The organism is Ruegeria sp. YKSD163 (assembly GCF_059612905.1).
This window is the reverse complement of record NZ_JBXWRM010000012.1, coordinates 1-54,052: the sequence shown is the minus strand read 5'-3', so window position 1 is coordinate 54,052 and position 54,052 is coordinate 1. Positions and strand designations below refer to the sequence as shown.

General features: G+C 64.5%; 58 protein-coding genes and 1 other RNA gene (1 of these 59 cut by a window edge). 32 read left to right on the top strand and 27 right to left on the bottom strand.

Annotated features, from left to right (window positions below; all coding sequences use genetic code 11):
- The 7 genes from AC2FNA_RS16060 to AC2FNA_RS16030 form a co-directional block, all read right to left on the bottom strand.
- Positions 1-594, bottom strand: partial view of an ABC transporter permease gene (locus AC2FNA_RS16060; protein WP_496828206.1) — the 5' portion only. Its footprint begins 222 nt before the window's first position; the window shows 594 of its 816 coding nt (coding positions 1-594); it begins with the start codon at positions 592-594; its stop codon lies beyond the left edge, outside the window.
- Positions 591-1,547 (bottom strand): ABC transporter permease, encoded by a 957-nt coding sequence (locus AC2FNA_RS16055; RefSeq protein ID WP_164128392.1) that lies wholly within the window; start codon positions 1,545-1,547, stop codon positions 591-593. The genes AC2FNA_RS16060 and AC2FNA_RS16055 overlap by 4 nt, the downstream gene beginning before the upstream one ends.
- A gap of 15 nt (positions 1,548-1,562) precedes the next feature.
- On the bottom strand, positions 1,563-3,146 hold the full coding sequence (locus tag AC2FNA_RS16050) for an ABC transporter substrate-binding protein (RefSeq protein ID WP_496828204.1): 1,584 nt from the start codon (positions 3,144-3,146) through the stop codon (positions 1,563-1,565).
- A 125-nt stretch (positions 3,147-3,271) separates the two neighbouring features.
- Entirely contained in the window at positions 3,272-5,266 is a 1,995-nt protein-coding gene (locus AC2FNA_RS16045) for a CocE/NonD family hydrolase (protein WP_496828202.1), read from the bottom strand.
- A 50-nt stretch (positions 5,267-5,316) separates the two neighbouring features.
- Positions 5,317-6,423 carry a DUF4147 domain-containing protein gene (locus tag AC2FNA_RS16040; protein WP_496828200.1) on the bottom strand — a complete coding sequence of 369 codons (1,107 nt, stop codon included), beginning with the start codon at positions 6,421-6,423 and terminating at the stop codon, positions 5,317-5,319.
- On the bottom strand, positions 6,420-6,857 hold the full coding sequence (gene dtd / locus AC2FNA_RS16035) for a D-aminoacyl-tRNA deacylase (RefSeq protein WP_496828199.1): 438 nt from the start codon (positions 6,855-6,857) through the stop codon (positions 6,420-6,422). The genes AC2FNA_RS16040 and dtd overlap by 4 nt, the downstream gene beginning before the upstream one ends.
- A gap of 9 nt (positions 6,858-6,866) precedes the next feature.
- On the bottom strand, positions 6,867-7,535 hold the full coding sequence (locus tag AC2FNA_RS16030) for a nitroreductase (RefSeq protein ID WP_496828197.1): 669 nt from the start codon (positions 7,533-7,535) through the stop codon (positions 6,867-6,869).
- 140 nt (positions 7,536-7,675) lie between these two features.
- Between AC2FNA_RS16030 and AC2FNA_RS16025 the strand changes: the two genes are divergently transcribed.
- Positions 7,676-8,095: an Hsp20/alpha crystallin family protein gene (locus AC2FNA_RS16025; protein WP_234139694.1), complete on the top strand. Its 420-nt coding sequence runs from the start codon at positions 7,676-7,678 to the stop codon at positions 8,093-8,095.
- A gap of 117 nt (positions 8,096-8,212) precedes the next feature.
- On the opposite strand, the gene AC2FNA_RS16020 is transcribed toward AC2FNA_RS16025, so the two are convergent.
- The 7 genes from AC2FNA_RS16020 to AC2FNA_RS15990 all read right to left on the bottom strand — a co-directional run bounded on the left by AC2FNA_RS16020 (position 8,213) and on the right by AC2FNA_RS15990 (position 15,305).
- On the bottom strand, positions 8,213-9,340 hold the full coding sequence (locus AC2FNA_RS16020; RefSeq protein ID WP_496828195.1) for a TFIIB-type zinc finger domain-containing protein: 1,128 nt from the start codon (positions 9,338-9,340) through the stop codon (positions 8,213-8,215).
- 3 nt (positions 9,341-9,343) lie between these two features.
- Positions 9,344-9,832 carry a cytochrome b gene (locus tag AC2FNA_RS16015; protein WP_496828193.1) on the bottom strand — a complete coding sequence of 163 codons (489 nt, stop codon included), beginning with the start codon at positions 9,830-9,832 and terminating at the stop codon, positions 9,344-9,346.
- Between the two features lie 63 nt (positions 9,833-9,895).
- Positions 9,896-11,014 carry an SPFH domain-containing protein gene (locus tag AC2FNA_RS16010; protein ID WP_496828191.1) on the bottom strand — a complete coding sequence of 373 codons (1,119 nt, stop codon included), beginning with the start codon at positions 11,012-11,014 and terminating at the stop codon, positions 9,896-9,898.
- Positions 11,015-11,041: 27 nt separating this feature from the next.
- Positions 11,042-12,034, bottom strand: coding sequence for a DUF2927 domain-containing protein (locus AC2FNA_RS16005; protein ID WP_496828382.1), 993 nt, complete (start codon positions 12,032-12,034; stop codon positions 11,042-11,044).
- Positions 12,009-13,199, bottom strand: a complete 1,191-nt coding sequence (locus tag AC2FNA_RS16000; protein ID WP_496828189.1) for a toxic anion resistance protein — start codon at positions 13,197-13,199, stop codon at positions 12,009-12,011. The genes AC2FNA_RS16005 and AC2FNA_RS16000 overlap by 26 nt, the downstream gene beginning before the upstream one ends.
- 25 nt (positions 13,200-13,224) lie before the next feature.
- A complete protein-coding gene (locus AC2FNA_RS15995; protein ID WP_496828187.1) occupies positions 13,225-14,124 on the bottom strand; it encodes a 5-bromo-4-chloroindolyl phosphate hydrolysis family protein in 900 nt (299 codons plus the stop codon).
- A gap of 176 nt (positions 14,125-14,300) precedes the next feature.
- Positions 14,301-15,305 carry a pseudouridine synthase gene (locus AC2FNA_RS15990; RefSeq protein ID WP_496828381.1) on the bottom strand — a complete coding sequence of 335 codons (1,005 nt, stop codon included), beginning with the start codon at positions 15,303-15,305 and terminating at the stop codon, positions 14,301-14,303.
- Positions 15,306-15,366: 61 nt separating this feature from the next.
- Between AC2FNA_RS15990 and AC2FNA_RS15985 the strand changes: the two genes are divergently transcribed.
- The 4 genes from AC2FNA_RS15985 (at position 15,367) to AC2FNA_RS15970 (ending at position 17,918) form a co-directional block, all read left to right on the top strand.
- On the top strand, positions 15,367-15,831 hold the full coding sequence (locus tag AC2FNA_RS15985; RefSeq protein WP_496828186.1) for a nucleoside deaminase: 465 nt from the start codon (positions 15,367-15,369) through the stop codon (positions 15,829-15,831).
- A 1-nt stretch (position 15,832) separates the two neighbouring features.
- On the top strand, positions 15,833-16,312 hold the full coding sequence (gene tsaA, locus AC2FNA_RS15980) for a tRNA (N6-threonylcarbamoyladenosine(37)-N6)-methyltransferase TrmO (RefSeq protein ID WP_496828185.1): 480 nt from the start codon (positions 15,833-15,835) through the stop codon (positions 16,310-16,312).
- 92 nt (positions 16,313-16,404) lie between these two features.
- Positions 16,405-17,472 (top strand): agmatine deiminase family protein, encoded by a 1,068-nt coding sequence (locus AC2FNA_RS15975; RefSeq protein ID WP_496828183.1) that lies wholly within the window; start codon positions 16,405-16,407, stop codon positions 17,470-17,472.
- On the top strand, positions 17,469-17,918 hold the full coding sequence (locus AC2FNA_RS15970) for a hypothetical protein (RefSeq protein ID WP_496828181.1): 450 nt from the start codon (positions 17,469-17,471) through the stop codon (positions 17,916-17,918). The genes AC2FNA_RS15975 and AC2FNA_RS15970 overlap by 4 nt, the downstream gene beginning before the upstream one ends.
- 6 nt (positions 17,919-17,924) lie before the next feature.
- On the opposite strand, the gene AC2FNA_RS15965 is transcribed toward AC2FNA_RS15970, so the two are convergent.
- From AC2FNA_RS15965 to AC2FNA_RS15940, 6 genes are read right to left on the bottom strand one after another with little or no spacing between them, the layout of a single operon-like run.
- Positions 17,925-19,097, bottom strand: coding sequence for a M24 family metallopeptidase (locus AC2FNA_RS15965; RefSeq protein ID WP_496828179.1), 1,173 nt, complete (start codon positions 19,095-19,097; stop codon positions 17,925-17,927).
- A gap of 14 nt (positions 19,098-19,111) precedes the next feature.
- Complete coding sequence (locus AC2FNA_RS15960) at positions 19,112-20,074, bottom strand: nuclear transport factor 2 family protein (RefSeq protein ID WP_496828177.1); 963 nt, start codon at positions 20,072-20,074, stop codon at positions 19,112-19,114.
- Positions 20,071-21,045 carry an adenylate/guanylate cyclase domain-containing protein gene (locus AC2FNA_RS15955; RefSeq protein ID WP_496828175.1) on the bottom strand — a complete coding sequence of 325 codons (975 nt, stop codon included), beginning with the start codon at positions 21,043-21,045 and terminating at the stop codon, positions 20,071-20,073. The genes AC2FNA_RS15960 and AC2FNA_RS15955 overlap by 4 nt, the downstream gene beginning before the upstream one ends.
- Positions 21,042-22,013, bottom strand: coding sequence for an adenylate/guanylate cyclase domain-containing protein (locus tag AC2FNA_RS15950; protein WP_496828173.1), 972 nt, complete (start codon positions 22,011-22,013; stop codon positions 21,042-21,044). Before AC2FNA_RS15950 ends, AC2FNA_RS15955 begins: the two co-directional genes overlap by 4 nt.
- Positions 22,010-22,981, bottom strand: a complete 972-nt coding sequence (locus AC2FNA_RS15945) for a nuclear transport factor 2 family protein (RefSeq protein WP_496828171.1) — start codon at positions 22,979-22,981, stop codon at positions 22,010-22,012. The genes AC2FNA_RS15950 and AC2FNA_RS15945 overlap by 4 nt, the downstream gene beginning before the upstream one ends.
- 4 nt (positions 22,982-22,985) lie before the next feature.
- Positions 22,986-23,678, bottom strand: coding sequence for a metal-dependent hydrolase (locus AC2FNA_RS15940; RefSeq protein WP_496828169.1), 693 nt, complete (start codon positions 23,676-23,678; stop codon positions 22,986-22,988).
- A gap of 57 nt (positions 23,679-23,735) precedes the next feature.
- Between AC2FNA_RS15940 and AC2FNA_RS15935 the strand changes: the two genes are divergently transcribed.
- The 11 genes from AC2FNA_RS15935 (at position 23,736) to AC2FNA_RS15885 (ending at position 32,482) form a co-directional block, all read left to right on the top strand.
- Complete coding sequence (locus AC2FNA_RS15935) at positions 23,736-24,383, top strand: ceramidase domain-containing protein (RefSeq protein WP_496828167.1); 648 nt, start codon at positions 23,736-23,738, stop codon at positions 24,381-24,383.
- Between the two features lie 73 nt (positions 24,384-24,456).
- Positions 24,457-25,743 carry an FAD-dependent oxidoreductase gene (locus tag AC2FNA_RS15930; protein ID WP_496828165.1) on the top strand — a complete coding sequence of 429 codons (1,287 nt, stop codon included), beginning with the start codon at positions 24,457-24,459 and terminating at the stop codon, positions 25,741-25,743.
- A 214-nt stretch (positions 25,744-25,957) separates the two neighbouring features.
- Positions 25,958-26,440, top strand: a complete 483-nt coding sequence (locus AC2FNA_RS15925) for a YHS domain-containing (seleno)protein (protein ID WP_496828163.1) — start codon at positions 25,958-25,960, stop codon at positions 26,438-26,440.
- A 114-nt stretch (positions 26,441-26,554) separates the two neighbouring features.
- Positions 26,555-27,709: an MFS transporter gene (locus AC2FNA_RS15920; protein WP_496828161.1), complete on the top strand. Its 1,155-nt coding sequence runs from the start codon at positions 26,555-26,557 to the stop codon at positions 27,707-27,709.
- 76 nt (positions 27,710-27,785) lie between these two features.
- Positions 27,786-28,073 (top strand): Asp-tRNA(Asn)/Glu-tRNA(Gln) amidotransferase subunit GatC, encoded by a 288-nt coding sequence (gene gatC, locus AC2FNA_RS15915; protein WP_164128792.1) that lies wholly within the window; start codon positions 27,786-27,788, stop codon positions 28,071-28,073.
- 3 nt (positions 28,074-28,076) lie between these two features.
- Complete coding sequence (gene gatA / locus AC2FNA_RS15910) at positions 28,077-29,564, top strand: Asp-tRNA(Asn)/Glu-tRNA(Gln) amidotransferase subunit GatA (RefSeq protein ID WP_496828159.1); 1,488 nt, start codon at positions 28,077-28,079, stop codon at positions 29,562-29,564.
- A gap of 35 nt (positions 29,565-29,599) precedes the next feature.
- Entirely contained in the window at positions 29,600-30,391 is a 792-nt protein-coding gene (locus tag AC2FNA_RS15905) for a hypothetical protein (RefSeq protein WP_496828157.1), read from the top strand.
- Positions 30,392-30,396: 5 nt separating this feature from the next.
- Entirely contained in the window at positions 30,397-31,071 is a 675-nt protein-coding gene (locus AC2FNA_RS15900) for an N-acetylmuramoyl-L-alanine amidase (RefSeq protein ID WP_496828155.1), read from the top strand.
- An 84-nt stretch (positions 31,072-31,155) separates the two neighbouring features.
- Positions 31,156-31,550: RNase P RNA component class A (rnpB, locus tag AC2FNA_RS15895), an RNA gene on the top strand.
- Between the two features lie 109 nt (positions 31,551-31,659).
- Positions 31,660-31,827, top strand: a complete 168-nt coding sequence (rpmG, locus tag AC2FNA_RS15890; protein ID WP_007799108.1) for a 50S ribosomal protein L33 — start codon at positions 31,660-31,662, stop codon at positions 31,825-31,827.
- A gap of 145 nt (positions 31,828-31,972) precedes the next feature.
- Positions 31,973-32,482 carry a hypothetical protein gene (locus tag AC2FNA_RS15885; RefSeq protein WP_496828153.1) on the top strand — a complete coding sequence of 170 codons (510 nt, stop codon included), beginning with the start codon at positions 31,973-31,975 and terminating at the stop codon, positions 32,480-32,482.
- 71 nt (positions 32,483-32,553) lie between these two features.
- Here the strand turns inward: AC2FNA_RS15885 and AC2FNA_RS15880 are convergent, their stop codons facing one another.
- Together AC2FNA_RS15880 and AC2FNA_RS15875 are read right to left on the bottom strand one after the other, a co-directional pair.
- The gene (locus tag AC2FNA_RS15880) at positions 32,554-33,330 is read right to left on the bottom strand and encodes a Bax inhibitor-1/YccA family protein (RefSeq protein ID WP_496828151.1); all 777 of its coding nucleotides are present in this window, start codon (positions 33,328-33,330) and stop codon (positions 32,554-32,556) included.
- A gap of 182 nt (positions 33,331-33,512) precedes the next feature.
- On the bottom strand, positions 33,513-33,722 hold the full coding sequence (locus tag AC2FNA_RS15875; RefSeq protein ID WP_234139723.1) for a DUF1127 domain-containing protein: 210 nt from the start codon (positions 33,720-33,722) through the stop codon (positions 33,513-33,515).
- Between the two features lie 121 nt (positions 33,723-33,843).
- Here AC2FNA_RS15875 and AC2FNA_RS15870 point away from each other — a divergent pair, with 121 nt between their 5' ends.
- Positions 33,844-34,722, top strand: coding sequence for a LysR family transcriptional regulator (locus AC2FNA_RS15870; protein WP_496828149.1), 879 nt, complete (start codon positions 33,844-33,846; stop codon positions 34,720-34,722).
- A 162-nt stretch (positions 34,723-34,884) separates the two neighbouring features.
- On the opposite strand, the gene AC2FNA_RS15865 is transcribed toward AC2FNA_RS15870, so the two are convergent.
- Positions 34,885-35,841 carry an NADPH:quinone oxidoreductase family protein gene (locus tag AC2FNA_RS15865; protein WP_496828147.1) on the bottom strand — a complete coding sequence of 319 codons (957 nt, stop codon included), beginning with the start codon at positions 35,839-35,841 and terminating at the stop codon, positions 34,885-34,887.
- 349 nt (positions 35,842-36,190) lie between these two features.
- On the opposite strand from AC2FNA_RS15865, the gene AC2FNA_RS15860 reads away from it, so the two are divergent.
- From AC2FNA_RS15860 to AC2FNA_RS15850, 3 genes are all read left to right on the top strand, one after another.
- Positions 36,191-36,562, top strand: a complete 372-nt coding sequence (locus AC2FNA_RS15860; RefSeq protein ID WP_234171405.1) for a helix-turn-helix domain-containing protein — start codon at positions 36,191-36,193, stop codon at positions 36,560-36,562.
- A gap of 49 nt (positions 36,563-36,611) precedes the next feature.
- Complete coding sequence (gene hisN, locus AC2FNA_RS15855; RefSeq protein ID WP_496828145.1) at positions 36,612-37,403, top strand: histidinol-phosphatase; 792 nt, start codon at positions 36,612-36,614, stop codon at positions 37,401-37,403.
- Between the two features lie 116 nt (positions 37,404-37,519).
- The gene (locus AC2FNA_RS15850) at positions 37,520-38,854 is read left to right on the top strand and encodes an 8-oxoguanine deaminase (RefSeq protein ID WP_496828143.1); all 1,335 of its coding nucleotides are present in this window, start codon (positions 37,520-37,522) and stop codon (positions 38,852-38,854) included.
- 81 nt (positions 38,855-38,935) lie between these two features.
- On the opposite strand, the gene guaD is transcribed toward AC2FNA_RS15850, so the two are convergent.
- The gene (guaD, locus tag AC2FNA_RS15845; protein WP_496828141.1) at positions 38,936-40,219 is read right to left on the bottom strand and encodes a guanine deaminase; all 1,284 of its coding nucleotides are present in this window, start codon (positions 40,217-40,219) and stop codon (positions 38,936-38,938) included.
- A gap of 137 nt (positions 40,220-40,356) precedes the next feature.
- On the opposite strand from guaD, the gene mgtE reads away from it, so the two are divergent.
- The 7 genes from mgtE to AC2FNA_RS15810 all read left to right on the top strand — a co-directional run bounded on the left by mgtE (position 40,357) and on the right by AC2FNA_RS15810 (position 47,695).
- Positions 40,357-41,748 carry a magnesium transporter gene (gene mgtE, locus AC2FNA_RS15840; protein ID WP_496828139.1) on the top strand — a complete coding sequence of 464 codons (1,392 nt, stop codon included), beginning with the start codon at positions 40,357-40,359 and terminating at the stop codon, positions 41,746-41,748.
- An 8-nt stretch (positions 41,749-41,756) separates the two neighbouring features.
- The gene (locus AC2FNA_RS15835) at positions 41,757-42,314 is read left to right on the top strand and encodes a 5-formyltetrahydrofolate cyclo-ligase (RefSeq protein ID WP_496828137.1); all 558 of its coding nucleotides are present in this window, start codon (positions 41,757-41,759) and stop codon (positions 42,312-42,314) included.
- Positions 42,315-42,489: 175 nt separating this feature from the next.
- Complete coding sequence (locus AC2FNA_RS15830) at positions 42,490-43,302, top strand: TIGR00282 family metallophosphoesterase (RefSeq protein WP_496828135.1); 813 nt, start codon at positions 42,490-42,492, stop codon at positions 43,300-43,302.
- Positions 43,303-43,409: 107 nt separating this feature from the next.
- Complete coding sequence (locus AC2FNA_RS15825) at positions 43,410-45,188, top strand: SLC13 family permease (RefSeq protein ID WP_496828133.1); 1,779 nt, start codon at positions 43,410-43,412, stop codon at positions 45,186-45,188.
- Positions 45,189-45,325: 137 nt separating this feature from the next.
- A complete protein-coding gene (locus AC2FNA_RS15820; RefSeq protein WP_496828131.1) occupies positions 45,326-46,045 on the top strand; it encodes a YbaY family lipoprotein in 720 nt (239 codons plus the stop codon).
- Positions 46,046-46,099: 54 nt separating this feature from the next.
- On the top strand, positions 46,100-47,281 hold the full coding sequence (locus AC2FNA_RS15815) for a TPM domain-containing protein (RefSeq protein WP_496828129.1): 1,182 nt from the start codon (positions 46,100-46,102) through the stop codon (positions 47,279-47,281).
- A gap of 69 nt (positions 47,282-47,350) precedes the next feature.
- Positions 47,351-47,695: a RidA family protein gene (locus tag AC2FNA_RS15810; protein WP_496828127.1), complete on the top strand. Its 345-nt coding sequence runs from the start codon at positions 47,351-47,353 to the stop codon at positions 47,693-47,695.
- A gap of 5 nt (positions 47,696-47,700) precedes the next feature.
- Here AC2FNA_RS15810 and AC2FNA_RS15805 read toward each other — a convergent pair whose 3' ends face one another.
- Entirely contained in the window at positions 47,701-48,699 is a 999-nt protein-coding gene (locus AC2FNA_RS15805) for an AraC-like ligand-binding domain-containing protein (RefSeq protein ID WP_496828125.1), read from the bottom strand.
- Positions 48,700-48,847: 148 nt separating this feature from the next.
- Between AC2FNA_RS15805 and AC2FNA_RS15800 the strand changes: the two genes are divergently transcribed.
- The 4 genes from AC2FNA_RS15800 (at position 48,848) to AC2FNA_RS15785 (ending at position 51,562) form a co-directional block, all read left to right on the top strand.
- The gene (locus tag AC2FNA_RS15800; protein ID WP_496828123.1) at positions 48,848-49,309 is read left to right on the top strand and encodes a cupin domain-containing protein; all 462 of its coding nucleotides are present in this window, start codon (positions 48,848-48,850) and stop codon (positions 49,307-49,309) included.
- Positions 49,310-49,324: 15 nt separating this feature from the next.
- Positions 49,325-50,812, top strand: a complete 1,488-nt coding sequence (locus tag AC2FNA_RS15795; RefSeq protein ID WP_496828121.1) for a flavin-containing monooxygenase — start codon at positions 49,325-49,327, stop codon at positions 50,810-50,812.
- Between the two features lie 102 nt (positions 50,813-50,914).
- Entirely contained in the window at positions 50,915-51,298 is a 384-nt protein-coding gene (locus AC2FNA_RS15790) for a rhodanese-like domain-containing protein (protein ID WP_234139740.1), read from the top strand.
- A gap of 75 nt (positions 51,299-51,373) precedes the next feature.
- Positions 51,374-51,562, top strand: coding sequence for a hypothetical protein (locus tag AC2FNA_RS15785; RefSeq protein WP_496828119.1), 189 nt, complete (start codon positions 51,374-51,376; stop codon positions 51,560-51,562).
- 140 nt (positions 51,563-51,702) lie between these two features.
- Here AC2FNA_RS15785 and AC2FNA_RS15780 read toward each other — a convergent pair whose 3' ends face one another.
- Entirely contained in the window at positions 51,703-52,461 is a 759-nt protein-coding gene (locus AC2FNA_RS15780; RefSeq protein WP_496828117.1) for an alpha/beta fold hydrolase, read from the bottom strand.
- 92 nt (positions 52,462-52,553) lie between these two features.
- Between AC2FNA_RS15780 and AC2FNA_RS15775 the strand changes: the two genes are divergently transcribed.
- A complete protein-coding gene (locus tag AC2FNA_RS15775) occupies positions 52,554-52,928 on the top strand; it encodes a hypothetical protein (RefSeq protein ID WP_496828115.1) in 375 nt (124 codons plus the stop codon).
- Between the two features lie 68 nt (positions 52,929-52,996).
- On the opposite strand, the gene AC2FNA_RS15770 is transcribed toward AC2FNA_RS15775, so the two are convergent.
- On the bottom strand, positions 52,997-53,806 hold the full coding sequence (locus AC2FNA_RS15770) for a DUF817 domain-containing protein (protein ID WP_496828380.1): 810 nt from the start codon (positions 53,804-53,806) through the stop codon (positions 52,997-52,999).
- Between the last annotated feature and the right edge of the window lie 246 nt (positions 53,807-54,052).

Genomic DNA, 54,052 nt, shown 5'->3' with positions numbered 1-54,052 from the left:
GAAGATGAAGCGCAGGCCAAGCTCGGCCACCAGTGGTGACAGGGCATTGGGCAGGATCTCGCGAAAGATGACCCAGACGCGGCCCTCGCCGCGCAGCTTGGCGGCCTCGACATAGTCCATCACGTTGATGTCCACCGCCACGGCGCGGGCCAGGCGATAGACGCGCGTGGCGTCGAGAAAGCCCATCACCAGGATCAGCACGGGAATGGTCACCGGTACCATGGCCAGCACCACCAGGGCGGTGATCAGCGAGGGGATCGACATGATCAGGTCTACCGTGCGCGACATCAGCTGATCGGCCCAGCCGCCCAGCACGGCGGCCAGAAAGCCCAGGATCGACCCGGTGGTAAAGCTGAGGATGGTGGCCATGGTGGCGACAAAGATGGTGGTGCGCCCGCCATAGATCATCCGGCTCAACAGGTCGCGGCCGATATTGTCGGTGCCCAGCAGATACTCGCTGCTCGACGGCTCCCACACATCGCCAACGACTTCGGCCATGCCATAGGGGGCCAGCAGCGGGGCAAAGATCGCCCCGATGAAATACATTGCCGTCAGGACCAGGCCGATGGCGGCGGAAATTGGAATATTCTTCATTTCGGATGCCTCAGTCTGGGGTTGGCCAGAATGGCAACGATATCGGCGACCATGTTCAGGCCGATATAGATCGCGGCAAAGATGACCCCGCAGGCCAGCACCACCGGCACGTCACGCTTGGTCACGTGATCGACCAGATACTGCCCCATGCCGGGATAGACAAACACCACCTCGACCACGACAACGCCCACCACCAGATAGGCGAGGTTCAGCATCACCACGTTGACGATCGGTGCGATCGCATTGGGAAAGGCGTGGCGATAGATGATCTTGAAGTTGGTCAGCCCCTTCAACTCGGCGGTCTCGATATAGGCCGATTGCATCACGTTCAGGATGGCGGCGCGGGTCATCCGCATCATATGCGCCAGCACCACCATGGTCAGCACGATCACCGGCAGGGCGATGGCGTTCAGCTTCTGCCCCAGGCTCATGCTGTCATTGATCATCGCCAGCGGCGAGAACATGCCCAGCTTCACCGCGACGAAATAGACCAGAACGTAACCGATCAGGAATTCGGGGATGGAAATGGTGGTCAGCGTCACCGCCGAGATCACCTTGTCGGGCCAGCGGTTGCGATAGCGCACGGCCAGCAGACCCAGGAAGATCGCCAGCGGCACCGACACGATGGCGGCCCAGAAGGCGAGGAAAAGCGTATTGCCCAGACGCCCGCCGACCGATTCGGCAATGTCGAGCTTGTTGGTCAGCGATTTGCCCAGATCGCCTTGCAGAATGCCGCCCAGCCATTCGAAGTAGCGCGTCAGCGCGGGACGGTCGAGGCCCATTTCCTCGCGCAGGTTCGCCAGGGACTCGGGGGTTGCGGACTGTCCCAGGACGGCTTGCGCGGCGTCTCCGGGAAGCGCTTCGGTCAGGCCGAAAATCAGGGCTGAAGCGCCGAAGAGGAGCATGAGTCCCAGCGCAAGGCGCTGGGACACAAGTTTCACGATCGGGTGCATGCTGCCGGACCCGGATCAGGCGAACCACATTTTGCGGGTGACCTGACCGCTCATCAACTCGCCGTTGGGGTCGGTTTCCCAACCGGCCAGCGTGTTGCTGGTCGCGTCCACGAAGTCGTTGAACATCGGACAGATCAGGCCGCCTTCGTCGCGCAGCATCATACCCATCTTCGAGTAGATCTCCTTGCGCTTGGCCGAATCCAGTTCGGCGCGGGCCTGGAGCAGCATCGCATCGAAATCGGCGTTCTTGAACTTGGTGTCGTTCCAGTCTGCCGTGGACAGGTACGCGGTCGAGTACATCTGATCCTGCACCGGACGCCCACCCCAATACGAGGCGCAGAAGGGCTGCACGTTCCAGACCTCGGACCAGTAGCCATCGCCAGGCTCGCGCTTGATCTCCAGCGGGATGCCAGCGGCGGCCGCGGTCTGCTGGAACAGCGCGGCGGCGTCGACGGCGCCGGGGAAGGCCACATCCGACACACGGAGTTCGATGGGCGAGCCGTCGTGACCGGATGCCTTGTAGTGCTCGGCCGCCTTTGCCAGGTCGAACTCGCGTTGCGGGATCGCGCTGTCGAACAGGGGATAGGCCGCGTTGATCGGCATGTCATTGCCGACCGAGCCGTAGCCGCGCAGGATCTTTTCCACCATCTCTTCGCGGTTGATGGCGTATTTCAGCGCCAGGCGCAGATCCTTGTTGTCGAACGGCGCCTTGTCCACATGCATGATGAAGACATAGTGGCCGCGGCCCGGGGTCGAATGCACGGTCAGGTTCGGCGCACGGCTCAAGAGGCCGGCGACCTTCGGTTCAACGCGGTTGATGATATGCACCTGGCCCGACTGAAGTGCTGCGGTCCGGGCGGTGGCATCGTTGATGACCAGGATTTCCACGCCGTCGAAATAACCGTCATCGCCCCAGTAGTTGGCGAATTTCGAATAGACGTGGCGCACGCCCGGTTCATTGACTTCCATCTTGTAGGCGCCGGTCCCGATGCCCGCGCCCGGATCGTCCATGCCGCCATCGGGCTGGATGATCAGGTGATAGTCGGCCATCAGATAGGGAAGGTCGGCGTTGGCATCTCCCAGAGTGACATGGAAGTAATCGCCGTCGACCTTCATCGACTCGATGCCCTTCATGATGCCGAGCGCGCCTGATTTCGAATCCTCGTTCGAGTGGCGCTGCATCGTCTTCAGCACGTCCTCGGCAGTCAGGGTCTTGCCGTTGTGGAATTCGACGCCTTGACGGATCTTGAAGCTCCAGGTCTTGGCGTCGGCGCTGGCCTCGACGCTTTCGGCCAGCCGGTTCTCGATGGTACCGTCCGGGGCCACGTTCACCAGCGTATCGCCGAACTGGTTGCCGTTGTGATAGGGTACCTGGCTGGCATAGGTGGCCGGGTCGAGCGAGTTGGTCGACTCACCGCCGACCGAGCCAAGTTTGACCACGCCGCCGCGCTTGGGCTCCGAGGCTCGTGCCGCCTGCGCAAATATCGAACTGGCCACGGCGGCCGACACGCCCAATGCGGCGGCCTTGCCCATGAACTCGCGGCGGGTCATTTTGCCGGCGGTGACCCGTCCGGCCATATGTTCGAGTTGTTCGTTCATCTAAATCTCCCCTGTTGAGTGGTCGCGCGTTCTTACAGCACGGTTTTTGTTGACTGACGAATCAAGGTTTGCGTATTTCGCCCCTTCGGGCAAGCGGGAATGTCTGGCGACTGTCTTTCCTGCGGTCAGAGCATATCACGCCGAACTTGGCTGGATTTGTCGTTCTCATATATCTTTACGTCGTTTTCATAGGCTTCAATCGAGGCTTTGAGGTAGAAATGCTCTGCGTCCGACCACATTTCGCTCCGGGTTTCCGTCCGTAAAGAAAGATCGCCCCGTCCGGTTTCCGCGGTCCAGTGGCAGATACCACGGGCCGAAGCGGGATCGTCGGGGTGAATCACCCATTCCTCGCGCGCGATGGTGCCAGAGATGGCGCCATGTTCCATGTCCTCAACCAGGCCGGCATCGTCTACGATGGTCAGCCTTACAGCGCCTGTGGCCTTGTCGATCTCGGTGCGGCGGGTGTTCGAGCCTTCGCGCAGGGTGCGGATCTGCCAGGGCGGGTCTGCATCTTCGGGCGGAAAGACCCATTCGTCCGTCTCGCCTGCCGGCCGCTGCGGCAGGTCGATGGCGGCCTCGTGCAGAGTCAGGCAGGTACGCTCTGGCGAGGGCCAGATCATCGGCCAGTATGACGACGAGATAGCCACCCTGAGGCGGTGCCCGGCGGGCACGCGATATCCGATGTGATCCAGGTCGAAGGCGATGTCATAGACCCGCCCCGGCTCCAGCGCCTGCGGTGCCGCATGGCTGTCGCGATGGGTCAGGTTCAGCACGCCCCAGGTGATCCGGGCCGAAGTACCATCGGGCAGTACATGGTTCAGCCGCACCGCGATCTGCGCCTGCGGCTTGTCCGCGCTCAGCCGCAGCCGGAGGCGAGGGGCGCCGACGATATCCATCCGCTGGGGCAGTGGGGCGCTGTCGAAGGTCACCGACAGCGCATCGTCCAGCCGCTGGTCGCCCGGCAATTCCGGCCCGGCCCAGAACGACCCGTATTCGCCGCAATCCATGCCCGCGTGCAAGGGCGTGCTGACCTGCGCGGTCAGCGGTCCTTTGGGTCCCAGCCCGTCATCGCTCAGATGCAGGGTTTCCATCGGGAGGTGGCGGGTCGCACCCGTCTGTTCAGCGATCCAACGTCCGGGGCGGAACAGGCTTTTGGTCTCGGGCGGGATGCCGTCCATCACATAGGCGCGATAGTCAGGCTCATCCTCGACGCCGTTCTCTATGCCCTTCAGCCAGCGATCCCACCAGCGCAGTGCCTCTTGCAGGAATCCGATGCGGGGGCCGGGAATGGCGAAATGCGGGTATTTGTGAATCCATGGCCCGTTGATGCCCTTAACCACCGTTTGCAGGTTTTCCACCAGATGCGGTACCGTGTTCATGTAACTGTCGCCCCAGCCGCTGATTGCCAGCGTGGGCGTCCTGAGCGCGCCGAAATCCTCGCAGATCGAGCCATGCTGCCAATAGGCGTCGCGTGTCTGGTGCCGCAACCACGTCTCGGGCAGGAAGGGCTGGGCGCGCAGGCGCTCCAGCCACATCTCGCGCCAGGCATCGCCCACCAGCGCCGGGTCGGGCGCGCGGGACGAGAAACACCACATGGTGGCGCCCCAGCCCAGGTTCTCGTTGAGCAGGCACCCGCCCTTGAAATGGATATCGTCCGCATAGCGGTCGACGGTGGAACAGAGCGTGATGATCGCCTTAAGCGGCGCGGGCTGCATCGCCGCGACCTGAAGCGAATTGAACCCGCCCCAGCTGATCCCCATCTTCCCAACGGCGCCGCTGCACCAGGGTTGCTTGGCCAACCAGTGGATCACCTCGACGGCATCGTCCAGTTCCTGTTGGGTGTACTCGTCCTCCATCAGGCCCTGGCTGTCGCCATTGCCGCGAATGTCGACGCGGATGCAGGCATAGCCGCGCTTGGCGATCCACGGATGGGTCAGCGCATCGCGGGCGCAGGTGCCATCGCGCTTGCGATAGGGCAGGTATTCCAGGATCGCGGGCACCGGATCGTCGCCCGCATCGACCGGACGCCAAACCCGGGCCGACAGGCGGGTGCCATCGGACAGGGTGATGCCCATGTCGGCCAGTTCTTCGATCTCGCGCAGGGTATTCTTTTGCGTCATGCGCAACTCTCTCAGGCTGTTGTGTGGGCGCAGGGTTGGATTGCGACGTTTCAGGTGCGAAGCGCGACCAGCAGGTCCATTACATTGGTGCCAGTGGGGCCGGTCACCAGCAACGCCCCGGCCCGTTCCAGCCAGTTGCCGCTATCGGCTGCGGTGAGCGCCTCGGCAGCGCCCTTGCCCCAGGTTTGGCCGGTGACGATGGCGCCCGCCGCATCGGTGGGACCATCGGTGCCATCCGTGCCGCCGACTACCACCACCAATCCGGGGTCACCCGCGATCTCTCGGGCTAGGGCCAGGGCCAGCGCCTGATTGCGACCACCCCGACCCGGATTCGGCGGCAGGACCACGGTCGGCTCTCCGCCCAGAACCAGCACACCCCGCGGCATCGCCCGCAGCCGCGCCCCGATGCGAGGCACCAGCGCCGCCAGATCGTCATGCAGGGTTTCCTCGTTGCGCAATACCTCCAGACCAAGCGCGCGCGCACAATCGCAGGCCGCCGCCCGTGCTACCGAATTCGAGGCGACGATGCGTGTGCTGGCGGCAAAACCGTACGCATCAGGCAGCGCCCCGATGCCCGAGCCGATCACCATCAGGTCGTCGCCCGGCACATCCGAGATCGCCAGCACATCGGCGCGCTTGCCTTTGAAACCGGCCAGCAGCCCGCCGCCCTTGATCCGGGAAATCTGCCGCCTGCGGGCGTTCATCGCGGTGATGTCCAGCCCCTCGGCCAGCATCGCGCGGTTGAGCACGGCCAGATCCTCCAACGTCTTTCCCGCCACCAGGTCTTCGGCCAGCGAGGAGGCGCCGCCCGAGACCAGCAACAGCAGGTGACTGCCATCGGCCATCGCCGCGACCGCCTGCCGCAGGGCGCGGCCCGCCATCAGGCTGCGGGCGTCGGGCACTGGATGCGCGGCCTCGATCAACTGGACCGAGGCAGGCAGTTCGGCGCCATGGCCATCCTTGGTGACCACCAGACAGGGCAGCGGCCCGAAGTGGTCAAGTGCGGCGCGCGCCATGCTGGCGGCGGCCTTGCCCACCGCTAGGATGCGATCGGGGTGGGACAGATCGTCAAGCGCGGCAAAGGTGGCGGCATAGCCACCGACTGCATCGACCCCGGCTTGCCAGATCGCCAATGCCTGATCATGCGCCGTTGTCATATGTCCATCCAGATGGTGACGGGCCCGTCATTCAGTAGTTCGACCTTCATGTCGGCGCCGAACCGGCCGGTTTCGACCGGCACCCCCTGCGCGGCCAGTTGCGCGGCGAAATATTCGTACAGCCGCTCGCCCTCGGCAGGAGGGGCGGCGCTGGAGAAACCCGGACGGTTGCCGCTGCGGGTATCTGCGGCCAGGGTAAACTGGCTGACCACCAGCGCCGCGCCGCCGATATCCAGGACCGAACGATTCATCTTGTCCGCCGCATCCTTGAAGATGCGGAGCTTGGCGATCTTGGCGGCCAGCTGGTCGGCTTGCGCCTCGCCATCGCCCGCCATGGCGCAGACCAACACCAGCAGGCCGGGCCCCGTCTGACCGACCACCGAACCGTCGACGGTGACCGAGGCATGAGAGACTCTCTGGATCAGGGCGCGCATCGACGCCCCTTATCCGCGCCAGTCGACGATTTCGTCGAGCGCGGCGCGTTCGGTACGAAAGCTGTTGGCCGGATGTTCGGTATCGGCATAGCCAAAGGAGATGGCGCAGAGGATCAGCCGGTCCTCGGGGATCTCGAAGTAGCGGTGCAGGAACGGCGCATACGAGGCGACTGCGGCTTGCGGGATGGTCGCTACCCCCAGCGCTTGCGCGGCAAGGGTAAAGGCCGCGACAAAACCGCCAGAATCCATCGCGCCATAGCCACCCAGCTCGGCCGGGCTGGAGATGATGGCGCAATGGGGTGCGTCAAACAGCGAGAAGTTCTTCATCATCTGTTCCGCCGAGCCGGCCCGATCCCCTTTTTCGACGCCCACCGCCTCATAAAGCGCCCAGCCACAGGTGCGGCGGCGATCCTGATAGACGCCGGAATAACCGGAGGGAAAGGCAAGGTCGGGTCCGGGTGTGCCTGTCATGGCCTCGTTCATCAGCGCGGCACGAAAGGCATCGGTCTCGGCCCCGCTGGTCAGCGTCACCTGCCAGGGTTGCGCATTGCACCAGCTGGGTACACGGCAGGCGGCAGCGACGATCCGCTCGATTTCGGCGCGTGGCACCGGATCGGCGCGAAAGGCACGGCAGGAGTGGCGCGTGCTGAGCAGCGCTTCGAACTCGGTCAGGGTCATCGGATAGGTCTCCTCTTCCCGGCACAATGGCCGGGAGCATTGGCGGACGCAAGCATATCGGCGGGCAATTTGCGCCGGATCAAGGAGGCGCGACGGCGGCTGTGTCAGAATCAGATCAAACCATCAAAGGAGGACCGACAATGGTTGAAAAATCAGATCACGCTGGCCTCTGGCCGTCGCTTTACGATCCGTTCCGGAATTTCGGTGCGCGGCTGGCGGATTGGCTCAGCCCCGCGACCGAGGCCTCGGGAAATGACAATGCCTACGACATCGCAATGGAACTGCCGGGTGTGTCCGAGGACGATATCGAACTGTCTGTGGAGAATGGTGTCGTGACCATCCGGGGCGAGAAGCGCACCCATGAAGAGAAGAAGGGCGACACCTGGTATTTCTCGGAGCGGCAATACGGCGCGTTCCGCCGCTCGTTCCGCCTTCCCGAGGATGCCGAAGGTGGCAAGGCCGAGGCAACGATGAAGGACGGGGTGCTGCATGTCCGCGTGCCCAAACGGGCCAAGGAGGCCCCGGCCGTGGCACAGAAAATCGCGATCTCGCGCGGTTGACCCTGCCTGCCCGGCCCGCGCGCACCGCGCGGGCCGGGTATTGAGGTGTGGAAGATTTTTCGACGAAAAATCTTCTGCGTCCGGTGGGGATATTTGCAGCAAGAGGAAAGGGTGGCGTTACTGGTTGAGCGCCATCAGGTAACCTATCCCTGCTGCGACGAGCAGGCCGAGGGTCACCGCAATTGTGATCTTGATCGCCGACCAGGGGCGTTCGCCCTGTACACGCCCGGTGCGGCCGTTGACCACGAACCGATAGGTGGCGCCGCGGTACTTGTAGGCGGCGAGCCATACTGGCAGCAGGATATGCTTGAAGGTCACGTCCGACACCGTGGTGTCTATGGCGTGAATGCGTTGTTGGTCGCCGCCGATATCGAAACGCACGTCGCGTTCGATGATGCGGGCCATGTGCGCGCGCGCCTCTCCATGCGCCTCGGCGAGGTCGACGGTATAGCCTTCGGCCCGGAACCCGGCCAGATATTCGGGGCGATAGGGTTCGAGCGCGGCCAGATCCCAGGGTTCCAGCGCATCGGTGTGCGATTTCGGCAGCGAGCGCGAGGCGAGCACCAGAACATCGTCGAAGAACCGCGCCACCCGACCCGATTTCGGTGACCAGCGGATCTTTGGCACTTGTTCGGTCACGGTCTTGCCGTCGCGCACCACGCTGCGGGTTTCGTAATAGATGGTGCCGCGCTCACCCCGATAGCTGGATTTGGTATCAGCGTCGAAGGTCCAGTAAGGCACATAGATGCCCTGCATCCGGCGCCCCTTGCGGGCATAGTCGCGCAGCCCGTTCGGCGCGAACCAGAGCCGGCCCAGCCAGTCGGTCATGGCCTGGTGAGCGCTGCGTTCATCCAGAGAGAAGGGCAGCACGCCGCGCGGTTTGATATGTCGGTGGATGCCGGTATCGGTCACCACCGGTGTGGCACAGAATGGACATTCGGCGGCATGGGTATCGGGATCGAACTCCACCTGAGCCGCGCAATTCGGGCAGGAGAGGACGCGGGTCTCCTCGATCTCGGCCTCGGGCAGGGCCTTTGCCATCGCGGCCTCGAAATCCAGCTCGCGCAGGCTAGCGCCCTTCCACGGGTCGCCACGCATGGGTTCGGTATGGCCGCAATGGTCGCAGACCAGCGTACCCGCGCCCGGGTTGAACCGGTAATCGGCGCCGCATTGGGCGCAGGGAAAGCGGTGTTCCTGCACCGGTGCCGGGGCGGTACCGGGCGGTAGCGGCGGTAGGTCGGTCATACCTCAGCCCTGTGGTCTGGTGATCCGGGTCAAGCTTCCGTCCTTTTTGACATATTGATGCCATATCGCAACCAGTGCATGCGCCAGCGCCACCAGCATCAGGGCGCCTCCCACCGTCTCGTGCACTTCGCCCACTGCCTCGGAATGGGCGTTCCAGGCCACCGCGCCCAGGGCGGGCGTCAGCACCATCAGCAGATAGAGCAGGCGGTGACCCCAGATCGCCGCCATCTCCATCAATGGCGTCGCACCTGGCAGGGGAGCGGGGACGCCCTGCACGCGGCGCACCACGATGCGGACCAGCACGAGGACAAAGACCGCGATTCCCAGCCAGACATGCAGCGTGTTGCCCTCGAACCCGGTGGCGCCGGACTTGATCCGGCTTTCCAGGGCGCGACCCATGTTCTCGTGGGTGAGCCAGGCAGCAGCGATCAGGATCGCTATGAGCCAGTGCAGCGCAATCTGAAGGCGGGAATAGGCGGCGCGCGAGGTCATTGCAGAAGCTCCTCTGACAAGTCATGCTCGGGTTCAACGGACCAGCCGTTGCTTTCCGTCGCTTCAGGCACCAGGCGGTGGCGGCGGCGGCAGAACAGTGAAAAGCTGAGCCAGTTCACGCACATCCTCGGCCCGTTTCCACCCGTCCTGACCGGGTGTCCAGACATAGGTTTCACGGGTCAGAGTGCCTTCGGTTGCCATTCGACCCATCTTGGCCTTGGAAAACGGGCCCGAGGTCTGCCCGTCGACCGCGATGTGCCACACATGTTCGACGGGCGGGGGCGGCGGGGCCGCCGGAGCGGCGGCGGGGGCGGGGGCGGCGCCCCAGGGGCCGGGCTGGGCCATCTGCTGCGCCATGGCCATGCCCATGCCGGCGCCCAGGCCGGCGGCCATGCCGCCACCTGCGGGGTTGGCGGCGGCTGCGGTCATCGCCTCGGCCGCCGAATACTGGGTGAACTTGCCCAGATCGCCCGCCAGCCCCATCGAGGTGCGTTTGTCCAGCGCGGCCTCGACCGCGGGTGGCAAGCTGATGTTCTCGATGTAGAATTCTGGCATCTCCAGCCCGTATTCGGTCAGCGGCAAGGCCACCTGCGCCGCGATCAGCTTGCCCAGATCGGCGGTATTGGCGGCCATGTCCAACACCGGAATGCCCGAGCCCGCGATCACGCGGGAGAACTCCTGCACGATTATGTTGCGGATCTGGAAACTGATCTCGTCCATGGTGAATTCGCCGTCGGTGCCGACAATCTCGGACAGGAACCGCGCCGGATCGGTCACCCTCACCGAATAGGTGCCAAAGGCGCGTATGCGGGTCGGTCCGAATTCCGGGTCGCGCAGCATGATGGGGTTCTTGGTGCCCCATTTGAGGTTGTTGAACCGGGTCGTGTTGACGAAATAGATCTCGGATTTGAAAGGCGATCTGAACCCGTGATCCCAATGGTTCAGCGTGGTCAGGATCGGCATGTTGTTGGTTTCAAGCATGTAGAGCCCGGGCGTGAACACATCCGCCAACTGCCCCTCGTGGACAAACACTGCCGCTTGCCCCTCGCGCACGGTCAGCTTGGCGCCGTACTTGATCTCGTGGCCCTCGCGTTCGAACCGCCAGACCATCGTGTCGCGGGTGTCATCGGTCCAGTGGATGACGTCGATGAACTGGCCGGACAGGAAATCGAATATACCCATGTCGAGTGGTCCTTTCTCAAGTGGGGGTCAGAGCGACAGCCCCAGTTTCTCTCGCGCGATGATGCGGATCACCGGGCGGGCTTCTTCGGCGCTCATGCCCGGCGTCAGGCGCGGATCATAGAGCATGGACAAGAGTTTCTCGTCCTGATCGGTGAGCAGGGCAAATTCGTCATCGTCGTTGAAGATCGACGGGCGTGCCGCCGGGCTGTCATTGGCCAGCCCCAGACCCTGGGCCATCTCCTCGTGCACGCAGCTGAGCCGCACCAGGTCGGGATGTTCGGCCCGGATCAGCGCCACCGCCCGCATATAGCCATAGGGCCGGTCGGGATCGGCGGCGGCGAAGACGAAACAATAGATATCGCGCGGCAGGTTCACGAACAGGTCAAGCTGTTGGTCGCGAATGCCTGGCACCAGATGCCGCAGACGCTCCTGCACGAAGGGGCCGTCATCCAGCCCGGCTACGAAGACGTGGAAATTAGCGCCGCGCGTCACCGCCGAGACCGGGTGCCCGGTCAGACGACCCAGCCGGGCGGCGTAGTTCTCGACCGCGCCCTTGTCCTTGGCGCGCTGGTCGAGCGGTACCGAGGGACCGAACTCGACCCCCACCTTCACCGGGCCGGGCCAGCGGCTGAGAAAGCCTTGCGACCGGCCGCCGGTAGGCAGACCGGCGCCGCTGTCATATTCGTTGAAGAAGGCGATGTTGATGAAGTTGCGCTCCAGATCCTCGGCATCATAGGGCGTGTCGGGACCGCCCCCGTCGGTCCGCAAGAGGCCCCGGGTGAGCAGATCGTTCTGCACCGCCGAATAATAGCGGGCCAGATCGGCGCTGGCGGCAGAGCGCGGCGTGACCTCGTCGCCCGCCGGAGCCAGCCCGGCGGGGCGCGAAGGCGGCACCGGCGAGCTTTTGGGCGGCATGTCGCAGCCCGCCAGCAGCGTAAGCGCCGCAAGAACGGCGGCGCAGGTTCTGGCTATCTGTCGGTGTCCGCTCACCCGTTCAACCCGGAACCGCGGTGCCGGCATTGTCGCCGGTGCCATCGGCGCGGGCGCGGGCGGCGGCCAGCGTGTCGCGCAGCTCGGCCTCCATCTTCTTGAGCTCTTCCTCGGCGGCGGCACGCCTGGCCTTGCCTTCGTCGGCGATCTGGAGGCTTTCCTGGATGGTGCCGATCAGGTCGGCGTTGGCCTTTTTCACCGCTTCGATGTCGAAAACACCGCGCTCCATCTCTTGCCGGATCAGCTTGTTGCTTTCGCGCAGGTTGGCAGCGTTCGAGGTCAGAAGCTCGTTGGTCAGGTCATTGGCGTCGCGCACGGCGGCGGCGGCCTCGGCGCTGCGCTGGATGGTGACCGCCTGCGCCAGCTGGGTTTCCCAGAGCGGCACGGTATTGACTAGGGTCGAGTTGATCTTGGTCACCAGCGATTTGTCGTTTTCCTGCACCAGCCGGATCGAGGGCAGCGATTGCATCGTCACCTGGCGGGTCAGTTTCAGGTCATGCACCCGGCGCTCCAGATCGTCGCGGGCGGCGCGCAGGTCGCGCAGCTCTTGTGCCTTCATCACCTGTTCGCCCTCGGGTGCCGCATCGACAGCGGCGGCCAGTACCGGGATGGCCTGGCTGTCCAGTTCGGTCAGCTTTTCCTCGCCCGCCGCGATATAAAGCGCCAGTTCGTCGTAAAACCGCAGCGTCTTTTCATAGAGCAGGTCGAGCGACTTGATGTCTTTGAGCAGCGTATGTTCGTGGCCCAGCAGGTTGTCGGTGATCTTGTCGATCTGGGCCTGCACCTCTTCGAACCGGGCGGTGAACTTGGCAAAGGGGGCGGCACGGCCGATAAGCCTTTCCCACCAGCTGCGTTCGCGGCGCACGTCCAGTTCGCTGACGGAAAATCCGCGAATGGTGGTGACGATGCTGCGCAGGCTGTCACCTGCCGGTCCCACATCCTTGTTGCGGACATCGGCCAGCATGGCCTGGCTGATCTCCTGCAACTCGGCCTGCGCGCCGGATCCGAAACGCACGATCGAATTGGTGTCACCCATGTCGATCTCGCCCATGCGGCGCCGGATCTCGGTTCCGACCGGTTCGTCGGCTTCGGCCAGCGGTATCACTTCGGCGCGGGGTTCGGGCAGGGTGACGGCGGTCACTTCCTCGACCAGGCCAACCGCCTCGGCCGCTTTCTTCTGAATGCTGTCGGACATCGGGGTTCCTTTCGGGTTGGTCCGGTCAGTCGAGCCGGACGCCTTCGCGCTGCAAGCGGTCGCGCAGCACGTCGATTTCTACGGTCAGATCGCTGCGGTCATCCAGCAGCATCTTGCGGGTTCGGGCGGCAAAGTTCTGCTCAAGATCATCGAGCAGGGCCAGATAGTCGGCGCGCGCGCCGGCATCGCGGGTGCGGGCGTGAATATCGGCAAATTTCACCGTCGCGTCGCGGGCGCCGCGCAGATAGACGGTCAGGTATTTGCGGGCGCCGGTCAGATCGCGCGGGTCCTCTTCGACGGTACGAAACAGCTCGCGCGCGGTGGCCTGAAACCTCTCGACCCGTGCGTCCAGTTGCCGATCACCGGCGCGACGTATCGCGTCGGACATCTCGTCCAGCACCCGCTCGGCCTCGCCCACGGCACGCGCGACCCGGTCCTGCTGAAAGGTGTCGACCCCCTCCATCCCCTTGTCGCGCATCGGATCGGCGCCAAAGGCCAGAAGATGCAACGCCGAGGCCGCGACCCCGAACAGCACACCTGCCAGGATCGACGCTTCGCCCGCCATCATCCCGGATTTGTAGACTGCAAGCGCGGTGCCGAGACCGGTCAGCGCGGTGGCGAACAGCTTGCGCGGGATCGCGGGGCGGCGAGCGACCCGGCGCGCGTGATAGGCGGCCTCGGCCCTCAGACCTTCGCGCAAGAGCAGCGCGGCCCCGGTCCACAGACCGGCGGCGCCGAGCCCCAGAACCAGCCCGATGGCGCCATCGTTGAGCGAGGTAAAGACCAGCGGGATCGCGGGCACGAACAGCGCGTTGGCGCGGGCACCCGCCGGATCGACCCGGGCGCCGTCGAACTGGCCGCGCGGGGCGGGTTCGGGCTGTTGCGCTGCCTCGGGGCTGAATTTGCCGCCATACCGTCGTGCCATCGGGTCAGAGCCCTCCCAGCCAGCCGGTACTCACGCCAAAGAGCAGCACCAACAGCGCGGCATAGGCCAGTTTCTGCACACCGGTCTGCGACAATGGTTTCCCCTCCGAGCGGCTATCGACGCGAATCTAGGCGATGCGGCGCGGGCTTGCTAGGGGGAAGGTTACGAACTGCGGCTCAGGAACGCGGTTTGCCGCCGCCGGGGCGCCGGGGCGGTTTGCCGCCCGGTTTTGCGGCAGGCCGGGCGCCGGGGCCCGCATTGCGCCGTCCTGTGCCGGGTTTGGCCGTCCCGGCCGCGCGCGGTTTGCCTGTGCCTTCGCCGCGGGGTTTGGGGGGGCCACTCGCGCGACCCTTTGCCGAAGAGTTTCCGCGAGAAAGCGCTTGTGTTGACGTGCCCGGCTTGCGCTGGCGTTGAGGTCGGGCGGGGCGTTCGTCGGTTGGCTTGTCCTCGGCATCCAGCCCAAGTTGGTCACGCAGGACGCGGCGGCGCACCTCCTCGACCTTGCCGGGTGCAAGGGTGCCCAGCTGGAACGGACCATAGGAGATACGGATCAGCCGGTTCACCACCAGCCCGATATCCTCCATCGCGCGCCGGATCTCGCGGTTCTTGCCCTCGCGCAGGCCGACTGTCAGCCAGGCATTTGCACCCTGCTGGCGGTCGAGCGTCACGATCATCGGCTGGAACCGCTCGCCTTCGATCACCAGCCCCTGGCGCAGCGGTGCGAAATCCTCGTCCTTGGGTGTGCCCTTGATCCGCACCCGGTACTTGCGCAGCCATCCGGTCGAGGGCAGTTCGAGTTGTCGCTTGATCGCGCCGTCGTTGGTCAGCAGCAACAGCCCCTCGGAGTTGAGGTCGAGCCGGCCCACGCTCATCACCCTCGGCATCTCCTCGGGCAGGTCGTCGAAAATGGTTTTGCGCCCCTTTTCGTCGCGCGCCGTGGTCACCAGGCCTGTGGGCTTGTGATAGAGCCACAGCCGCGCCGGTTCGGCGGCGGCCAGTGGTGCGCCATCGACCGTCACGCGGTCGCGCTCGGTCACGTTCAGCGCCGGGCTGTCGATCACCTTGCCGTTGACCGCGACGCGGCCGGCCTCGATCATGCGTTCGGCCTCTCGGCGCGAGGCGACGCCGGCGCGCGACAGGATCTTGGCGATGCGCTCGCCGGGGGGAGGGGTGTTGCTCATCCCCGCGCAATAGACCATTTGCCGCGCTTGCGGAAGATGGATGATCGGGGCAGGGTCGGGCATGGTTTTCAGATCGCAAATGGATCAGGCGCTGGAGGAAGCGCGCGCGGCCGGCGCGCGCGGCGAGGTGCCGGTGGGCGCGGTGATCGTGGCGCCTGACGGGCGCGTGGTGGCCGCTGCGGGCAATCGCACGCGCGAGACCTGCGATCCGACCGCCCATGCCGAGATCGTGGCGCTGCGCGCGGCCTGCGCCGCCGCCGGGTCCGAGCGGCTGGTGGGGCATGACCTCTATGTGACGTTGGAACCCTGTGCCATGTGCGCGGCGGCGCTGGCTGCGGCGCGCATCCGGCGGGTCTATTACGGTGCGGCGGATCCGAAATCGGGCGGGGTGGCGCATGGGGCGCGGGTGTTTTCGCACCCGCAGGCCCATCATGCGCCCGAGGTTTATGACGGTATCGGCGGCGAGGAAGCGGCGGAACTGCTGCGCGGATTCTTTGCGGACAGGCGCGACAAGGGAGAGGGCTGAGATGGAATTCAGGTTTCGCGAGGGCGAAGAGGTGACGGACCTGCCCGAAGGCACCGACGCGGGCGTGTATTTCATCGGCCGCATCCGCACCCCCTGGAGCGACCGCAAGGACTGCCCCCGGCAGGGGCGCGAGGACGGGCCGGAATGCCGGATCGAGCTGGATGCGCGCTGGGCGCCCGCTTTGCGTGGGATCGACGTTTATGAACGCCTCGACCTGCTCTACTGGCTGGACAAGAGCCGCCGCGATCTGGTCACCCAGAACCCGAAAAGCGACGGCAAGCTGTTTGGCACCTTTGCCCTGCGCTCGCCGCAGCGGCCCAACCCGATTGGCCTGTCGCGGGTGCGGCTGGAGCGGGTGGAGGGCACGACGCTGGTGGTGCGCGGCCTCGATTGCCTGGACGGCACGCCGCTGATCGACATCAAACCCAACCGCTGCGAGTTCACGCCAAAGGCGGCGCCGAAAGAAACCGCACAGGGCTGAGCGTGCCGTCGTCACCACATCTGTGGGCATCTAAGCTTGGTGAAAGCCACATCTGACGCTAAGCAGTATCGGGGCATGCGAGAGGCGACACGATGCGCAGAAGAGATATCCTGCGGGCAGGGGGCGCGTTTGGGCTGATGGGGATGGCGGGACAGGCAGGGGCGGCGGGGGCCGGGTTTCACGTGCCGCCCGAAGAGGCGCGGCATGACCTGACCTTCATGCAATGGCCGGTCAACCGCCGGGTGTATCCCGATCCGATCTTTCTGGACATGGCGCAGCAGACCATTGCCGATATCGCCAACGCGATTGTCGCGTTCGAACCGGTCGTGATGCTGGCCGCCGCCGAGGATCACGCAGGCGCGCGCAGGAAGCTGTCGGACAAGGTCGAGCTTTGGGACATCCCGACCGAGGATCTGTGGTGCCGCGATGCAGGGCCGCTGTTTGCGCTGGACGGGCGGGGCGGGCTGGCGGTCAGCCATATCCGGTTCAACGGTTGGGGCCGCAAGCAGGTGCACCGCCGCGACGCGCGCATCGCCGAGCAGGTGGCGCAACGCCTTGGCGTGCCGCTGCTGCCTGCCGGATTGCGGGGCGAGGCGGGCGGGGTCGAACAGGACGGCCATGGCCTTCTCTTGGCGCATGAAAGCTCGTGGGTGAACGACAACCGCAATCCCGGCCTGTCGCGGGCCGAGATCGAGGCGCGGCTGTTGCGCGCCTATGGGGCGCAACGGATGATCTGGACGCCGGGCGTCTGGGGCGAGGATATCACCGATTACCATATCGACAGTCTGGCCCGGCTCACCGGGCCGGGGCGGGTGCTGATCAACCTGCCCGACGATCCCGAGCTCGAGGATCCGTTCCACCGGGCGGCGCTCGATACCCATGACGCGCTGGTGGCGGCGGGCCTGATGGTCGAGGTCATTCCCGAATCTCAACTGCGGCGGGTCAAGAGCATCGACTTTGTCGCCTCTTACGCCAATTACTATGTCTGCAACGGCGCCGTGATCGCGGCCGAGTTCGGCGATGCCGAGACCGACCGCATCGCCGCCCGGGCGTTGGCGCGGCACTATCCGGGACGCGAGATCGTCACGCTGAACGTCGATCCGCTGGGCGAGATGGGTGGCGGCATCCATTGCGCCACCCAGCAGATGCCCGCCACATGAGCTGGCTTTCGCGACACGCGGCCTCGATCGAGGCACTGGCGGCCATGGCCACCGCCGCACTGGCCTTGGCGGCGCTGATCGGGGTCAAGATCCAGCTTGACGAGGCCGACCGCCTGCAACGCCAGCAATCCGCGCGCGAGGCGTTCCGTGCCCATCTGGCGCTGGCCGCAACGCTGCCGGACTATGCCGCGCCCGCGGACGAGTGCGGGCTGCTCCACTCGGACTGGGGCGGCGCCTATTCCGCCTTTGTCGACCATCTTCTTTACTCTGCCGAACAGATGCTGAGTGTCAGCGAAGGCTGGGAAACGTCGTTCCTGGCCCTCTTCGAACCACACGGGACCTATCTCTGCTCTGACGAGTCGCAGGGGGGCGAAACCGAGGAGACCGCCGCGCTGCTGGCGCGGTTCCGGGCCTCGGCCTGCGCCGAAATACCTCCCTGCAACTGAGCCGGGTCAGCCCCTGACCACGATCCCGCGCGGAATATCGGCCAGGCATTTGCCACCCTCAGGGGTGATGACAAAGCTTTCGGTGATCGCCACGCCCCAGTCCGGGGTCCAGAGGCCGGGCATCAGGTGAAAGGCCATGTTCTCGGCCAGCGGCGTGGTATCGCCGGGCCGCAGGCTCATGGTGCGCTCGCCCCAGTCGGGCGGATAGGAAAGGCCGATGGGATAGCCGGTGCGGTTCCCCTTCACGTAACCCGCCCGCGCGAAGCTGTCGTAGACACAGGCCGCGACCTCCTCGCAGGTCACGCCGGGGCGGGCACGGGTCATGGTGTCGTCGATGGCGGTCAGGATAGCCTCTTCTGCACGGCGGATATCGGCGGGCACCTCGCCCAGATATAGCGTGCGGCTGGCAGGGCAGTGATAACGGTGATAGCAGCCCGAGATCTCGAAATAGGTGGCCTCACCCCGGGCCAGAGGCCGATCGTTCCAGGTGATATGCGAGGCCGAGGCCTCCAGCCCCGAGGGGGCGATGGGGGCAATCGCGGGATAGTCGCCTGCCAGTCCATTGGGGCCTGCGACGCCTGCCGCCTGTACCTCGGCCACCAGTTCGTGTTTCGGGCGGCCTTCGCGGAACCCTTCGCGCAGGACCGAATGCATGTGCGCGGTCAGCACACCCGCCTTGCGCATCAGGGCCAGTTCGGCGGGGCTTTTGACCGCACGTTGCCAGTTCACCAGCCCGGTTGCATCCGCCAATGCGTCGCGACCAAAGGCGGCTTCGAGCACCGCGTGGGATTTGGCCGAGTAATAGTAATTGTCCATCTCGACCCCCAACGCCCGGGTCCAGCCGCGGTCGCGCAGCAGGGTCACCAAGGCATCGACGGGATGGTGGTTGGCATGCTGGACATGTTCCTCGGGCCAGTCGAACAGGTCCTCGGGTGTCAACCATGTGGTCTGCGCGGCACCCGGCTTGTCCTGCGTCCGCCCCCACCAGAGCGGGTTGCCGCTGGCATGCAGGATGACCAGTTGCGGCACGTAAAAGCTCCAGCCGTCATACCCGGTGAGCCAAGCCATGTTCGACGGGTCGGCGACCAGAAGGGTCTCGACCCCAGCCGCCGCCATTGCGGCACGGGTGCGGGACAGGCGGTCGGCGTATTCGGTGGTGGAAAAGTCGCTGGCTGGCATTGGCAGGGTCCTTCCTACAGAGGTTTCGGGCGCCCGGTCAGACGATAGAGGACATGATCGCCCTCCAACCCCTTGAGCGGCGTTATGACGGCATCGGAGTAGTCGAAATCGTGCTGCGACCCGACCATGTTGCGGGTTGCGTCAGACAACAGGATATCGCCCGCTCCGGCAAAAGAGGCGATGCGGGCGGCCTTGTTCACCACGGTGCCAAAGAAATCGCCTCGGTTTTCCACCACCTCGCCGGTGTGCAGGCCGATGCGCAGGGCAAGGCGCGAGCCTTGCGTCCCGGTCCGAATGGCCGAGGCCGCACGGACTGCGCCGGTGGCGGATTGAAAGGATGACATGGTACCGTCGCCCAGCGATTTGACCAACGTGCCGCCATGCTCGGTCACGATTGCCTCGACCCGGCGGAAATGAGCGTCGATCAGGCGCACCCATTCCGCATCGCCCAAGGCCGCGGCCAGACGCGAACTGTCGACGATATCGGTAAACATGATGGTGGCGAGCCCGCCGGTGCCGAACCGGTGCGATCCGGCCTCGGCCGCCGCGATCAGGCGCTGAAAGGCGGTGTGCTCGATCCCCAGCTTGTCCCGGTTCGAGTCGGCCTGCGAGATATGGTGCTGCACCATCTTCCAGCTGCCGCGTTCCAGCACAAAGACAAAGGTCACCCGGTGGGTGCCCCGGCTGCCGGTGCTGGAAAAGGTGTAGTTGCTCTGATAGCTGGCCCAGCCGGTTTCGCCATGCTCATAGGCTTCGATCTCGATGTCCTCTTCGATGAAATCGGGGACCTCGGCGAGATGCTCGGCGAGACCATCGCGCACCAGTTGGCCCCGCCAGAGCTCGCCAGCGGCGGTGCCGATATAGACCAGCGCGTCGGATTGCGACAGGTAATGCGGCAGGTCGGCCACCTTGTGGTTGCGGATCAGGGTGGTCCAGCGGCGCACGATGGCTTCGATCTCGGGCGAGCGCTGGATCATGCCTGCCACTCCAGCCGGTGGATCCGGTGCAGGTCGTCGAAACCTTTGAGCGGGATGTCTGTCGGCGGGTGAATCACCAGATCCTGCGCCGTGCCGGCCAAGTCGCGGGTTTGGCCGGAAATCACGATCTCACCCGGTGCCGCGGCGGCGGCGATGCGGGCGGCCTTATTGACCACGGTGCCAAAGAAATCCTCGCGGGTCTGGATCACTTCACCGGTATGAATGCCGATCCGCAGGGCGATGGCGGGGCCGTCAGAGGCTTCGGTCGCGCGCAGGATAGCCTGCGCCGCGCGCAGGGCCTGCTCGGGCGCGGGAAAGCTCGACATGGTGCCGTCGCCCAGCGACTTGACGAACTGTCCGCCCCGCACCTCGATGATCTCGCGCAGCGTGTTGAAATGGCGGGCCACCTCGGACGACCACAGCCGGTCGCCCATGGCCGAGGCGAGGCGCGAGGAATTGACGATGTCGGTGAACATGACCGAGGCGAAGCCCTCGCGCTGATCCAGCACGAACCCCTGTTTCGCGGCGGCGACCAGATCGGCGATGGCCGTCTGTGCGGCACCGGTGAAATCCATGTTCGGGATCGGGACCGATCCGTGGCGATGCACGATCTTCCACGCGCCGTCTTCGAGCGTGAAAATCAGGGTTGAACGGATCTGGAACACCCGGTCGGGCTGGGTGACAAATACCAGTTCGTGACACATGCACACCCAGCCGGTTCCGTTGTGTTCGTAAGCTTCGGCAAAGATCTCGTCATGTCTGATCAGATCGGGAATATCCCCGAAGAAATCTCCGATCCCCTCGCGTACCGAAGGACCGGCCCAAATCTCGTTCTCGCCGGTCCCGACAAAGCGCAGATATTCCCTTTCTGTCAGCAGGTTGCGCAGCTCGTTCGGACGCCTGTTCGGAATCGCGTCGATCCAGCGCCGTGCAATGGCCAGCAGCTCGGGGGAGACGACAACGCCGCTCATTTCCGCCACTCTAGTCGGTGGATGACGTGTTCGCCGTCAAGCCCGCGCAGCCCCACGGTTGCGGGATTGGCAAAGACAAAACCGCCACTATCGCCGACCATCAGACGGGTGGCATCCGAGACCCGGATTTCCCCCGGCCCGGCAAGGGCGGCGATGCGGGCGGCCTTGTTGACCACGGTGCCGAAAACGTCACTGTCGCCGGCGATCAGGTCTCCGGTATGCAGGCCGATGCGGATACGCAGCCGGGGTTCGCTCTCGGCCGCGTCCATTGCCGTCTGGGCGGCTGTGGCGGCCGACAGCGCGGCGCGGGCCGAGGGAAAGCTGGACATGGTGCCGTCGCCAAGCGACTTGATCAACGTCCCACCCAGACCCTCGACCAGCTGCCTCATCTTGCCGATATGGGCCTTGACGGCTTTCGACCACGGCGCATCACCCAGGGCGACCGCGATTGCAGTGCTGTCGGCGATATCGGTGAACATGATCGTCGCCAGCCCTGTTCGGTCCGGTGTCTCGGTCCCGGACAGGGCGGCGTCCAACAGGTCGTCGAAGCGCGCAAGCTCTCGCCCCAGACCCTCGGTATTGGTTCGCGGGATCGAGTTGTGGACATGCGCGATGCGCCACTGGCCCTGTTGCAGGTGCAAGATCAGGGTTGTGCGCACCTCGGCGGCGGTCCCATCGGGTGCCTCGGCCTCGTGCACCGTGATCGACCAGCCCGCCGGGCCACAGGCAAAACCGTCGATCGAAGTGAAGCGCAGGCGCATCGGGGGATGCGCCTCGACGAACCGGCCAAAGGCATGCCGGAACTCTGGCCCCCGGCCGATTTCTTCGGGGGCGGTGCCGACGTAATACAATAGCGCGTCATCCGTCAGCAGGTTAACCATCGTGGCGCTGTCGCCGCTGGCATAGGCTTCGTGCCAGCGTCGTGCGATGGCGGCAATCTCGGGGCTGGGCTGGATCGACACGCTCACTCCCGCCACTCCAGCCTGTGGGTCACATGCCGCCCGTCCAGTCCCTTCAGGGCGACTTCGACAGGTGGCGAGAACCGGAACCTCCGGGCGCCACCGACCATGATGCGGGTGGCGTCCGACAGACAGATTTCTCCGGGTGCGCTCAGTGCGGCGACCCGTGCGGCCTTGTTGACGACGGTTCCGAACATGTCGCCGTCCTGTTCGACCAGATCGCCCGTATGCAGGCCGACCCGGATGCGCAACTGCGGCTCGTCCTCGCTGGCGGAGATGGTCCGTTGCAGCTCTGCGGCCGCCGTCAGCGCGCCCGAGGCCGAGGCGAAGGCCGACATGGTGCCGTCACCCAGCGTCTTGACCAGTGTGCCACCATGATCTGTTACGATGACTTCGACCTGTTTCAGGTGCCTGCTGACCGCGACCGACCAGCTGGTGTCGCCCAGGGTTTCGGCTAGCACCGAACTGTCCGCGATGTCGGTGAACATGATCGTTGCAAGGCCTGTGCGCGTGAACTCGGCGGGGGTGGCAAGTGCGGCTTCGAGCAGGTCCTCGAAGCCGCGCGATTCGTATCCCAGCGCCTCCATGTTCGATACCGGGTTCGAGTTGTGCACATGCACGATCCGCCAGACGCCCTGTTCCAGGTGCAGCACAAAGGTGGAGCGAAAGGTGATCTCCTTGCCGGTATCCAGCGACACCCTTTCACCGAACCATTCGACCCAGCCCAGTTCACCGCATTCAAAACCGCGAAACTCGTCCCGGTCCCAGGCAAAGCTGGGGATGTCCTGCATATAGCGTGCCATGCCCCGGCGCAGTGTGTCGCCGCGCCAGATCTCCCCATGGGACGAACCAATGTAACCCAGCGCCGGATCGTCCGAGAACAGGTTGGTCACGGTCACGTTGTCCCCCGACGCATAGGACCGCAGCCAACGGCGGACGATGGCACCAAGCTCGGGCGAGGGGGTGATGGCGGCCATGGTGTCAGACGTCGATGGGTTGCATCACCTGTGGCTCGATTACGTCGACACCGGGCAGACCGTCGATCAGGGCTTGTGCCGACTGTTCCAGGATCGGGAAGGTGCGGTAGTGGCAGGGGATCACCGTCTTGAAGTCGAAATAGCGCTTGGCGGCATAGGCCGCGCCCTGCATGTCCATGGTGAAATGGCCCCCGGCACTGAGAATGCCGATATCGGGTTTGTAATAATCCCCCATCCAGTCCATGTCGGCCATGATGCCGGTATCGCCCGACAGATAGACTACATGCCCCTCGGCGGCGATCATGTAACCCACCTCGGACCCGCCGCTGCGTAGCCCCTCCGGCGTGGTGAAGGTCGAGCTGTGCGAGGCGGGCACCATCGACACCCGTACCCCGTTCAGGGTCACCGTGCCACCCTTGTTGAACCCCACGGTCTCGATCTCTTCGGCTTCGCTCCAATAGCCCATCAGATCGTATTGACCCACCACCGGCACCTTGAGCAGGCGCGCCAGCGGCAGCACATCGACCACATGGTCGAAATGGGTATGGGTCAGCAGGATATGGGTGGCACCACTGACGGCGGCGTCGTGCTGATCCTCGGCCAGGGTAGGGTTGCCATTGAGCCAGGGATCGACCAGCAGCACGGCGTCGCCGCTCTCGATCCGGAAACTGCCATGTCCCAGCCAGATGATCTTCATGTGTCTTTCTCCCTGATATGTCTTGGTTTCACCCTAGCATCCGCTAAATGAAAATCCATGGATTGGTTGCGCGAAATCGACGGCTATTGCGAAAGGCTGGGGCCGGGATACTGGGCCGAGCCGGTGAACGCTGTGACCAACCTTGCCTTTGTGCTGGCGGCCATGCTGATGTGGCGGCGTACGCGGGGCGCGCGTGACGGGGTCGAGGCGGCGCTGATCGCCGTGCTGGCGCTGATCGGTCTGGGCAGTTTCCTGTTTCACACTTATGCGCAGGTCTGGGCCGCACTGGCCGATACGCTGCCTATCGTGGCCTATGTGCTGATCTACATCTATGCGATCAACCGCGCCGGGTGGGGCCTGCGCTCGCCGCAGGCGCTGCTGTTGACGGGCGGCTTCTTTCCGTATGCCGCTGCTACGGTGCCGCTGTTCGGATTGTTTCCGGGCCTCGGTGGGTCGGCGGCCTATGCGCCGATCCCGTTTCTGATCCTGATCTATGCCGCCCTGTTGCACCGCCGGGCGCCCGCGCTGGCACGTGGTCTGGCGCTGGGCGCGGGGATCCTGATCGTCTCGATCACCTTCCGGGCGCTGGACGATCCGTTGTGTGTGGGCTGGCCTCTTGGCACCCATTTCCTCTGGCATCTGCTGAACGCGCTCATGCTGGGCTGGATGATCGAAGTCTATCATCGTCATCGGCGCGGAATCTGAGTCTGTCGTTTCCGGGATTGACGGCGCTTGATCGGGCCGCCGATATGGGCCGCTGAAACAGGGAGAGGTGGATATGGGCGATCTGACGGCAGATGTTCTGGTGATCGGCGGCGGTACCGCGGGCTTTGGCGCGGCGGTGGCAGCGGGGCGGCTGGGGCTCGATGTGGTGCTGCTCGAAGCGGGGACCAAGGTGGGCGGGGTCATGGCGTTCTGTCCCGGCATGCCCTGGGGCGCGGCCTATCCTCAGGATGAGAGCATAGGCGGGCTGATGCAGGAACTGACCGAACGGCTGATGGCGATTGACCCGCCGATGGCCGAGAAGCGGCCCTGCACGCTGGAAAACTTCGGCCCCGAGATCCAGTACGATCACGACGCTGCCACCACGATGTTGTTCGAGATGCTGGAAGAGGCGGGCGTGCGGGTGTTCCTGGGCGCGGTGGCCTTTGCCCCGCTGATGGAGGGGGACCGCATCGCCGCGGTCGAGTTCTTTGACCGGCGCGGACCGCAGCGGATTGCGGCGCAGATCGTGATCGACTGTTCCGGCGATGGTGACATCTCGGCCAAGGCAGGCGTGCCCTTCACGCTGGGCGACGGGCAGGGCAACATGATGGCGGTGACGCTGTCCTTTTTCATGGAAGGCGCGGACTGGGACCGGGTATTTGCCGAGAACGATCCCTATTTCCGCCGCTACGCCGCCAAGGGGATCGCCGAGGGGCGGCTGCACCCGCATCTGGCGCAGCTCTACCTGATGAAGGGGTTTCACCCCGGCACGGTCTTCTGCAACTCGGTCGCCATTCGCGGGGTGAATGGCACCGACCCCGCCGATGTGACCCGCGCGACGCAAGAGGGGCGGCGGCGTTGCCTGCAACTAGCTCAGTTCCTGCGTTCGGATGTGCCCGGGTTCGAGGCCGCGCATATGTCGCAGCTGGGTCCGACCGTGGGCGTGCGCGAGACCCGCAAGCTGGAAGGAGTGTACAAGGTCACCGGCGCCGATCTGGCGGCGGGCACCAAGTTTGCCGACGGGATCGTCGCCTGTGACAACCCGATCGACGACGTGATGCGCACCTCGAACCAGATGACCCATGACGCCATGGTCGAGCGCGGCGGCTATTACACCATCCCGTTCCGGTCGCTGTTGCCGAAAGCGGTTGCGAACCTGATGTTCGCGGGCCGTATCCTGTCGGCTGACCTGGTAGCCTTTGCCTCGGTTCGGGGGATGCCGCAATGCATGGCGATGGGACAAGCCACCGGAACGGCGGCGCACCTGGCGATTCGTGACGGCGTGCCGGTGCAGCAGGTGGATACCGCCGAACTGGTGAGGCTGTTGTCAGAGCAGGGGGTTTCGCGTCTTGCGCTATGATGCTGGATTGATCAAACTCCCTAAATGGCAACGTTTTTGAATTTTCCATGCCCAAAAGTTCAAGTATAGGCATCATTCGTTCAATCGTTTGAACGATCTGTCGTATCGCTTGAACGTCTGAACATTCACGGCAGCGGCCTCGTGATGCAGTTTCCTGACACACCCGCCAGTCAACTGGTCGGGCGATATCAGTCAACCGAAAGGAAACCAAACGATGTCTCGCATGATCACCTTTACCGCCGCTGCCCTGTCGGCCCTGCTCGCCTTTGGCCCTGCCATGGCCGCCGACGAAATCAACGTGGTGCCCGGCCTGACCGCCGCTGGCGCGCCGTTGGGCCTGCATGGCTCGGACCCGGTCGCGCTGCTCGACAAGGGCAAGAACCGCGAAGGCAGCGCCGCGCATACCGCCGTGCATGACGGCGTGGCCTATTATTTTGCCTCCGAGAAGAACCTCAAGGCGTTCCAGGCCAACCCCGATCACTACTCCGTGCAGAACGGCGGATTCTGCACCTTTGGCGTCTCTGTGGGCAAGAAGTTCGACGGCGACCCGAACTATGCCGCCGTGGTCGATGGCAAGCTCTATGTCTTCCTGAACGAAGAGATCTACAAGATGTTCGAGAAGGACAAGGCCGGAACCATCGCCAAAGCGGCGGCCAACTGGACCAAGATCGAGCACAAGGCGGCCAAGGATCTCTGACCCACCCGCTTCCCGGATCGGCCCGTGCGAACCCTTGCGCGGGCCGTTTGGTTTTGGTCGCTTGACCTTTGCCGCGCGCGCCGGTCATCTGCCCTGATGCGCAGGGAGTGAGCGATGACGGCGGCGATTATGACCGACAGGGCGCGGCGCGCCGGGATCGCGGGTGCGATAGCCTGCACCACCATCTTTGCGCTGACCGTTGGCCTCAGCTTTCCGCTCTTGTCGCTGGTGCTGGAGGATCAGGGTATCAGCGAGGCGGCCATCGGGGTCAACGCGGCGATGACGCCGCTGGGCATTATGATCGCCTCGCCCTTTTACCCGCGCCTGATCGAGCGCTTCGGCAGTTGGCAGGTGGCCATCGGCTCGCTGCTGCTGTCGGCGCTGCTGATCCTGTCGCTGGGGCTGACCCGCTCCTTTGGCGCGTTTCTGGTGCTGCGGCTGATGCTGGGCATGGCCGATGTGGGCATCTTCATTGTGTCGGAAACCTGGATCAACCAGTTGGCCCGCCCCGAGACGCGCGGCCGGGTGGTGGGCATCTATGCCACCGCGCTGTCGGTGGGGTTTGGCGCGGGGCCGTTCACGTTGGCGCTGATCGGGTTCCAGAGCTTCACCCCATTTGCCGTCGGCGCGGCGTGCTGTGTCCTGGCCATCGGCGTGGTGCTGGCGGTGCGCGCCCATGCGCCGGACGTCTCGGACGAGGCGCCAGTGTCGCCGCTGGGGTTCCTGCGACGGGCGCCGACCCTGCTGGCGGCAATCTGCGTCTACGCCTTTTGGGAGGGCACGATGCTGTCGCTGTTCCCGGTCTTTGGCCTGGCGGCGGGGCTGACGGTGGCGGTGGCGACCTCGGCCCTGTCGGTGGCGTTCCTGGGCAATACGGTGTTGCAGATCCCCATCGGATGGCTGTCGGACCGGACCTCGCGCCGGCAGGTGATGGTGCTCTGTGCCCTGCTGACCGCGCTGGGCGCGCTGCTTTTGCCCGGCCTGCCTGACCGGCTGCCCTTGTTCCTGGGCGTGCTCTTTTTCTTTGGCGCCACGGCGGGCGGCATTTATACGATGGCGATGTCGGAACTGGGCGACCGGTTCAGCGGCAGTGACCTGGTAGCGGGCAATGCCGCCTTTGCGATCGCCTTTGGCATGGGCGGGCTGCTGGGCGGGCCGATCACCGGTGCTGCGATGCAACTGACCGGCAATGGCGGTTTTGCCGGGGTTCTGGCGTTGATTTTCGCGGCAATGGCGGCGCTGGCCTATCTGCGCAGGCGGCGCGGCTGACCACCGCCATTCCGTTGCCCTTGCGACCGCGCCCATGGGGCGGTAAATGCGGGCCTGACGCAGATGAGGGAAACCGATGTCGATTGACCAAAGCACCGCCGCCAAAGTGGCCAAGCTGGCCCGGATCAAGGTGGACGAAGAAGCGCTGCCTGCGCTCGCCGCCGAATTCAACACCATCCTCGGTTTCATCGAGCAGCTGAACGAGGTGGATGTCGAAGGCGTCGAGCCGATGGTCTCGGTCACGCCGATGCGGCTGAAACGCCGCGCCGACGGTGTGACCGATGGCAATCAGCAGGCCAAGGTCCTGTCCAACGCGCCCGACGCGCGCGAGGGGTTTTTCGCGGTTCCCAAGGTGGTGGAGTAAGACATGAGCGATCTGAACACGCTGACGCTGGCCCAGGCGCGCGATGCGCTGCGCAAGGGAGAGACCACCTCGGTCGCGCTGACCGAAAGTTGCCTTGCCGCCATCGAGGGGGCAGGGGCGCTCAACGCCTTTGTCCACAAGACCCCCGAGATCGCGCTGGAGCGTGCGAAAGCTGCCGACGCGCGGCTGCAAACGGGCGATGCGCCCAAGATGTGCGGCCTGCCGATCGGCATCAAGGACCTGTTCTGCACCAAGGGCGTGCCGAGCCAGGCGGCCAGCCGTATCCTTGAAGGGTTCAAGCCGGAATACGAATCCACCGTCAGCCAGCAACTGGCCGACGCCGGTGCCGTCATGCTGGGCAAGCTCAACATGGACGAATTTGCAATGGGTTCGTCCAACGAGACCTCGTGCTATGGCAATGCGGTCAACCCCTGGCGCCGTGGCAATGACGACGCGGCGCTGACGCCGGGCGGCTCGTCCGGTGGCTCCGCCGCTGCAGTGGCCGCCGATCTGTGCCTGGCGGCGACCGGCACCGACACCGGCGGCTCGATCCGCCAGCCTGCCGCCTTTGTCGGCATCACCGGCATCAAACCGACCTATGGTCGCTGCTCGCGCTGGGGCATCGTCGCCTTTGCCAGCTCGCTGGATCAGGCCGGGCCGATGACCAAGGATGTGCGCGACGCCGCCATCATGCTCGAGGCGATGTGTGGCCACGACCCCAAGGATTCGACCAGCGCCGATCTGGCCGTGCCCGATTTTGAGGCCATGCTGACCGGCGATATCCGCGGCAAGGTGATCGGCATCCCGCGCGAATACCGCATGGATGGCATGCCCGAAGAGATCGAGGCTCTTTGGCAGCAGGGCACAGAGATGCTGCGCGCCGCCGGGGCCGAGATCCGCGACATCTCGCTGCCGCATACCAAATACGCGCTGCCCGCCTATTACGTGATCGCGCCTGCCGAGGCCTCGTCGAACCTCGCCCGCTATGACGGGGTGCGCTATGGCCACCGCGCCAAGCTGGCGCAGGGCGACGGCATCACCGAGATGTACGAGAAAACCCGCGCCGAAGGGTTCGGACACGAGGTGCAGCGCCGGGTTATGGTCGGCACCTACGTGCTCTCGGCGGGCTTTTACGATGCCTATTACAACCGCGCCCGCAAGGTACGCAGCCTGATCAAGAAGGACTTCGAGGATGTCTTCGCCGCCGGTGTGGACGCGATCCTGACACCCGCCACCCCCTCGGCGGCCTTTGGCCTGGGCGAGATGGCGGATGCCGATCCGGTGCAGATGTACCTCAACGACGTGTTCACCGTCACCGTGAACCTCGCTGGCCTGCCCGGCGTGTCGGTACCCGCCGGGCTAGACAAGCAGGGGCTGCCGTTGGGCCTGCAATTGATCGGCCGTCCGTGGGAGGAAGGCGATCTGCTGAATACGGCCTATGCGCTGGAACAGGCGGCGGGCTTTGTGGCCAAGCCCGGAAAATGGTGGTAAACCTGTCGGCAAAGCAAAAGAGCAGGACGGCAACAATGCGCGTATTCTATCTTGTCCCCGTGATCGGGGTGCTTGCGGCTTGTGATCCGGCGGTGCCGGATTCGGCTGCCGGGGTTGGCTTCAACACACCTGAATATCAGGCCCAGCGCGACGCGGTGCTTCAGGGCCAGACGGTGACCGGCGATCCGCTGATCCCGCCCTCGGCGGTGTCCAGCGAAGGTTTGCCGCCCGCCGGATCCCCGGCGCTCGACCCAGCCACTGCGGTTCCGGTTCAGACCACCGCCCAGACTGCGTCCTATGTTCCGCAATCTGGTGACACAGCGGACGATATCGCCCGCGAAACCGCGGCAGCGCTGGCCGCCGCCAATGGCAATTCCGGCGTCGCCCCGGTCGAGGCCAGCCCCTCGAACCCGGCGCCCGCTCTGGTCAGCAATCCTAGTATCTCCGACGAGCAGGACTTCCAGGCCGTTGCCAGCCGCGAGTCGATTCAAAGCGATGCCGAACGTATCGCCCAGAATCGCGCCTCGTATCAGGTGGTCGCTCCCACTGCGCTGCCTCAGCGCGACGCGGATGGCAGCCCCAATGTGGTACAATACGCGCTGTCTACCAGCCACCCCAAAGGCACCCAGGTCTATAGCCGCGCCGGATTCAACCTCGCCGCCAAGGCCGAGCGCAATTGCGCCGCCTTCCCCTCGCCCGACCAGGCCCAGATCGAGTTCCTGTCCAACGGTGGTCCGCAGCGCGACCGCAAGGGGCTGGATCCTGATGGCGATGGCTATGCCTGTGGTTGGGATCCGGCGCCGTTCCGTCGCGCGGTGCAGAACTAGGGCGCGTGACCCCGCACTGGCACCCTTCGCCCAATTACGGACCCCGCCGCGACGGGCTGACCCCGTCGCTGGTGGTGCTGCATTATACCGCCATGGACAGCGCCAAGGCGGCGCTTAAGCGGCTCTGCGACCCAGAGGCCGAGGTATCGGCCCATTACCTGATCGGTGCCGATGGCACCCTCTGGCAGATGGTGGACGAGGCCGACCGGGCCTGGCATGCAGGGGTTGGGGAATGGCAGGGGCTGGGTGACATCAATTCGCGCTCCATCGGCATCGAACTCGACAATCGCGGCGATCACCCGTTCTCGGCACCACAGATGGCCACGCTTGACGGCCTGCTGGGAGATATCTTGCGCCGCTGGGCGATCCGACCCGCAGGCGTGATCGGTCATTCCGACATGGCGCCCGGTCGCAAATGCGATCCCGGCCCGCGATTCGACTGGGCCCGCCTCGCCCGGCTTGGTCTCGCCGAGACGTCGGGAAGCGGGTCATGCGCCGAGGACCCCACACCCGAGCACCTGCGCACCGCCGCCCGCGCGGCGGGCTTTACCGCGCCTGCCGATGACAAGGCGCTGCTGGCGGCCCTGCGCCTGCGCCACCGCCCTTGGGGCCGTGGCCCGCTCTGCGCTGCCGATCTGGCCGCCTTGCCCCTTCATTCCGCGCAAAATACTCCGGGGTGAATTGGCCGCAGGCCAAGAGGGGCAGCGACCCTTTTCCGCCCGCCTCTTGACCTCCCCCCCGTCAGCGCCTAACTGCGATCTCGCGCGGAGGGCCGGATGGCCGCGTGGGGGGCGACCCCCGCGAGGAAAGTCCGGACTCCATGAAGCAGCGGTGCCGGGTAACGCCCGGGCGGGGAGACCCGACGGAAAGCGCCACAGAGAACAGTCCGCCGCGCAGGTCGCGGCAAGGGTGAAACGGTGGGGTAAGAGCCCACCGCGCCCCTGGCAACAGGGGCGGCACGGCAAGCCCCACCGGGAGCAATGCCAAATAGGACCCCCGCGCGGGACGCGTCGGTTTCGGCCGATACCTCCGCTAGGCCGCTTCAGCCGAGAGGGGTCGGGTTGGCAGCTTGAGGCGCCTGGTAACAGGCGCCCCAGAGGAATGGTCATCGAAGGGGGCAACCCCGGAACAGAATCCGGCTTACAGGCCCTCCGCGCGCATTTTCCCGGGCTCGCCCTATTGACTCGGCCTGCACGCCGGGTAAAAGCGCAGCCTCAGGAAAGAATTCAACCGAAAGGCCCCTGCCTTTTCGGACGCAGGAGATAACCATGGCGAAGCCGACGACCATCAAGATCCGTCTGAACTCGACCGCGGGCACGGGCCACTTCTATGTGACCAAGAAGAACGCGCGTACGATGACCGAAAAAATGACCGTGCGTAAGTACGATCCGGTTGTGCGCAAGCATGTCGAGTACAAGGAAGGCAAGATCAAGTAATCTTGTTCCTTCTGAAAGTATGACGGGGCCGCTCCTTCTGGAGCGGCCTTGTTCGTTTTAACATGGGGACGGTGCACGGGTCGCTTGCTTTTGCGGGTCCGGCAGGGCTAGGCTTGCAGCGTCTGCCACCAAACCCATGACGGTCATGAAGAAAATCCTGCTGCCCGCCCTTGCCCTTATGTCCCTGTCCGCCTGCGCCAGCCTGTGGCACCGCGAGGGGGTCGGGTTCACCGGTATCGACGGCGAGCCCAAGACCTTTACCGCTGAAAAGGGTTCGGCCGATTACGTGGCCCGCCGCCTCAGCGTACCGGCAGAACTTGCTGGCAAGCCGGTTCAGCGTCTGCGCAGCGAGAAGGGCGATATCGCAAGCCTGGCAGGTGTCGCCATCGCCGCCGGAGGGCGCAGCCCTCAGACCGCCGTCGAGGTTGGAAGCGGAACGCTCGACCTGTTTCTCAGCACGGTCGAAGTGAACAATGTGCTCTTTGCGGTTCTGCGTACGCAGGAGGACGGGATCGACCGCCTGCCCGAGGGCGCGGATGCCGCCTTTGCCCAGTCGGTCCCGCGCCTGACGGGCTGTCTGGCCGGTGTGCAGGTCTATCAGGCGGGTTCCGCCAAGCGGACCACCGGGCTGGCAGTGCCGCTCGACTGCCGCTGAGCGAAACTACGGCGCGCAACGAGAAAGGGCGGGGAAACCCCCGCCCTTCGCAGTTCTGGATGTTGCCTGTCTTATTCGCGGTTGCCCAGCAGTTGCAGCAGGAACATGAACATGTTGATGAAGTCCAGATAGAGGCTCAGCGCACCCATGATGGCGGCTTTGCCCAGCCATTCCTGGTCGCCCGAATGGGCCATCTGCAGATAGGTGGTCTTGATGTTCTGGGTGTCATAGGCGGTGAGGCCGGCAAAGATCAGCACACCGATCACCGAGATCGCAAAGGTCATCGCGGACGAGGCCACGAAGATGTTGATTACCGATGCGACGACCAGCCCGATCACGCCCATCAGCAGGAAGGTCCCCATGGCGCTGAGGTCCTTCTTGGTCGTGTAGCCGTAAAGCGACAGACCGGCAAAGGCGATCGCGGTGACCAGGAAAACCTGAATGATCGATTGACCGGTGAAGATCAGGAAGATCGAGCTGAGAGACAGGCCCATCACCAGGGCGAATACGTAGAAGATGAGCTGTGCGGCGGCAGCCGACAACCGGTTCACGGCTGCGCCGAAGCCAAAGACAAAGGCCAGCGGGGCAAACATGATCACCCATTTCAGCGGCGAGGCATAAAGCGAATAGCCGATCTGGGTCAGGTATTTGTCGGCGCTGAGCTGGGCTACAGCGGCGCTGGGATCAGTGGTCACCGCCAGCCCCGAGATTGCCCAGGCGGCAGCAAAGGTGATCAGCATGCCCACGGACATCGTACCGTAGACCTTGTTCATGTGGGCGCGCAGACCCTCGTCGATCTGGGCGGCGCGCAAACCGGCAGTGGACCGGATCGTGTCGAATTGAGCCATTTGGGTCTCCCTGAAATCAAACTCGGGCCGCAAGGGCTACCCTGCGGCATTCCCGTCAAATATCGGAGAGCAGCCCCGTGAATTCAAGTATTTCCGAGTCGGATTTACGCTCAAACCGCCCGAAAAAATGGCCCGCGCGGGGCGGGCCAAGGCAGGGGAAGAGCTGAAGCGGCTATTCCGGCTTATTTCAGCCAGTGATGCGGGGCATCCCAGAACGGTCTCGCGGCCTCGGTCCGGGCCTCGGCGCGGGTGATCCCCATGTCTTCGAGCGCCCGGTCGTCGAGGTGCCGTAACTCCTGACGTTGGCGGCGCAGCGCCAGAAGGTCGTAGAATACGGCAAGCCGGGATCGGGGTGCGGGCCGGCAGGGGTGCGAGGCGGTGACAAAGGCCATGACGTGTCCTTTCTGATTTCGTGATGTGAGTTCGGGTGACAATCAATTTCCTTGATAGATATGGTGGGATGTGCTTCATTATGGAAACGAATGTTTTTGAACTCGTCCATCAAGGTTTGGAATGATACGCAATCTCGACATCACAACCCTGCGCAGTTTCGTGGCCGTGGCCGACAGTGGCGGCGTCACGCGGGCCGCCGGGTTCCTGCACCTAACGCAGTCGGCGGTCTCCATGCAGATAAAGCGGCTGGAGGAACTCTTGGATCTGCAACTGCTGGACCGCAGCGGGCGCGGCATTGCGCTGACCGCCTCGGGTGAGCAACTGCTGGCCTATGCCCGCCGTATGGTGGCGATGAATGACGAGGTGATCGCACGGCTGACCGATCAGGCCTTTGAGGGCGAGGTGGTGCTGGGCGTGCCGCATGATATCGTCTATCCGGCGATCCCGCGCGTGCTCCAACAGTTCAACGCCGCTTATCCGCGGGTGCGGGTGCAACTCTTGTCCTGCTATACCTCCTGGCTGAAAGAGCAGTACGAACGTGGCGAATGCGACGTGATCCTGACCACCGAACCGGGGGGTGGCGATCATTGCGAGACGATTGCGGAACTGCCCCTGCGCTGGATCGGCGCGGCGGGGGGCTCGGCCTGGCGGCAACGGCCGCTGAAACTGGCGCTGGGACGGCGCTGTCTGTTCCGTGCCAGCGTGATCGCGGCGCTGGATGCGGCGAATATCCCCTGGGAGCTGTCGGTCGAGACCGAGAACGACCGCACCATCGAGGCGACCGTGTCGGCCGATCTCGCGGTGCATGCGATGCTGGAAGGCACTGCCGCGCCGCATCTGGCGCAGATCGAGTCCGATACGCTGCCGGTGCTGCCCTCGCACAAGATCAACCTTTACGGCGGCAAGGACGGCAAGGGACAGATCGTCGATGCCCTGGTCGACCTGGTCCGCCAGAACTTTGCCAAGATGGGCAACGGCCATCTGCGCGCGGTAAGCTGAGTGATCGCTGCCAAGCGGTGCGCCTGCGGCGCAAGACGATATCTCGTCGTCGTGCCTCCTCCTCGGCACGTGTCGCGCCGCGACATGCCACCGCCAAGACAGAGTATGTGGCGGCGGTGGACGCCTCCGGCGGGAGTATTTGCGACCAGAAAGAAGCGGCTGTCAGGGGGTGATGACGACCTTGCCGGTGGCGGTTCGGCTGCGCAGGAGCTCCAGCCCTTCGGCGGCGCGTTCGAGGGGCAGGACATGGCTGACATGCGGGTGCAGGCGCCCCTGCTCGTACCAGTCGAGCAGGGTCTGGAAGCTGTCCCGGATTACCTCGGGGCGGAACTTCAGATAACCACCGATGTAGAAACCGATCACGGTGAGATTCTTGACCAGCAGGTGATTGGCGGGGATCTGCGGCACCTCGCCGCCGGCAAAGCCGATGGGCAGCAGCCGCGCCTCGGGATTGGCGGCGCGGAAGGCGGCCTTGAAAACATCGCCCCCGATCGCGTCATAGACGACATCGACGCCGCCCAGATCGAGCAGGCGGGTGCGCAGATCTTCGTTGGCGTCAATCAGGATATCGGCTCCGGCCTGGCGGGCGATCTCGAGCTTGTCTGCGCCACGGGCCTGCGCGATCACCCGCGCACCCATGAGTTTGCCGATCTCGACCGCGGTCAGCCCCACACCGCCGGCCGCACCCGTGACCAGGAGAGTCTCGCCCGGTTGCAGGCGGGCGCGGTGATCGAGCGCCATATGGCTGGTGCCATAGGCAATCTGGAAGGCGGCGGCATGTTCGAAACTCATGGCGTCAGGCAGGGGCAGGGCACGGTCCGCGTCGAAAACCCCGTGCTCGGCCAGTCCGCCCTGGCCTGCGTAGACCGCGATTCGGTCGCCGATATTCAGGTGTGAAACACCGGCTCCGAGCGCGCTGATCGTGCCTGCAACCTCCATTCCCAGGGTGAAAGGCGCGGCCGGGGTATCCTGATAGGTGCCCTTCTGCATCAGCAGATCCGCGAAATTCAGACCACAGGCGCGAATATCGATCCGCACCTGGCCCGGCCCCGGTTCGGGCACCGGTTGGTCGATCAGTTGCGCGGGGGTGCCGGCGCTTTGCACGGTGAATGAGCGCATTGCCGCTTCCTCTTGATTTTCGGACATAAAGACTGACCGAGGCGCCGGTGTCAAACTGCGGTGGGACAGGCGGGGGCTTGGGCGTCGTATCGCGGTTCTGCGAGTTCCCTTGCATTACCTTTCAGGAGTTGTATCGGTGGTTTTGCGCCACAACCTAGGGTGAAGTGGTGCGCCCTGCGTTCAACCAGCTTGAATTTAGTTGCGAATTTCGGCATATTCCTAGCCGGTGCGGTTCGGGTCGCTCAACGATATTAGGGAAAAATTAAACGGCCGTGTCAGATGGTTGTGACAGGCTGTGCCCTTTGTGCCGATGCCCGGGCGGTTGTCTGTGTAACAGAGGAGAAATCGAATGACCCATCCTGTCGACGTTCACGTGGGCAAGCGCGTGCGACACCGCCGCTGGTTGATCGGCATGACCCAGCAACAACTGGCCGAGCAGGTCGGCATCAAGTTTCAGCAGATCCAGAAATATGAGACCGGGGCCAATCGAGTCAGCGCGTCCCGCCTATGGGATATCGCCGAAGCGTTGGACGTTCCGGTCAGCTTCTTCTTCGAAGGACTGGAGGAGGCCGACAAGGAGGTCGCCGAAAAGCCGAGCGTGCCCGCGGACCTGATGGGGGACAAAGAGGCGCTGGACCTTGTGCGCTCCTATTATGCCATCCCTGAAAACCAGCGTCGGCGCCTGTTCGAACTGGCCCGTGTGCTGAGCGACGTGGCCTGAGCCGCGCCAGCATATTGCAAATTTGAGCGGCGGGTGGCAATGCATCGTCATGAAACCTGCTGACTTCTCCGATCTTGAAATCGCCGAAAAACTGGCTGATGCCGCCCGTGCGGCGATTATTCCCTATTTTCGTCGGGTTGATCTTGGCGCCGAAAACAAGCTGGACACCGGCTTCGATCCGGTGACCGAGGCGGATCGTGCCGCAGAATTGGCAATGCGCGATATCCTGGCCCAGTTGCGTCCCGACGACGGTATCCATGGTGAGGAGTTCGATGCGGTCGAGGGGCGAACGGGCCGCGTCTGGGTCCTTGACCCGATTGATGGCACGCGTGGCTTTATCTCGGGCACGCCGACCTGGGGGGTCTTGATCGCCCTGTCGGATGCGCGGGGCCCGTTTCTTGGCATCGTGGACCAGCCCTACATCCGCGAACGTTTTGTCGGAACGCCCGAGGGCGCCTATGTGACCGGACCGCTGGGACGGCAGGCATTGGCCACGCGGCAAGGCACCGATCTGTCCGATGCGGTCCTGTTCACCACCTTTCCTGAACTTGGCAGCACCGAAGAAGAGGCGGCGTTCCGTGCCGTGTCGAGCCGGGTCAAGCTGACCCGCTACGGCATGGATTGCTATGCCTATGCTTTGCTGGCTGCGGGACTGGTTGATCTGGTTATCGAGGCGGGGCTGAAGGCGGTGGATATCCAGGCGCCCATCGCCTTGATCGAGGCCGCAGGCGGCATCGTCACCGATTGGCGTGGTGGCCCCGCGCATGAGGGCGGACGGGCCCTTGCGGCGGCCAATCCGCAGCTTCACAGCGCCGCGTTGGAGTTCCTGAGCGGGGTCTGAGGGTCTTGCATCCGACCAGCGCCGGGCCTAGCATTCCTCTAGCCGGTTCTTGAGCCCGTTTTCCGCCGGCCTGACACACTTCCTATGAAGCGGGCCCGACAGGGGAAGTGTGCAACATGACCGAACATCTGATTCGAAATGCCGATACCATTCTGACAATGGATGCGGGCTGCCGAGAGCTGGCCGGCGAGGATATCCTGATCCGCGACGGGGTCGTAGTCGCGATCGGGCCGAACCTCGCCACGGTGGGCGAGGTGCACGAGGCACGCGGTTGCGTGGTGACACCCGGTCTGGTGAACACCCATCACCACCTCTACCAAAGCCTGACCCGCGCGGTGCCGGGCGGGCAGGACGCGCTGCTCTTTGGTTGGCTCAAGACGCTCTATCCGATCTGGGCGCGCTTCGGGCCCGAGGAGATGTTTGTCTCGGCCCAGATCGGGCTGGCGGAACTGGCGCTCTCGGGCTGCACGCTCAGTTCCGATCACCTCTACCTCTACCCCAACGGCGCGTGGCTGGACGACACCATCGCCGCCGCGACCGAGCTTGGCCTGCGCTTTCACCCCACAAGGGGGGCCATGAGCATCGGCGAAAGCGCGGGCGGCCTGCCGCCCGATACGCTGGTCGAGGGTGAGGCCGCGATCCTGGACGACATGATCCGGGTGGTCGATGCCTTTCATGACGCGGGCGAGGGCAGTATGTGCCGCGTGGGCCTTGCCCCCTGTTCGCCCTTTTCGGTCAGCCGCGAGCTGATGCGCGACGCCGCCCTGCTGGCGCGCGACAAGGGCGTGATGCTGCACACCCATCTGGCCGAGAATGACGAGGATATCGCCTATAGCCTGGCGCAGTTCGGCTGCCGCCCCGGCCAATATGCCGAGGATCTGGGCTGGACCGGCCCGGATGTCTGGCATGCCCATTGCGTGAAGCTGGACGGGGCCGAGATCGACCTCTTCGCCCGCTCGCGTACGGGCGTTGCCCATTGCCCCTGTTCCAACTGTCGGCTGGGCAGCGGCATCGCCCCGGTCCGTGCGATGCGCGACGCGGGCGTGCCGGTGGGGCTGGGGGTCGATGGCTCGGCGAGCAATGACAGCGGCAACCTGATGGGTGAGGCGCGGCAGGCGATGCTGTTGCAACGGGTCGCGCGGGGCGCCGATGCCATGTCGGCCCGCGAGGCGCTGGAGATCGCCACCCGCGGCGGCGCCGATGTGCTGGGCCGCCCCGATTGCGGTCGGCTCGAGGTGGGCAAACGCGCCGATATCGCGGTCTGGGATGTCTCGGGCATCAACAGCGCTGGCAGCTGGGACCCCGCCGCGCTGCTGCTGGCCGGGCCGACCCGAGTCAGGCACCTGTTTGTCGAAGGCCGCCAGATCGTGCGCGACGGCCAGATAACCACGATCGACCTGCCGCGCATGATCGAACGGCAAAACGGTCTCGCCCGCGCGCTGATGGGCTGAACCCCTTCATTTCGCAAAAAAATACTCCCGCCGGAGGCAAAGATTTTTCGACGAAAAATCTTTCGCCCGCCGAGAGGGCGGTCAGACTCTTCTGCCGCCGATCCAGACTTCGGCAATGGCGCGGTCATCGCCCATCATGATGGTCGGGAACAGTGCCTCCCACAGGTCGTCTGCCACCGCGCTCCGCTGGGCGATGCCGGGGGTCGAGGCGAGGTCTAGCACCACCAGATCGGCCTCCATCCCCGCTGCGATATTGCCGATCTGGTGATCCATCCGCAGCGCCCGGGCCGAGCCCTGTGTGGCCAGCCAGATCAGTTGCGCAGCATGGAGCGGCACGCCGCGCAACTGGCCGATCTCATAGGTCGCCGCCATGGTGCGCAGCATCGAAAAGCTGGACCCGCCACCAGTATCGGTTGCCAGCCCGATCCGCTGCCCCTCACCCATCAGCCCGGCCATGTCGAACAGGCCCGACCCGATGAACGTGTTCGAGGTCGGGCAATGGATCAGCCCGGCGCCATGCTCGCGCAGCCGGTCGCGCTCGCGCCTCTCCAGGTGGATGGCATGGCCATAGAGCCCGCGCCCGCCTAAAAGCCCATGCTGCTCGTAGGTGTCCAGGTAATCGCGCGCCTCGGGGTAGAGGCCCTTGACCCATTCTATTTCGTCGGTCTGCTCGCTCAGGTGGGTCTGCATCAGGCAATCGGGATGCTCGGCCCAGAGCGCGCCCATCGCATCCAGCTGTTCAGGCGTCGAAGTGGGCGAAAACCGGGGCGTGATCGCATAGGAGATCCGGTCGACCCCGTGCCACTTCTGCAAAAGTGCCCTGGACTGGTCATAGGCGCTTTGCGCCGTGTCGCGCAGGAATTCGGGCGCGTTGCGGTCCATACAGGTCTTGCCCGCGACCACCCGCTGCCCGCGCGCCTGCGCCTCGGCAAAGAAGGCCTCCACGCTCTCGGGATGGATGGTGCAGAAACTGCACATGGTGGTGGTGCCATGCGACGCCGTCAGATCCAGATAGCGCGCGGCGATCTCGGAGGCATAGGCCGGATCGGCGAACTTGCGCTCCTCGGGAAAGGTATAGGTGTTGAGCCAGTCGATCAGGCGCTTGCCCCAACTCGCGATCATCGCGGTCTGGGGATAATGCACATGCGCATCCACGAATCCGGCCAGGACGACACGCGACCCGTGGTCGATCTCACTCGCCCCCGGTGCCGCTCTGCGCATCGCCTCCAGCGTGCCGACGGACGCGATATGCGAGCCGTCGATCAGAACCGCCTCGTCAACCCGCACCGCATCCGCGGGCGCGTCTTCGAACGGGGAGCGGGCAAAGGACAGGACTTGTCCCCTGAGGATCGTCTTGCCGGTCATGGTCCGCTTCTCCTTCGCTCGGTACAAAACGGACGCTACCCTAGAACATTCGCGCCGCGGCGGTAAATTGTGGCATTGTCATTGTTTTCTGATAGCTGCTTCTTCAAATTTGCGGCCAATTGGCATAGGGCGTAGCCATGACACCAGGTATCGACACACCCGATCTTGAAAAGCCCCGTGAAGAGGATGCTTATGAGATCGACCTCGATCTCGTGGCCGAGATTCTCGAGGCGGTCGAAGAAGAAAATCGAGACCGCCTGATCGAGTTGATGGAGCCGCTGCATGCGGCCGACATCGCCGACCTGCTCGAGCAGATCAATACCTTCGACCGGGCTCAGCTGATCCGGCTCTACGACCGCGAATTCGATGGTGAGATCCTGTCGGAACTCGATGAGGGCATCCGCGAAGAGGTCGTGCGCCTGCTCAACCCCGACGTTCTGGCCGAAGCGGTGCGTGAGCTGGACAGCGACGATGTGGTCGACCTGCTTGAAGACCTCGAAGAGAGCGATCACGAAACCATCCTCGACGCGTTGGAAGATGCCGACCGGGTCGCGGTTGAACAGGCGCTGGCCTATCCTGAAGGCTCTGCCGGGCGTCTGATGCAGCGCGAGGTGGTGATGGCCCCGGAACATTGGTCGGTGGGCGAGGTCATCGACTTCATGCGCGGCTCGGACGACCTGCCGGACCAGTTCTATCACGTGGTTCTTGTCGACCCGCGCTTGCATCCGGTGGGCAATGTGACGCTGGGTCGGATCATGTCGGCCCGGCGCGAGGTGCCGCTGAGCACGCTGGCCGAAGAGACCTTCCAGATTATCCCCGCCGATCAGGATGAAGAGGACGTGGCCTATGCGTTCAACCAGTATCACCTGATCTCGTCCCCGGTGGTGGACGCCGAAGGGCGGCTGGTGGGCGTGATCACCATCGACGACGCCATGATCGTGCTGGACGAAGAGCATGAGGAAGACATCCTGCGCCTGGCCGGTGTCGGTGAAAGCAGCCTCTCGGACACTGTGCTGGAAACCACGAAACAGCGCCTACCCTGGCTGGCGGTGAACCTGGCGACGGCGATCCTGGCCTCGCTGGTGATCTCTATCTTCGAAAGCACGATTGCCAACGTGGTGGCGCTGGCCGTGCTGATGCCGATCGTCGCCTCGATGGGCGGCAATGCCGGCACCCAGAGCCTGACGGTGGCGGTGCGGGCGCTGGCGACCCGCGACCTGACCGGGTCCAACCTGGGCCGGGTGCTGCGGCGCGAGGTTTTGGTGGGGCTGGTCAATGGCGCGGTCTTTGCAGTGGTCATGGGGATTGTCGGCCATGTCTGGTTCGGCCTGCCGCTGCTGGGCCCGGTGATCGCTGCCGCAATGGTCGTCAATCTGGTCGTGGCCGGGCTTGCCGGTGCCGGGATTCCGGTGCTTCTTGAAAAGGTCGGGATCGACCCGGCGCTGGCCTCGGGCACCTTCGTGACCACGGTAACGGATGTTGTCGGGTTCTTTGCCTTTCTGGGGCTGGCTTCCGTCTTTCTGCTCTAGGAGGGGTCATGGACGACCTGACCGCGATCAAGGCCGCCGCGCGCAAGGCCGCCTTTGCCCGCCGCAAGGTGGCATTCGATAGCCACCCGGCCGGGGCGGCGGGACGGCTTTCAGAGGTGCTGGCCGGCTATCGCGGCGTGCCGCTGTCCGGCTACATGCCGATCCGGACCGAAATCGACCCGCTGCCCGCCATGGCCGAGGCGGCGGCGCATGGCCCCGTCGGGGTGCCGGTGATCCAGGGCGCGGGTCTGCCCCTGCGGTTTTCGCTGTGGTCGCCCGAGGGCGCGCTGCGCGAAGGCCCGTTCGGCGCCATGGTGCCCGAGACCGACGACTGGATGGAACCCGAGATCCTGATCGTGCCGCTGGTGGCCTTTGACGCGCGCGGCGGCAGGCTAGGATATGGCGGCGGGTTCTATGACCGCACGCTTGAGGGGCTGCGCGCCAAACGCGGAACGCTTGCCATCGGATTCGCCTTCGACGCGCAAGAGGCCGAGGCGCTGCCGCTGGAACCAACCGACCAGCCGCTCGACATGGTGGTGACCGAAAGCCGCGTGCTGAGCTTCTGATCTTTGCGAGGCTCCGCCTCGCGCTCCGGAGTATTTCGGACCAGAAAAAAGCACGGTCCGCGCCGCTCTTCATTTCGCCGCAAATACTCCGGGGGAGACGCCGCAGGCGGCGGGGGCAGCGCCCCCTGCATTTTCCGGCTTGCCCTGAACCGCACCGCCTCATAGGACCGAAGGCATGAAGATACTGTTTCTTGGCGATGTGATGGGCCGCGCGGGGCGCAAGGCCGTGTGCGAACACCTGCCGCGATTGCGGGCAGAGTGGAAGCTCGATTTCGTGGTGGTCAATGGCGAGAACGCCTCGAATGGCATGGGTCTCTCGGGCGAGCATGCCAAGGCGCTGCTGGATGCGGGCGCCGATTGCCTGACGCTGGGCGATCATGCCTTCGACCAGAAGGACATGCTGCAATATATCGAGACCGAGCCGCGCATCATCCGGCCGATCAACTATGCCAAGGGTGCGCCGGGGCGCGGTCATCGGCTGTTCACCGCGCCGGGCGGACGCAAGGTGCTGGTGGCGCAGGTGTTGGGCCAGGTCTTTATGAAACGCCCCTATGACGATCCGTTCTCGGCGATCGAGCCGGTGCTGAAATCGCATCCGCGCGGCGGTCTGGCCGATGCGGTGATCGTCGACATGCATTGCGAGGCGACCTCGGAAAAGATGGCGATGGGCCATTACTGCGACGGGCGCGCCAGTCTGGTGGTGGGTACTCATACCCATGTGCCGACGGCCGATGCGATGGTGATGCCAGGCGGCACCGCCTATCTGAGCGATGCGGGCATGTGCGGCGATTACCATTCGGTGATCGGCATGGACAAGGCCGAGCCGATGCGCCGGTTCATCACCGGTATGGCCAAGTCTCGGTTCTCTCCGGCGCTGGGCGAGGCGACGGTCTCGGGCGTCTATGTCGAGACCGCACCGCAAGGGGGCGCCGCCACCCGCATCGCCATGGTGCGGGTTGGCGGGCAGTTGCAGCAATCGGGTCCGTGATCGCCCCGTCCCGGGGGCTGTACGCGCGGGCTTGCCGAAGCTCTGCCGATACGGGAAGATGCCAGCCGGCACTGTCGCCGGGCGCATTCGGGCAAGACTGACAAGAGATGCAATTCCTCCACCTGACCGATACCGCCGGCGCGCTGGTCACGCTGGCCATCGTGCTGACGATGTTCCTGCTTTTCCTGCGCGAGAGCTATCCGACCGAGGTCGTGGCCATTCTGGGGGTCTCGGCGATGCTGGTCACCGGCGTTCTGCCCTATGACGCGGCGCTGCCGGTGCTGTCCAACCCGGCCCCATGGACCATTGCGGCCATGTTCATCATCATGGGGGCGCTGGTCAGGACCGGCGCGTTGGATGCCTTTACCTCGATCGCGCAACGGCAGGCGCAGACCAACGCGCGCTTTGCCATCGGCATGTTGATGGCATTCGTGGTGATCGCCTCGGCCTTTGTGTCGAACACGCCGGTTGTGGTGGTGATGATCCCGGTCTTTGTGCAGATCGCGCGCACGCTGAACGTGGCGGCCTCGAAACTGCTGATCCCGCTCAGCTATGCGGCGATCCTGGGCGGTACGCTGACGCTGATCGGGACCTCAACCAACCTGCTGGTCGACGGGGTCGCGCGGGCCCAGGGCATGGCCGCCTTCAGCATTTTCGAGGTCACGCCGCTCGGCATCGCAGTGGTGGCCTGGGGCATGATCTATCTGCGTTTCGTCGCGCCCCGGTTGCTGCCCGAACGTGACAGCATGGCAACGCTGCTCAGCGACCGGTCGAAGATGAAGTTCTTTACCGAGGCGGTGATCCCGCCCGACAGCAACCTGATCGGGCGCGAGGTGACCGGGGTGCAGTTGTTCAAGCGGCCCGGCGTGCGGCTCATTGACGTGATCAGGGGTGATCTGTCGTTGCGCCGCAACCTGAAAGGGGTCGAGTTGCAGGTGGGCGACCGGGTGGTGCTGCGCACCCAGATGACCGAACTTCTGAGCTTGCAACGCAACAAGGAGCTTAAGCGGGTCGATCAGGTTTCGGCGGTCGAGACATCAACGGTTGAGGTGCTGATCACCCCCGGCTGCCGCATGGTCGGCCGTTCACTGGGCGATCTGCGCTTGCGGCGGCGCTACGGGGTCTATGTGCTTGCCGTACACCGGCGCAACCAGAATATCGGCCGCCAATTGGATCAGCTGGTGGTGAAGGTGGGCGATACGCTGCTTTTGGAGGGGGCACCCGCCGATATTCAGCGGCTGGCCGCCGATATGGAGATGGTCGATGTCTCGCACCCGTCGGTGCGGGCCTATCGGCGCGGCCATGCGCCCATCGCCGTTGCGGCGCTGGTGGGGATCGTGGCGCTGGCCGGTTTCGGGGTGGCACCGATTCTCATGTTGTCGGTGCTGGCGGTGGCTCTGGTGCTGGGCAGTCGTTGCATCGACGCGGATGAGGCGTTCTCTTTTGTCGACGGGCGGCTTTTGGCGTTGATTTTTGCCATGCTGGCCATTGGTGCCGCCTTGGAAAGCTCGGGCGCGGTGCGGCTGATTGTCGAGGCGATTGCGCCTGGGTTGAGCAGCCTGCCGCCGTTTCTGGTGATCTGGGCGATCTATCTTTTGACCTCGGTGCTGACCGAACTGGTATCGAACAATGCGGTGGCGGTGGTGGTGACCCCGATCGCCATCGGCCTTGCCCAGGCGATGGGGATCGACCCGCGCCCGTTGGTGGTGGCGGTTATGATCGCGGCCTCGGCCTCGTTTGCGACGCCCATTGGCTATCAGACCAACATGCTGGTCTATGGGCCGGGAGGCTACCGGTTCACCGATTTCATGCGGGTGGGCATTCCGCTGACCCTGAGCATGGGGCTCTTGGTATCGGCGTTGATCCCGCTGATCTGGCCATTGTGAGGGCCGCGGTGGCGGACCGGGGCGCTGCCCCGGACCCCGAGGTATTTTCAAACAGAAGAAGCAGCGGGTTGACAGTGGCCTTTGTGGGCTGTTGCCTTGGTGGAAACGTAACTTTCTTCCAGAAAAGGGGGGCAGTCATGAGGATTTTACCGGGAATTGCGGCACTTTGTCTGGCCTGGGCCGCCGAGGCGGGCACCGTTTCGGGCAGCGCCGCGTATCGGGAGCGGATCGCGCTGCCGCCAGATGCGGTGTTGCAGGTGGAGCTGCGCGATATTTCGCGCCAGGACGTGGCGGCGCCGCTCTTGTCGGCGCGGCGCTATGCGATGACCCAGGTGCCGATGGATTTCAGCCTTGAGTATGACGATGCATTGATCGATCCGGCGAGGCGCTATGCGGTAACGGCGCGGATATTGCAGGATGAGAGGCTGATCTTTATCACCGATACGGTGGTGCCGGTCCTGACCGGTGAGGCTGGAAACACGGTTGATCTGCTGATGGTTCGGGTCTCTGATGCAGCCTCGGCGCTGGTAGGCCGTGACTGGGCATTGCGCGAGATCGAGGGCGTTGCGACCGAGGGGCCAGGCGCGCCATCGATCGCGTTTGAACACGGCGGGCGGTTCTCGGGCCGGGGCGGGTGCAACAGGTTCCAGGGTCAGGCAGAGATCGGGGCCACGAACATGCGCTTTCCCGACAATATCGGCATGACCATGATGGCCTGTTCCCAAGAGGCCGAGGCGCTGGACCAGCGCTATCTGGCGGCATTGGCCAAAGTCGTCGCCTATGCGGTCGAGGGTGATGCGCTGACCTTGGCCGGTGTGGATGGGCGCGTCGTGTTGCGCTTTGTTGCCGCGCGGTGACCGTTTGGCCGTGGTCTGGTGCTGCGGGTCAGGTGGCGCCATAAGGGAGAGCGCATGACAAGGCAGGATATTCGAGTCGCGCTGACGATTGTCGCGCTGGTGTTTGGGCTTGGCTGGGCGATCGGGTACGGGGTCGGGTTGATGACACGCCCGGTCTCGGTTGTGCCTGACAATCCGCCGTCCGAGGCCCTCAAGTCCCCGGCGCGCAAGGCGCCGCGTGCCGAGAGCACGCAGGGGAATATCCGGTATCCCGGTTACGAGGATGTCTATGTCAACGACTATTCCGACCTGCTGGACCCCGCCGCCGAGGAACGGGTGCGCGACAGGCTGATCGCGCTTTATGACCACAGCGGTATCGAGATGACGGTCCTGACCATGGATAATATGGGCATGTACGGTCACAGCGGCGCCATCGAACCGTTTGCCACCGGCCTGTTCAACAGCTGGGGCATCGGTAACGCCGAGCGCAACGATGGAGTTCTGGTGCTGATCGCGCGCTTTGACCGCAAGATGCGAATCGAGATCGGCGCGGGTTATGACCGCTCCTGGGATAGCCGCATGCAACGGGTGATCGACGTGGGCTTTCTGCCCTATTTCCGCCGCGACGAGTATCAGCAAGGGATCGAAGCCGGAGTGGATGAGACCATTCGCGAGCTGACCGGCGCTTATCCCGGTGACTGGGACATGGGCACCGCGCAGCGCGGCTGGAGCTGGCTGGCCCGCGCGGTGGACCGGATCGGTGAATGGGTATTGTCGCTCTTGCTGGTGCCGCTGGGCGGTGCCGCGCTGTGGGTCAGGCGCTATCTGCGTAACCGGGATAGGCCCTGCGCCCAATGCCGCACGACGATGCTGCGGGCGGGCGAAGAGGCGGATGACGAACATCTCGATGGCGGTCAGCGGCTGGAGGAATATCTGAAATCGGTCGACTACGATGTCTGGCACTGCCCGGATTGCGGCCATATCGACATCCACCGCTACAAAAGCTGGTTTTCCGGTTATGGTGCCTGCCCGCAATGCAACTATCGCACCTTGTCCACCACCTCGACCGTGCTGAGTGCTGCGACCAAGACCCGCGCGGGGCGCAAACGGGTGGAATATGATTGTGCCCATTGTGGCCATCACGACAGCGAGATCCGAACCATTCCCAAGATCAGCGACAGCAATAGCGGCGGCTCGGGGCGGTCATCCTTTGGCGGCGGCTCATCCTCGGGCGGGGGCGCCTCGGGCAGCTGGTAGGCGCTCTGGCCTCGCTCCGGCAGCTCTGCTAACAGGGGCAGGAGTTTCAGCGTTTCAAAGGGCAGGACCATGGGTATCACACGCATTCATACCGGCGAGCGGATGAGCAAGATCGTCCAGCATAACGGCGTCGCCTATCTGTGCGGCCAGGTCGGCAGCGGCGATAGCGTGGCCGAGCAGACCCGCGATTGTCTGGCACGCGTCGATGCGCTGCTGGCCGAGGCCGGATCGGACAATACCCGCATCCTGCAGGCCATCGTCTGGCTGGCCGACATGGCCGATTTTGCCGAAATGAACGCGGTCTGGGATGCCTGGGTGCCCGCGGGTCACGCCCCCGCGCGTGCCTGCGGCGAGGCGCGTCTGGCGCGCGACACGCTCAAGGTCGAGATCATCGTGACCGCCGCCTGCGACTGAGACGTTCAGATCAGGTAACGCTGTTTACGGGTCTGGCTGGGCCCTTCGCCGAACCGGGCGGCATATTGTGCCGAGAACCGGCCCAGATGGCTGAACCCGGCCGCCCCCGCGACCGAGGCGATGGTGACCTGTGGCGGGCTTTCGCGCAGCAGATAGCGGGCATAGTTGAGCCGCAGCAAGCGCAGATAGGCCAGCGGCGTCATGTCCAGCAGCTGGCTGAACCCCAGTTGCAGGTTGCGCGGGGAGGTGCCGGCGGCATTGGCGATCTGGCTCAGGGTCAGCGGCTCGGCCAGGTGTGCCTGCATGAAATCGCGCGCCCGGCGCACATGCGGTGACAGCGGCCCGGTTTCGGGCCGTTCCAGCAGCGGCGCAATGGACGAGGGTTGCGCCCTGAGGAACCCCACGATCAATTCGTCCTCGACCAGGGCGCGGCTGAGTGCCTGTTCTGGATGAAGCAATGCGCCACGATCTACCGCCGACACCGCTCGCCGGAACAGCGCAAGCCAGCGCTGCATCTCGGGGCGGGCGCGGTCGATCTGCGGGTCGAACCGGACCGGGGATTGCAGGGCGGTGCCGGTCAGGGTCTCGGCCACAGCGGTCAGCCTGCTCCGGTCGATCTGCAGCAGAACCTGTTCACATCCTGGCAGCCAGCGCATCCGGGTATGGCGGTCGGGGTTAAGGACCGAGGCTGTGGTGCTGCCGGTCTCGACCTCGGCCAATCCGTTGCGGATCAGAGCCTGGCCCCGTATCGGAACCTGGACAAGGTAGAAGGAACCCAACTCTCCGGGTTCGATTTCGACATCCGCGCCATAACGGATGTAGTTGTAATAGAGCCCGTTGCCGCCCGCCCGGTTCTGACAGGCGTCAAAGGCATCCTCGCGCGCCTGCCGCTCCAGCCGGTGACCGCAGAAATTGCGTGCGACCAGCGCCCGCGCCGCATCAAGGTCCGGCGTGCGGAACTGGCGAAACCGCGACAGGGGGGTGGTATCGGGTTTGTTCTGCATATCGTCAGCATGCCGCCCGATTTCTCGAAGACAAAGCACTTCCTGCCAACACGCTCAAAGATGCGGCGAAAGTTTCGCTTTTCGGATATTCGCGCCGAGCCGGCGTTCCTAGGCTTGTGGAATAACACCTAACAGGAGGAGCAACAAAATGCAGATGGAAGCGGGAATCACCGCCACTGATGCCGGTCTGGCGGGGCTGGCCTGGAACGTGGTCGGGCAGGTCTATACTCCGAAGCTGCACAGCGACAACGTGTTCATGTGGCATGCCGAGGTGCCGGCGGACACCTTTGTGCCGCCGCATGTCCACCCGAATCAGGATGAATGGATCCTGGTGCTGAGCGGCGCTCTCGAGGTGGATTTCGGGTTCGAGACCGGCAATGTGACGGCCAGCAAGGCAGGGCCAGGCGATGTGGTCCGGATGCCCAAGGGGGTGGCGCATGCGGTGTTCAACCGCTCGGGCGCGGGTGCGACCTGCGTCTTTGGGGTGGCGCCCTCGCGCAAGCTCTTCGATCTGTTCAAGGCGCTTGATGGCGTGACCGACCCGGCCGAACTGGTGCGCATCTCGGCCCTGCACGAGGTCGATTTCCTGCCGCCGCCCGACGCCCAGTAAGGCGAGGGACATATCATGGTAAAACGCAAGAGCGTCGCCGTCATCGGCGGCGGGGTGTCCGGTCTTGCCGCAGCAAAGGCCTTTGACGAGCGCGGCCACCGGGTCACCGGGTTCGAACGCAGCCACGATTTCGGTGGCGTTTGGGAGCTGTCGCGCTCGTACCCCGACGTGCAAACGCAAAGCCCCAAGGATCTGTATTGCTATACCGATCTGCCGATGCCCGACGACTATCCCGAATGGCCCAAGGGGCCGCAGGTGCATGCCTATCTGCATTCCTATGCCGACAAGCACAATCTGCCGCGGCTCTTTCAGCTCAACACCAACATCCTGTCGATGGACCGGCGCGCCGACGGGCAGCCGGGCTGGACGCTGACGATCGAGGCAGCAGGCCGGGTGCGCAAGGAGGATTTCGATTTCGTGGCCATCTGCACCGGTCAGTTTTCCGACAAGAACATCCTGACCCATCCCGGGCAGGAGGCCTTTGTCGCCGGCGGCGGCGAGGTGATCCACTCGTCGGAATATACCGACAGCGCAATGGCGCGCGGCAAACATGTGGTGGTGCTGGGCGGCTCGAAATCGGCCACCGACATAGTGGTGAACGCGGCCCGCAACGGCGCGAGATCGGTCACCATGGTCTATCGCGAGAATGTCTGGCGGGTGCCCTATTTCGTGGGCGGCATCAACTTCAAGCGGCTGCTCTACATGCGCGCTCAGGAACAGCAGTTCAACCAATGGGGCAAATCCCCGTTGCAACGGGTGATCGCCGCGCTGCTGAAACCGCTGGTCTGGGCCAATTTCCGGGGGCTCGAAACCCTGCTCAAGGCGCAACTGGGCCTGAAGAAATGGAACATGGTGCCCGACACCCCGATCGAGAAGGAGGCCTCGTGCTCTCTGCCGATCGTGACGCCGGGCCTGTTCGAAAGCTTCGGGGACGGAACCGTCAAGCCGATCCAGGGCACCTATGACCGTTACGAGGATGGCCATGTGGTGCTGACCACCGGCGACCGGGTGCCCTGTGACCTCTCGGTGCTGGCGGTGGGCTGGAAACTGGGTATTCCCTATCTGGCGCAGGATTACCGCGACAAGCTGATCGAGGCGGATGGCCAGTACCGGGTGTACCGCCTGGCGGTGAACCCGGACCTGCCCGATATGGGCTTTGTCGGTTTCAACTCGTCCTTCTGCACCATCCTGTCGGCCGAGATGATCGCCAACTGGCTGGTCCGCTTTGCCGATGGGCAATTGGCCCACCAGCCGAGCGCGCAGGAAATGAACGCCAATATCGAGATGATGCTGAACTGGAGACGCAAGGAACGCCCCGCCGCCCAGGTCTATGGCGGGCTGTGCTCTGCGCCGTTCCACTTCAAGCATTTCGACGAATTGCTGGCCGATATGGGGGCAGGGGTGCGCAAGCGCGCCAACCCGTTGGCCGAGCAATTCTCTTATCCCGATGCGCGGGCCTATGGCCGCTTCCTGGCCTCGACACCGCAGTATCAAGCGGGCTGAACGCCTTTCGTGGGCGGTGAGAGGCCGCCCGCGAAAATCGTGTCTTACACTTTCCGAAACACGCATGTTAGCCTGCGGGAAACGAAACAGGAGACACGCAAGATGGTTTTGACGGTCAAGGACATGATGGCGGCGGCAAATGCGGCGGTGCCGCGTATCGACGGCGCCCGCGCCCAGCAACTGGTGGCCGAGGGCGCGCTGCTGCTCGACCTGCGCGACACGCCCGAGCTGGAACGCGCAGGCCGTGCCAGCGGAGCCCATCACATCCCGCGCGGCATGCTGGAATTCCGCGCCGATCCGGACACGCCGTTTCACGACCCGGAACTGCGCAAGGATCGGGTGATCGTGTTGCACTGCGCCTCGGGCGGGCGGGCGGCGCTGGCGGGTAAACTGCTCAAGGACATGGGTTATGACGAGGTCTATAATCTCGGCGGTCTTGCGGACTGGACCGGCGAGCGGATCGAACCGGTCGATCCCGGCATGTGATCCAGGTCAAAGCCCAACACATTCTGATAATTTAATATCATGGTCGGACGCGCAGCCATATCAGGAGGTCCGGCCATGATGCGCCTTGCTTCGATTCTTTACAGTCTGATCTCGACCGCGCTGGCGGGCACTGCGGTGATTGCGGTGCTTACGGCGGGCTTGGTTTCACTCAAGGCAATTCTGGCGGCGGCGGTTACAGGTTTTATCGTCGCGGCGCCAGTCAGTTGGATTTTGGCGCGGCGGCTCTACGACGAAGAAGCCTAGAGGCCTGCCGGTAGGCCGGGGGCCAGCCCCCGGACCCCCGGAGTATTTTCGGCGAAATGAAGAAGGCCCGGGCTTCTTTCTGGTCTGAAATACGCCCGCCGGAGGCGTCCCGGACGCACGGCAGGCGCAGAGGCAGAGGCTCAGACATTCAGAAAAACACGCACCGCCGCTTCGAATTCGCGGGGTTTGTCGGCGTGTAACCAATGACCCGCGCCCGGTATCTTGGCAAAACGGGCGGCGGGGAACAGGCCTCGGATCAGGGGGCGATGCTCGGCGCGCACATAGTCCGATGTGCTGCCGGTCAGGAACAGCGCCGGGCCGTCCCAATGTGCTGATATCTCTGGGAAGGACATGATCGCGGGCATGTTCGCCGCCAATCCGTCGAGATTCAGTCGCCACCGCTTGCCAGGCAGATCGAGCGACTGGGTAAAGAAGCTTTGCAACGCTTTCTCGACCCCTTGCGCCGCCAGCATTTCTTCGGCATCCGAGCGGCGCTCGACCCGGCTCAGGTCGACGCCGCGCATCGCCGTGATGAACGGCATCTGGCTGTGGGTGTAAGTCACCGGTGCGATATCCGCGACCACCAAGCGGCGCAGCAGGTGCCCGTGGGTGAGCGCCAGCACCATCGCCGCCTTGCCCCCCATCGAATGGCCCAGCAAGTCGGCGCGACCGCCATGGGCCTCGATCACCTCGGCCAGATCGGCGGCCAGCGCTGGATAATCGTGCGTATTGGCCCAGGGGCTGTGACCGTGATTGCGCATGTCGACGGCGATCACCTGCCGTTCATCGGCAAGTCGTCGGGCAATCACCCCCCAGTTGCGGCCAGAGCCATAGAGCCCATGGGCGATGACAAGGGGCGGGGCGTCGGTCGGGGTGCCATGCAGGATCGTGGTCAGCATGCCGCTCTGATAACCTGACGCGACCGCCCCCGCCAGCCCCATTGAGCCTGCGCGGGCCGCGCGATATGGTTCCCGCCGGGGGTAGGACAGCCATGACCGAAAGCGACCGGATCGAAGACCAGATTGCCGTGACCATCGCGTTGCTGCGGACGCGACTTGGGGTGCATGGAAAATCGCTCCGCCTCGCGCTCAGACGGGCCAAGCACCGACTGCCGCGTCGTATCTATCGCCGTGCGATGGAACTGGCCCGGGTCGAGCCGATGATGGCGCATCCGCGATTGCGGATGACGTTGAACGCCCCTTCGTTGAGTGCCGCCGCACGCGAGGTGCAGGCGCATCTGCGCGGCATCGACCTCGCAGACCGTCGCAAGGGCTGGTGGCTGGGCATGCTGGGGGCGCTGGTCTTTAACCTGCTGGTTTTTGCCGCGTTGCTGCTGGCCTTTCTGGCCTGGCGTCGGCTGATCTGACGGAACAGCGCCGTGCGGAACGCGCGGCGCCCGGCCCAACGCATCTTTGCGCCGCATCTTCGATGCGGTCAAATGGGGCGGGAGCGCCCCTTGGCCGAAGCCTCCTCCAGCGCGTCGCGCATCACCAGCGTAACCGTGACGAAGCTGACATAGAGCAACAGATACCGGGACCCCATCTTGGCCAGCCGCACCATCTCTCCGGCGATCTGCCCGGAATAAAGCCAGGTGCGCGTGGTGGTGCCCACATTCTCGGCCAGCCACAGGAAGAACGAGCTGAAGAAGGCCGCCAGCGGCAGCGGCATCCAGTAGCGATGATCGCCGATGCGGAACGTGATCCGCGTTCGGGCATAGAGCGCGACCGCCGCAGCGAACAGGATCAGCCGGAAATCGGTCAGGAAATGGTGGGCGAAGAAATTCACATAGATGGCCACCGCCAGCAGGACCGACAGCCAGAAAGGCGGGTAGGGCGCAAACCGCATGTCGAACAGCCGCATGGCGCGCGCCATGTAAGACCCCACAGAGGCATACATGAAGCCCGAGAACAGCGGCACCTCCCAAAGCTTGACCAAGCCTGGGCCGGGATAGGCCCAACTGCCGGCTTGAACCTTGAAGATCTCCATCACGGTCCCGGTCAGGTGAAACAGCAAGATGACCCGGACCTCGCGCCAGCTTTCCAGTCCCAATGCCAGAAACAGCACCTGCAAGCCCAACGCATAGATCAAGAGCGCGTCATAACGGGCGAGCGCCCAGTCCTGTTGCCAGATGCGGTCGCTGACGATCAGGCCGATCAGCAGCGACGCGCCGAACAGGGCGGCCCAGCCCTGTTTCAAAACGAACATGACAAATTCCGCCAGCACATGCGGCAGGCGTGCACGCATCCAGTCGCCAAGCCACCGTTCCAACTGGCGCGTCCGGTTATCTCTTTTCCTGCTCAAATGGTCTGCCCGAAAATGAAAGCTGCCACCGGGATGACCGGTGGCAGCTGCAATATCAATCCGAAACGTTTTTATTCATCAAAGGTTTGGATAGATCGGGAATCTGGCGCAGAGGTCTGCGACCTGGGCTTTGACCTTGTCCTCGACGGCCCCGTTGGCGTCTTCGCCATTGGCGGCCAGGCCATCGAC

Excerpts from the sequence above, each read along its gene's own strand:
- AC2FNA_RS15975 (WP_496828183.1), top strand. The coding sequence starts at position 16,405 with ATGCGCAGAAGAGATATCCTGCGGGCAGGGGGCGCGTTTGGGCTGATG.
- AC2FNA_RS15820 (WP_496828131.1), top strand. The coding sequence starts at position 45,326 with ATGAGGATTTTACCGGGAATTGCGGCACTTTGTCTGGCCTGGGCCGCC.
- AC2FNA_RS15880 (WP_496828151.1), bottom strand. The coding sequence starts at position 33,330 with ATGGCTCAATTCGACACGATCCGGTCCACTGCCGGTTTGCGCGCCGCC.
- AC2FNA_RS16000 (WP_496828189.1), bottom strand. The coding sequence starts at position 13,199 with ATGTCCGACAGCATTCAGAAGAAAGCGGCCGAGGCGGTTGGCCTGGTC.
- gatC (WP_164128792.1), top strand. The coding sequence starts at position 27,786 with ATGTCGATTGACCAAAGCACCGCCGCCAAAGTGGCCAAGCTGGCCCGG.
- AC2FNA_RS15775 (WP_496828115.1), top strand. The coding sequence starts at position 52,554 with ATGACCGAAAGCGACCGGATCGAAGACCAGATTGCCGTGACCATCGCG.
- AC2FNA_RS15805 (WP_496828125.1), bottom strand. The coding sequence starts at position 48,699 with ATGCAGAACAAACCCGATACCACCCCCCTGTCGCGGTTTCGCCAGTTC.
- AC2FNA_RS15810 (WP_496828127.1), top strand. The coding sequence starts at position 47,351 with ATGGGTATCACACGCATTCATACCGGCGAGCGGATGAGCAAGATCGTC.
- AC2FNA_RS15830 (WP_496828135.1), top strand. The coding sequence starts at position 42,490 with ATGAAGATACTGTTTCTTGGCGATGTGATGGGCCGCGCGGGGCGCAAG.
- AC2FNA_RS15835 (WP_496828137.1), top strand. The coding sequence starts at position 41,757 with ATGGACGACCTGACCGCGATCAAGGCCGCCGCGCGCAAGGCCGCCTTT.
- AC2FNA_RS16050 (WP_496828204.1), bottom strand. The coding sequence starts at position 3,146 with ATGAACGAACAACTCGAACATATGGCCGGACGGGTCACCGCCGGCAAA.
- AC2FNA_RS15960 (WP_496828177.1), bottom strand. The coding sequence starts at position 20,074 with ATGATCCAGCGCTCGCCCGAGATCGAAGCCATCGTGCGCCGCTGGACC.
- AC2FNA_RS15795 (WP_496828121.1), top strand. The coding sequence starts at position 49,325 with ATGGTAAAACGCAAGAGCGTCGCCGTCATCGGCGGCGGGGTGTCCGGT.
- AC2FNA_RS15945 (WP_496828171.1), bottom strand. The coding sequence starts at position 22,981 with ATGGCCGCCATCACCCCCTCGCCCGAGCTTGGTGCCATCGTCCGCCGT.
- AC2FNA_RS15850 (WP_496828143.1), top strand. The coding sequence starts at position 37,520 with ATGACCGAACATCTGATTCGAAATGCCGATACCATTCTGACAATGGAT.
- AC2FNA_RS15860 (WP_234171405.1), top strand. The coding sequence starts at position 36,191 with ATGACCCATCCTGTCGACGTTCACGTGGGCAAGCGCGTGCGACACCGC.
- AC2FNA_RS15865 (WP_496828147.1), bottom strand. The coding sequence starts at position 35,841 with ATGCGCTCATTCACCGTGCAAAGCGCCGGCACCCCCGCGCAACTGATC.
- AC2FNA_RS16045 (WP_496828202.1), bottom strand. The coding sequence starts at position 5,266 with ATGACGCAAAAGAATACCCTGCGCGAGATCGAAGAACTGGCCGACATG.
- AC2FNA_RS16010 (WP_496828191.1), bottom strand. The coding sequence starts at position 11,014 with ATGGGTATATTCGATTTCCTGTCCGGCCAGTTCATCGACGTCATCCAC.
- AC2FNA_RS15925 (WP_496828163.1), top strand. The coding sequence starts at position 25,958 with ATGTCTCGCATGATCACCTTTACCGCCGCTGCCCTGTCGGCCCTGCTC.
- guaD (WP_496828141.1), bottom strand. The coding sequence starts at position 40,219 with ATGACCGGCAAGACGATCCTCAGGGGACAAGTCCTGTCCTTTGCCCGC.
- gatA (WP_496828159.1), top strand. The coding sequence starts at position 28,077 with ATGAGCGATCTGAACACGCTGACGCTGGCCCAGGCGCGCGATGCGCTG.
- AC2FNA_RS15940 (WP_496828169.1), bottom strand. The coding sequence starts at position 23,678 with ATGAAGATCATCTGGCTGGGACATGGCAGTTTCCGGATCGAGAGCGGC.
- AC2FNA_RS15825 (WP_496828133.1), top strand. The coding sequence starts at position 43,410 with ATGCAATTCCTCCACCTGACCGATACCGCCGGCGCGCTGGTCACGCTG.
- AC2FNA_RS15885 (WP_496828153.1), top strand. The coding sequence starts at position 31,973 with ATGAAGAAAATCCTGCTGCCCGCCCTTGCCCTTATGTCCCTGTCCGCC.
- AC2FNA_RS15965 (WP_496828179.1), bottom strand. The coding sequence starts at position 19,097 with ATGCCAGCCAGCGACTTTTCCACCACCGAATACGCCGACCGCCTGTCC.
- tsaA (WP_496828185.1), top strand. The coding sequence starts at position 15,833 with ATGGAATTCAGGTTTCGCGAGGGCGAAGAGGTGACGGACCTGCCCGAA.
- AC2FNA_RS15990 (WP_496828381.1), bottom strand. The coding sequence starts at position 15,305 with ATGAGCAACACCCCTCCCCCCGGCGAGCGCATCGCCAAGATCCTGTCG.
- AC2FNA_RS15790 (WP_234139740.1), top strand. The coding sequence starts at position 50,915 with ATGGTTTTGACGGTCAAGGACATGATGGCGGCGGCAAATGCGGCGGTG.
- AC2FNA_RS16055 (WP_164128392.1), bottom strand. The coding sequence starts at position 1,547 with ATGCACCCGATCGTGAAACTTGTGTCCCAGCGCCTTGCGCTGGGACTC.
- AC2FNA_RS15920 (WP_496828161.1), top strand. The coding sequence starts at position 26,555 with ATGACGGCGGCGATTATGACCGACAGGGCGCGGCGCGCCGGGATCGCG.
- hisN (WP_496828145.1), top strand. The coding sequence starts at position 36,612 with ATGAAACCTGCTGACTTCTCCGATCTTGAAATCGCCGAAAAACTGGCT.
- AC2FNA_RS15985 (WP_496828186.1), top strand. The coding sequence starts at position 15,367 with ATGGTTTTCAGATCGCAAATGGATCAGGCGCTGGAGGAAGCGCGCGCG.
- AC2FNA_RS15815 (WP_496828129.1), top strand. The coding sequence starts at position 46,100 with ATGACAAGGCAGGATATTCGAGTCGCGCTGACGATTGTCGCGCTGGTG.
- AC2FNA_RS15780 (WP_496828117.1), bottom strand. The coding sequence starts at position 52,461 with ATGCTGACCACGATCCTGCATGGCACCCCGACCGACGCCCCGCCCCTT.
- AC2FNA_RS16015 (WP_496828193.1), bottom strand. The coding sequence starts at position 9,832 with ATGACCTCGCGCGCCGCCTATTCCCGCCTTCAGATTGCGCTGCACTGG.
- AC2FNA_RS16005 (WP_496828382.1), bottom strand. The coding sequence starts at position 12,034 with ATGCCGGCACCGCGGTTCCGGGTTGAACGGGTGAGCGGACACCGACAG.
- AC2FNA_RS15785 (WP_496828119.1), top strand. The coding sequence starts at position 51,374 with ATGATGCGCCTTGCTTCGATTCTTTACAGTCTGATCTCGACCGCGCTG.
- dtd (WP_496828199.1), bottom strand. The coding sequence starts at position 6,857 with ATGCGCGCCCTGATCCAGAGAGTCTCTCATGCCTCGGTCACCGTCGAC.
- AC2FNA_RS15870 (WP_496828149.1), top strand. The coding sequence starts at position 33,844 with ATGATACGCAATCTCGACATCACAACCCTGCGCAGTTTCGTGGCCGTG.
- mgtE (WP_496828139.1), top strand. The coding sequence starts at position 40,357 with ATGACACCAGGTATCGACACACCCGATCTTGAAAAGCCCCGTGAAGAG.
- AC2FNA_RS16040 (WP_496828200.1), bottom strand. The coding sequence starts at position 6,423 with ATGACAACGGCGCATGATCAGGCATTGGCGATCTGGCAAGCCGGGGTC.
- AC2FNA_RS15875 (WP_234139723.1), bottom strand. The coding sequence starts at position 33,722 with ATGGCCTTTGTCACCGCCTCGCACCCCTGCCGGCCCGCACCCCGATCC.
- AC2FNA_RS16025 (WP_234139694.1), top strand. The coding sequence starts at position 7,676 with ATGGTTGAAAAATCAGATCACGCTGGCCTCTGGCCGTCGCTTTACGAT.
- AC2FNA_RS15970 (WP_496828181.1), top strand. The coding sequence starts at position 17,469 with ATGAGCTGGCTTTCGCGACACGCGGCCTCGATCGAGGCACTGGCGGCC.
- AC2FNA_RS15905 (WP_496828157.1), top strand. The coding sequence starts at position 29,600 with ATGCGCGTATTCTATCTTGTCCCCGTGATCGGGGTGCTTGCGGCTTGT.
- AC2FNA_RS16020 (WP_496828195.1), bottom strand. The coding sequence starts at position 9,340 with ATGACCGACCTACCGCCGCTACCGCCCGGTACCGCCCCGGCACCGGTG.
- AC2FNA_RS15955 (WP_496828175.1), bottom strand. The coding sequence starts at position 21,045 with ATGAGCGGCGTTGTCGTCTCCCCCGAGCTGCTGGCCATTGCACGGCGC.
- AC2FNA_RS15995 (WP_496828187.1), bottom strand. The coding sequence starts at position 14,124 with ATGGCACGACGGTATGGCGGCAAATTCAGCCCCGAGGCAGCGCAACAG.
- rpmG (WP_007799108.1), top strand. The coding sequence starts at position 31,660 with ATGGCGAAGCCGACGACCATCAAGATCCGTCTGAACTCGACCGCGGGC.
- AC2FNA_RS15935 (WP_496828167.1), top strand. The coding sequence starts at position 23,736 with ATGGATTGGTTGCGCGAAATCGACGGCTATTGCGAAAGGCTGGGGCCG.
- AC2FNA_RS15770 (WP_496828380.1), bottom strand. The coding sequence starts at position 53,806 with ATGCGTGCACGCCTGCCGCATGTGCTGGCGGAATTTGTCATGTTCGTT.
- AC2FNA_RS15930 (WP_496828165.1), top strand. The coding sequence starts at position 24,457 with ATGGGCGATCTGACGGCAGATGTTCTGGTGATCGGCGGCGGTACCGCG.
- AC2FNA_RS15800 (WP_496828123.1), top strand. The coding sequence starts at position 48,848 with ATGCAGATGGAAGCGGGAATCACCGCCACTGATGCCGGTCTGGCGGGG.
- AC2FNA_RS16030 (WP_496828197.1), bottom strand. The coding sequence starts at position 7,535 with ATGACCCTGACCGAGTTCGAAGCGCTGCTCAGCACGCGCCACTCCTGC.